Origin of the sequence: Cyanobacterium sp. T60_A2020_053, assembly GCA_015272165.1 — a bacterium.
Lineage (GTDB): Bacteria > Cyanobacteriota > Cyanobacteriia > Cyanobacteriales > Cyanobacteriaceae > Cyanobacterium.
Map to the genome: position 1 here is coordinate 1 of JACYMF010000018.1, position 56,331 is coordinate 56,331.

Below are 56,331 nucleotides of genomic sequence, written 5' to 3' on the forward strand. Positions count from 1 at the left end.
TGTCTTCTTGTCAAAAACAAATCAATTTTGATCCTGACTTTGAAAACACCCTGCTCCAGTAGGGGGGTTTATCCCTTTCCAATCCCACGCTTCAGGTATTTCAACCTTAACTTTTGGATTGAACGAATCGCACTTACAAATATATTATATCTTCGTAATTTACCCACCGTGTAATGAATTGCACGGAACCAATGGTATCTCGTTCAATAAATTGAACTAAGATTGTTTTTAATTGATTTGTAAGTGATCGCGCAGCGGCAGCCTTCGGCTGATCAAGCGGACTTGATATTATCAAGTAATCCTAAATCATTCATGAGAAAATCAGTAAGTAAGCAAATTTAATGGTAGCTCAAGCTATCTTTAAAGTGACCTTTGTCAAAAGTCCATGTGACGACATTTCCTAGCCACTGTATAAGCCTTGTCATTTTTGCTTCTTTACCCTTGTTATAATACTATTTTGCCAATAAATGTACATAGAAAAAATAAATTTATATAACCTTTTAATACCCTTTAAATCACCCTTTAAATTTGCAGGAGGAGAATATCAGAATCATAGCTGTTTAATTGTAGCAATTCACAGTGAAGGCTTAACTGGTTGGGGAGAATGCCCAACCTTTGAACATCCTTTTTATACTTATGAAACAATAAAAACAACATATCATGTTTTAACTGATTTTTTAATACCTTCTTTGTTAAAAAAAGAGATTAACTCTCCCCAAGAATTTGCACAAATATCAGCGCCCGTGCGAGGGCATAACATGGCTAAATCAGCATTAGACTGTGCATTATGGGATTTATTTGCTCAAGCCAATAATCTTAGTTTACAAGAATATATTGGTGGTATTAGAGATAAAATTTCGGTGGGTGTAGCTGTTTCTTTAGAAAAAGATTTAGAAAAATTATTGACAAAGGTTAATAATTATGTTGATGAAGGCTATCAAAGAATAAAAGTAAAAATAAGTAAAGATTGGGCATTACAACCATTAGAAAAGATTAGAAAAAATTATCCTGACTTAATGATAATGGCAGATGCTAATTCCGTTTTCAGTTTAGAAGATTTAGCACTATTTAAACAGCTAGACCAACTTAATTTATTGATGATCGAACAACCATTAGGATATGATGATTTATTAGAGCATAGTTATTTACAAAGTCAAATTAAAACGCCTATTTGTTTAGATGAAAGTATCAATTCCGTTAATGATACACGCAATGCTATTAAACTAAAGTCTTGTCAGATTGTTAATTTAAAACCGAGTCGAGTGGGCGGTGTAACTAATACTTTAAAAATTCATCAAATTTGTCAACAAACAGGGATAAAATTATGGTGCGGTGGAATGCTAGAATCAGGTATTGGTAGAGCTTTGAATCTGCATATTTCCAGTTTAGAAAACTTTCAATTACCTGCGGATATTTCTGCCACTAATCGTTATTTTCACGAAGATATTACTACTACTAATCTTTATTTAAACCAAGAAGATTCCACCATCAATATTCCCAAACAAAGAAAGGGTATTGGTGTAGAAATCAATCCCGAAATGCTCATTAAATATAGCAATGATAAATGATTCATAAGAAAATAAACACAAACAATTCACGGGCAAGGGGATGTGCGCCCCTTGTTATCATAGCTTTGAGAAAAATAAAAATCACAATTAATTTTGCTTACCTACTTATAAGCATTTCACCTGATAGCTAACCCCCGAAACCTGACACCTTCCCTCACTTAATTGATTTTTTACGAATGATTTAGGACTATTATATCAAGTGAGTTTGATGTGAAATTTTCAGTTAAAGTAAAGAAGAGTAAAACATAAGCGGAGAGTTTTTATGACACTAAAAAAAATATTGAGTTTATTCCTTACCCTCACATTGACGGTAATGATGACAGGATGTCAGGATAAAATCGAAAGCGTGGAAGCCTTCACCAGTGATAAAGCGCCCATCCCCCAAGTCATAAATATAAAAGAAGTCAACCCACCTAAACTAATTCAAGAATTAAATAAAAACTTCGCCCAAAAACAACCTCAAGTCAAAATTATTTCTCCTGCCGATGGCAAAATACTGGATACTACCAGCGCTGAAGTAAAATTAACCGTTAGCGACTTAACTATTTTTAAAGATGATAACCTGAAAATGGGACCTCATTTACATTTCTTCCTTGATGATCAACCATATCAAGCTATTTATAGTACAGAAGAACCAGTATTATTGACAGATTTAGCGCCCGGCACCCATACCATCAGAGTGTTTGCTTCGCGCCCATGGCATGAAAGTTTTAAAAATGAAGGCGCTTACGCCCAAACCACCTTCCATGTCTTTACTCCCACGGAAGACAACAACCCCAATAATAGTTTACCTCTTTTAACCTACAGTCGTCCTCAAGGAACTTATGGTGCAGAGCCGATTATGCTGGATTTTTACCTCACTAATGCACCTTTACATCTGGCGGCGCAAGAAAATTCAGAGGATAATATCAGGGATTGGCGTATCCGAATTACTATCAATGGTGAAGTCTCAATTATTGACACTTGGCAACCTCTCTATTTAACTGGTTTTAATCAAGGAGAAAATTGGGTTAAACTGGAATTTATTGATGATCAAGGTGATGTTTTAAAAAATGTTTTTAATAGCACTGTAAGAGTTATCAATTTTGATCCCAAATTTAATGATACTTTGTCAAAATTAGTGACGGGTAAAATTAGTTTAAGCAAAGCTCAAGCTATTACTATTCCTAATTATCCAGTGTCTGAAATTGAGGAAGAAGTAATCGAAAATTCTCTTACTCAGACAGAAGAAATTATCACTGAAACATCAGAAGAAAGTTTAGAAGTTATCGAAAATAATCCAGCTGAAATACCAGAAGAAACTTTGGATGTGATTGAAAGCAATGATGCTGAAATTTCGGAAGAAAGTTTAGACGTTATCGAAAATAATAATGATGAAAATTCAGAAGAAGGTTTAGACGTTATCGAAAATAATCAAGCTGAAATCTCGGAAGAAAGTTTAGAAATTACTGAAAATAATCAAGCTGAAATTTCAGAAAGTGATGAAAGTTAAACAAAATTGAATTATCTTGATTTCTAATTATGTGTAGGTTGGGTTGAGGCAACGAAACCCAACAAATCTTAACTTTAAAGTTGTGATAACAAGAGGTTTAAAGCCCTTGCCTATATACAATTACTTTGAGTATGTAAATTTTTAGTTAAGATAGGCAAAAGGCAAAAGAGAATTATTAAATAATAATTTATCAACTTTTCAATTTTATTTTGCTATAAATACTATTGAGTAAGAGTTATAAAAGTTATTTTCTATTAATTTATCATAACCATTGTAGAAGAGCCTTATTTTTTCATCAATCCCTAAATAAATGACATTATTTTTTGAACAGACACTTATCAGCATTGTATTAGTTTTATTAGGAGGTTTTTTGGCAGGGCAATTAGTCAAAAAAATCAAACTTCCTCCCTTATTAGGAATGATATTAATAGGTATTATTTTTGGCTCACAATTTACTAATATTCTAGCGCCCTCCCTCCTCGATTCTGCGGATAATTTTCGGACCATTGCGGTGATGACAATTTTAATGAAAGCTGGATTAGGATTAGATCGTGAAAAACTAAAACAACAAGGCTCAGTTGCCCTACGTTTAGGATTTTTACCTGCTATTTTTGAAGCTCTGGTAGTGATGATTTTAGCAGTAATTTTATTAGATTTTAGTTGGGTAACTGGTTTATTATTAGGATGTATTTTGTCTCCTGAATCTCCTGCGGTAATTGTGCCGGGAATGTTACGGCTCAAGAGTTTGGGTTGGGGCGTAAAAAAAGGTATTCCTGACGCTATTTTAACGGGGAGTGCGCTATCTGATGTTTTATTATTATTGGTTTTCAGTTTATTAATTAATTTTTTAAGTCAAGATAAAAATTTTAATTTAGATAGCTTAACATTATTACCGATACAATTAATAACCCAAGTTGTTTTAGGAGTTTTAATTGGTTGGATAACAGCCTATTTATTTGTCTATTTATTTATCAAACAAAAATGGTCAGAAAATATTGTTCAAGAAACATTTTTATCAGCTAGTATTGCCGTAGGTTTAGTAAAAATTGCAGAAATATATCCTATTTTTTCTGGTTACTTAGCCGTAATGAGTTTTGGCTTTTTCTTAATTGAAAAATCAGCGCCCCTCGCCGAAAGATTAAGAGTCGGATTTGATAGCATCTGGAAAGTAGCGGAAATATTTTTATTTGTGTTATTAGGTGCTAATATCCCCCTCAATATTTTAGGAGATACATTAATTGTTGGCTTAATTATCTTAATTTTAGGTACTTTAGTGGGCAGAATGACGGGATGGTATCTCGCCACTTGGGGCAGTAATTGGAATCGTGATGAAAAACTATTTCTCCTTGCTGGAAACTCCGCCAAAGCCACCGTACAAGCGGCCATTGGCGCCCTTCCCCTCAGTTTGGGCATTGAAGGGGGAGAAAAAATCCTCGCCCTTGCTGGGCTATCTATCCTTGTTACAGCGCCCCTCGGCGCATGGGCAATTCCTACCTTTGCCCCTCGACTATTGCAACGAGAAGAAAAAAATATATCTTCGTAACTCACCCACCGTGTAATTCATTACACGGCTAACGGTTTTTCGTTCAATAAATTGAACTAAGATTATTTTTAATTGACTTAGCGGACTTGATATGAGTCTGTCTTAACCCTGATGAATTGAGATTTTTGAACTATTCAGCAAACCCTAATTAATAGTTATCAATTATCAATTATCCATTATCAATTATCCATTGTCCATTATCAAACAAGCTTTAATTAAGCCAGAAAATAAAGGATGAGGTTGATTAGGGCGAGATTTAAACTCAGGATGGAATTGGGTGGCAATGAAAAAAGGATGGCTAGGAAGCTCGATAATTTCCACCAAGCGCCCGTCAGGGGAAGTGCCACTGATTTGATAACCAGTAGCTAAAAATTGATCACGATAGCCATTATTAAACTCGTAACGGTGGCGATGGCGTTCATAAATCACCTCCTCCCCATATAATTGATAAGCTAAAGTGGAGGGCGCTAGACGACAAGGATAAACTCCTAAACGCATTGTACCGCCTAAATCTATCACATCCTCCTGCTCAGGAAGCAAATTAATGACAGGATTAGGAGTATCCTCATCAAATTCTGCACTATTCGCCTTCTCTAATTGAGCCACATTACGCGCCCATTCAATGACACTACACTGCATCCCTAAACATAAACCTAAAAAAGGCAGTTGATTTTCCCTAGCAAATTGAATCGCTTTAACCTTACCATCTACCCCACGATGCCCAAAACCACCCGGCACAATTACCCCATCAACACCTCCTAAATATTTTTCAGTGTCATTAATTTCAATGTCTTCTGCATCCACCCAAAAAATTTCTATCTCCGTTTGGGCATGGATTCCTGCATGAATCAAAGACTCTACCACCGATAAATAAGCATCATTAAGTTTAATATATTTGCCCACTATAGCAATTTTGAGCCTATGCTCAGGATGTTTCATTTTATCCACCAAATTTTCCCATTTACTCAAATCGGGAGAACGATTTTCTAATCTCAATATCTTTAAAACTTGTTCGGCTAATCCCTCTTTTTCTAAAATTAAAGGTACTTCATAAATACTACTAGCATCGGAAGAGGTGATAACAGCTTCTGCTGACACATCGCAAAACTCGGCGATTTTATCCTTTAAACCCTGAGGAATGGGGCGATCGCAACGACACACTAAAACATCCGGTTGAATACCTAATGATCTTAACTCTTTGACAGAATGTTGAGTCGGTTTGGTTTTCAATTCCCCCGCCGCCGGAATCCAAGGGATTAAGGTAACGTGTAAGTATAAGACGTTATCGCGCCCTACATCCTTCCGCAGTTGGCGAATTGCTTCTAAAAATGGCAAAGATTCAATATCTCCCACGGTACCACCAATTTCTGTGATGACCACGTCTGGACGACTATTTTTAGCCACTCGATGGATTCTTTCTTTGATTTCGTTGGTAATATGGGGGATTACTTGCACTGTAGCGCCCTGATAATTACCTCGTCTTTCTTTATTAATTACCACTTGATAAATTGAACCAGTGGTGACACTATTTAAACGAGAGCTGGAAGTATCGGTAAAACGTTCATAATGTCCTAAATCTAAGTCAGTTTCGGCGCCGTCATCGGTAACAAATACTTCTCCGTGTTGATAGGGACTCATTGTCCCCGGATCAACGTTAATATAAGGGTCTAACTTGAGAATTGAGACCGAATAATCACGAGATTTGAGTAAACGCCCTAAACTCGCCCCGACAATTCCTTTGCCGATACTCGATACTACACCACCAGTAACAAATACAAATTTAGTCATTTTTAATAATAGACATCGTAGAGGTAAAAAATAATTTTACCCTAGATTTTGCCTACTATTTTGGGGGTGATCAAAAAAGGCAATAATGAAGGGCAAAGGTTTTAAAAGGGCAAAGTTAAAAGGGCAAAGGAAATTATTATTTCATAATTCATAATTCATAATCTTCCCATTCCTCCCCGTCTCCCCGTCTCCCTGTCTCCCCGTCTCCCTGTCTCCCTGTCTCCAGATTAGGCTGTATATTGTTCGGTGATTTCGAGGTTAAAAAGCGTCTGTAAAGTATGTAAGGCTTTACGGCGCGCTTCAATATCTTGTTGCGCCCTCAACTGCACCATGGGATCATGTAAGATTTTATTAACAATTCCTCTAGTTAAAGCCTCGATGACTTCTTGATGTTTTTCGCCAAATTCACTACCGAGACGAGAAAGCGCTTTTTCTAATTCTTGCTCTCTGATACTCTCAATTTTAGTGCGTAAACAGCTAATGGTGGGTACGGTTTCCAAAGATTGCCACCACAATTCAAAGGATTCAATTTCTTCCTCTAATAACGCTTCTGCTTCCCGTGCCATTTCTCGGCGAGTGGCATGGTTTTGGGCGACTACGGCTTTCAAATCGTCCACGTTGTAAGATTGAATAAAATCTAATTCTGTAACATCACTGGATACATTACGAGGGACAGAAATATCCACTAACATCAAAGTATTGGTAGGGGTGAGGGGCGCTAGATTTTCTTTGGTTAAAATGGGGTGGAGGGCGCCGGTACTGGTAAACACTAAATCAGACTGTGCTACAATCATCATCATTTCTGCCAAAGGATGAATTGTTATATTAACTTGGGGAAATTTTTCTGCTAACTCTTGCGCGCGCTGGGTGGAGCGATTAACAATGGCAATATTTTCTACCCCTTTAGAGGCAAGATGTTGTACCAAAAGACGAGACATTTTTCCCGCACCGATAATAGAGATTTTAAAACTAGCAAGATTATCTACTTTAGTATCCACTAATTCCACCGCCGCCGAGCTAATGGAAACAGCGCCCGTGCCGATATTCGTTTCCGTGCGCACCCGTTTACCAGCGCTGATAGCCTGTTTAAATAAACGATCTAATAATCGACTCATACCCTTATATTTATTAGCTAACTTATGGGTAGTTTTAACTTGAGCGAGAATTTGACCTTCCCCTAAAACCAAACTTTCTAAACCGGCAGATACTCTCATGAGGTGACGAATAGCATCTTGATGGAGAAGAATAAAAAGATGTCGGCGTAACTGCGGTAAAGAAATATGACCGATTTCTGCTAAAAATTGACTAATTTCCTTAACACCCTGTTCAGTTTCCAATACTACTGCATAAATTTCTAAACGATTACAAGTGCTGATAATGGCAACTTCTTCAATATGAGGATAAGTTAATAAATGTTGGATAGATTCCTCGATTCTATTTTCAGGAATACTTAATTTTTCTCTTACCTCAACAGCAGCCGTTTTGTGGGAAAGACCTACTACAACAATATTCATCTTCTCTTTTGGTTAAATTGGGGTAATAAATTTAAAATATAAATGCTTTAAAACACTATTGATCATTACCGATGATGCCATTTTTGGCAATTTTTTCTTGACCTTTTGCAATAAAACTTCATGACTTGGCATTTTTTGCTAAAAGTCCCTAGTTCGAGATTCTCTACCATGTGCCACGAAGTAAAATAAGTAATATTAATCCAGTCTAATTCAATGAATATTAAAAATTTAGTAACAGATTCTCTAGCACAAAATGAACCGTCGGGATGGTTTGAACCTTTGTATGCAGGGGCAAATTTTGACCCTCAAAAAATTCCTTGGGCAAATTTAAGCGCTCCAGCGCCCCTCACCCAGTGGTTAAAACAACAAGTTAATACCGAAGAGAAAAAAGCTTTAGTGATTGGTTGCGGTTTGGGAGATGATGCCCAAGCCATCGCTGAAGCTGGTTATCAAACCACTGCTTTTGATATTTCTCCTTCTGCCATTGATTGGTGTCGTCAACGTTTCCCCAATTCTACCGTTAATTATCAAACAGGAGATATTTTAAATCCTTGCCCTGCTTGGTTACAAGAATTTGACCTTGTGTGGGAATGTCGTACTATTCAAGCCTTGCCCCTCGATTTTAGAACCGAAGTAATTAATAATATTGCTCAGTTAGTTAAACCTCAAGGAAAATTACTGGTATTAACTAATTTACGACCTAGTGAAGAAGCGCCCTCCGGCCCCCCTTGGCCCCTTAGTGCTAATGACTTACAACAGTTTATCATGGCTGGATTGACGGAAGAAAAAACTACGGTGACGGGCGCTACCATTTTTGTTGAATTTATAGCAATCCGTTCTGATTTGTGAGAATTTAATAGAAAATAATTCTCCCCTCTCCTATGGGAGCAGGGCGTTTTCATTCTCAAAAATGTTAGTTTCTCAAACTAGCCAATAATCTGAAATTCAGAGGTTTTTAACTACTAATAAATCAATTAATAGTAAAAAATCCTCCTGTCTCCCTGAATCTCCCCCCTTTTTAAGGGGGGTTGGGGGGGATCATCCTTATATTGTCTTCTTGTCAAAAACAAATCAATTTTGATCCTGACTTTGAAAATCCCCTGCGGTTGGGAGAGGGGTTGGGGGTGAGGGCAAAGAATTTTGATACCTACTTTTAAGCTTAACTTAGTTCATTAGTCAGCAAACTGGTATAATTTGATATTGACTAAAAATTAGAGGGCATACAGTGGTAAATACGGCAACAAAACCATTATCAGAACAAAATCACACCTTTACTAATGATTACGATTATTTAAGTCAATGGTTGAGGGCGCTTGGTGAACGTATTATCAATGGTGGTACAATTACCAGAGAAGAAGCACTAAAAATTACCGAAATTGAAGGAGAGGAAAATATCCTTTTACTGTGCGAAAATGCCGATGCCATTCGTCGTGCCTGTTGCGGTAACGTAGTTGATTTGTGTAGTATCGTTAACATTAAATCTGGGAATTGTTCCGAAAATTGCAGTTTTTGCTCTCAATCTGTGCATCATCAGGGTAAAGATTCCCCAGTATATGGCATAAAAACTAGAGAAGAAATTTTAGAATATGCCAAGGCAGCCGAAAAAGCCGGGGCGAAAAGATTTTGTCTTGTGTCTCAAGGGCGCGGTATCAAGTACAATAGCCCCAAAAGTAATGAATTTGAAGAAGTTTTAGCCACTGTCAAACAGATTATTGAGGAAACCAACGTTAAACCCTGCTGTGCGTTAGGAGAAGTTACCAAAGAACAAGCTCAAGCTCTCAAAGATGCTGGAGTTACTCGCTATAATCACAATCTGGAATCTTCTGCCAATTTTTATGAGAACATAGTTACTACTCATACTTGGCAAGATCGAGTTGATACAGTGAAAAATCTGAAAGAAGTAGGCATTCAAGCCTGTACCGGTGGTATTATGGGCATGGGAGAAAGTTGGCAGGATAGAATTGATTTAGCTTTTTCTCTCAAGGAATTAGAAGTGGAATCCGTGCCGATTAATTTACTTAATCCCAGAGAAGGCACTCCTTTAGGAAGTGTAAAAAAATTAACTCCTATGGAAGCGTTAAAAGCCATTGCTTTATTTCGTTTTATTTTGCCTCAGCAAATTTTACGCTATGCCGGAGGTAGAGAAGCGGTGATGGGAGAATGGCAAGAAAAAGGGTTGATGGCAGGAATTAATGCTATGTTAATTGGTAATTATCTTACTACTCTCGGACAATCTCCTGATCAGGATCAAGCTATGCTAAAATCTTTAGGCTTACAAGGGGGAGATGCTCCAATTCCTTATCAAACTAAATCCATTGACTAGAAAAGATTTATCACCATCAAAAATTAATGGGATTCATGAATTTATTTGGGCATTAACGGGGTTAATGCTCACAGTTTTTGGTACTTTTGTAGAAGTTTTTTTAGTGATTCCTTCTGGTACAAAAATAGAAGATTTAAACCCTACTTCTTTGGGTATTACTTATCAATTATTGGGGGTTTTTTTTACTGGTTGTGTTGGGGGAAAAAATGCTGGAGCTTATGCTCAAATTGCTTATGTCATTTTGGGTTTATTTAGATTACCTGTGTTTTATCAGGGTGGAACTTTTGAGTATTTACAGCAACCGACTTTCGGTTATATTTTAGGTTTTATTCCGGGTGCTTGGCTATGCGGTTTTCTGTCGTTACCGGGAAAAAGACGATTAGAATTGTTTGTTATTAGCGCTTTTGTTGGTTTATTAGCAATTCATTTTTGTGGTATAGTTTATCTTTTTTTCTATACTTTAATTGCTCCTTTTTTGGGAATAGAACTAGCAGAAAATTATTTTTTTGATGCAATTAGTTTATATTCTATGTCTCCTTTTTTTGCTCAAATAGCGATTATTTGCGTGATGGCAATTTTGGCGTTTTTAGTTAGACTTATTTTGTTTTATTAGGCTCTAAAATGAATAAAAATGATTGGTTTTGGTTAGTGGCAATTATTGGTTTAATTTTAGATCAAGTTACTAAGTTTTGGACGGTGGCAACTTTCCCCAATATAGGAGATTCTTGGGCTTTAATTCCTGATATTTTTCATTTTACTTATGTCAAAAATACGGGCGCTGCTTTCAGTTTTTTTACGGGAGGCGCTGTTTGGTTACGGTGGTTATCTCTTTTTGTTAGTTTGGCTTTAATTATTTATGGATGGCGAGAAAAATTAACTACTTTTGAGCAAGTGGGATATGGTTTTATTTTGTCAGGGGCGCTGGGTAATGGTATGGATCGTTTTTTATTCGGTTATGTGGTGGATTTTTTCGATTTTCGTTTAATTAATTTCCCTGTTTTTAACATTGCTGATGTATGTATTAATTTAGGGATTATTTTTTTACTCTATGCTATTTATCAAGAGTCTATGGGTAAAGGTGAAGGGCGCTGAAGGGCAAATTGACAATTGACAATGGATAATTGACAATTATGAGGTTTTACTATCCTCGTGTAGTCTATTTAATATCAAGTTCGTTTAATGACTTATAAATTAATTAAAAATAATCTTAGTTCAATTTATTGAACGATCGGGTCATTAGCCGTGTAATTCATTACACGGTGGGTGTAGGGCGAAGATATTCTCTTTTAATAGGTAATTATCCGATTTTTTTGAATAAGGTTATTTGAATAATGTGGGTTGAACAATGTTCAACCCCTACGAATTTATGTCAATTGATTAATCAATCACGAGGATAAATTTTCATCAAACGGCGCACTTCACCGGCATGATAAGAGCTACGGGTGAGAGGCGATGAAACTACCTGTAAAAAGCCCAATTCCAGCCCATATTCTTGCCAATTTTTGAACTGTTGGGGAGTAATAAATTGTTTTACTTCTAAATGATGTGCTGAAGGTTGCAGATACTGCCCAATGGTGAGAATATCACAATCCACTGTCCTTAAATCTGCCATTACTTGTTTTACTTCTTGATCAGTTTCCCCTAGACCTACCATAATGCCTGATTTTGTATAGACACGGGCGCTAAGTTGGCGAGTTTTTTCTAATAAAGTTAGTGAGCGTTGATAATCTCCTTGAGGGCGCACTTTCCGATACAGACGAGGAATGGTTTCAGTATTGTGATTTAAAACTTCTGGTTGAGCCTGTAAAATTGTTGCCAGAGCAGCCCAATTACCGCATAAATCAGGAATTAAAACTTCGATGGTGGTGTGGGGTGAAAGGCGCCGGGTTTCCTCAATACAAGATACAAATTGACTAGCGCCCCCATCCGGTAAATCATCACGGTTAACGGAGGTAATGACGACATGACTGAGATTAAGACGTTTCACAGCCTCGGCTAATCTTAAAGGTTCAGTGGCATCTAATCCACGAGGAATTTTATCAAAATCAATATCACAATAAGGACAGGCTCGAGTACAAGCAGGACCCATAATTAAAAAAGTAGCCGTACCAGCATTAAAACACTCCCCAATATTCGGGCAAGAGGCTTCTTCACAAACAGTGTTTAAATTTAAATCTCTTAGTATATCTTTAACGTTACCTACTCTTTCAATTTGAGGTGCTTTTACTCTCAGCCAGTCAGGTTTCACAGTCACGATTTTTTCTCGCTTTGGGGGTAAAATATTGCTAAAACTAATTAATAATTATAACAAATTCTTTACCTAAATCATTGGTAATCGAAATTCTTGCACTTTGAAAAGTTATTTGTTAATATAGATGAGTGCCTAAATTAAGGGTGTGTAGCTTAGTGGATTAGAGCGGCTGACTACGGATCAGCAGGTCGGGGGTTCGAGTCCCTCCACGCCCGTTTATTATGTTTATAACTGACGCTTTCATAATGAACCTCTCTGGCGGTAATTGTTTTGGCGTTACTGAATTGTAGTATGAAACATTAATGAATTACAGCAAATATATATAGCGTTTTTCATCATGATGAGGTACTTTTTTTAATTGCCTTTCAACGAAAATTTTTGTACCTCACCAAAACGGGAATTGGTATAACACTCAAAATATTATGACTACTCCCTATTCCCTACCCAAGCAAAAACATATTTAAAATCAGCAACGCCATTGTTTCATATGTTCTTGAATTTGATTAGGCAATTCTGTTAAATTAATGAAGAATTATGTTATTCCGATGTAGTCGAAAATTACAGACTATTAAAATAAGACATAGCAAAAATACAGTAATCTTCCATTAGTTATGAGATAAAATTTTAAAAATTTCAATATTGGTAAATTAATATGAAGGATTTAACTATTGAGGAATGTTATCAAATTTTAGAGCTTGATCCTAATACTAATTTGGCGGAAATTGAACAGCATTATTTTAAATTTTTAGGAAATCGACTCAAACAGGGTGAAAAACAGGAATTAGAGTTAATAAAACAGGCTTATAAAATACTTTCAGATTATTATTATTATCAACAAGAACAACAGGAAAAACTTAAACAAAAAAGTTATGAGTTAGATATTGCTAAAAAACTTAATCATAATTTACGAGGAAGTAATTTTAAAGTAAAAGTAAGGGCTAATTTTACTGATTTAGAAATTTTAATTAAAAACTGTCCTAAACATAAAAAAAATACAGCAATTAATTTAATTTACCATAGTCTTAAATCTGATTCTACTATTCAACAAAATTTGATTAAAATTTATGCTCTAAAATCTGATAATAGCTATTTTTGGCAAGAAGAAATTAATTTTAAAAAAGGTGAAAATTATAGCAATAATGGAGAAATTTTATTAAGTGAAGCAGAAAGGAAAACCAATACATATTTTATTCCTATTGCTTTTTTAATTGCTTTTGGTATGAGTTTTGCTAATTTTTTAACTTGGTTTATAGGAATGTGGATTCATGAATTTGGGCACGCCACTATTGCTTGGTTTTCGGGGTATCGGGCCATGATTACTTTTGGTGCTACTATTACTGCTTTAGAAAAGTCTAATTTTGTCTATTTTGGTATTTTATTTTTAATTGGTTTAACTTTTTATAACGGTTGGAAAGAAGATAAAAAAAGTACCATGATTGTCTGTGTGATTTTTGCTATTATTCAATTTATTTTAACTTGGATGGTGGGCTATCGTGGTTATACAATCTTAATGGCATGGGGCGGAATTGGGGGAGAATTTTATTTAAGCACTTTATTAATTATTGCTTTTTACTGGCGTTTACCTGAGAAGTTTTACTGGGATTTTTGGCGTTTTGGTGCGGTAATTATTGGAGCAATTACTTTTTGTAGTAGTTTTGTAAAGTGGCATAGTATTAAGGTAGGAAAAGCTGATATTCCTTGGGGAACTTTATGGGGTGGCAGAGGTGATTCGGGTGGTGATTTAAACATTTTAAATGATTATGGCGGTTGGAGTGCTAATCAAATTATTGGTACTTATATTAACCTCAGTAATTTATGTTTATTAATTGTTGTAATTTTTTATCTTTTTAATTTATTAAAAAGTCATCCTGAATTACCTCTCAAATTGCGACAATTTTTTGTAAAATAAATAAGGGTTAATTAGGGGTTGCTGAAAATGTAATGTTGTAAAAAGAAATTGATAATGGACAATTATTAGGCGAATTAAAGTCCATAAAGTTGAATAATCAAAAATGGTATTAAAAAGCTAAAAGTAATAGTCATGGGTAAACCAAGACGAGTATAGTCTAAAAATCGATACCCTCCGGGTGCATATACCATGGTATTGGTTTGGTAGCCGATGGGCGCTAGATAGCTATTGGAAGCGGCGAAGGTGACAGCATACATAAAGGCTAGGGGGTTTAAACCGATGGTTTCAGCTACTTTGACGGCAATGGGTATCATTAAAACCACTGAGGCGTTATTGGATAATATCTCTGTTAAGATGGCTGTGGCAATGTAAAATAACACCAGTATGCCATAGGGGGGGAAGTTTCCTGCGACTTGTAAAAGTTGCTCGGCTAACCATTGATTTGTGCCAGAATTATCCATAGCGATACCGAGAGGGATTAATCCAGCTAACAAAAAGATTATATCCCAGCGCACGTTGCCATATATTTCACCGGGTTTGAGGCAACCAGTTAACACCATCAATACGACTCCCATTAAACTACTAACTAAAATAGGCATAATATCCAGCGCTGCTATCAACACAACACCGATAACTATAGCTAGGGCGAAGGGCGCTTTATTTATTCTTAATCCCTCTCTATTTTTTTCCTCTAACACTAATAACTCTCTGGTAGTTTGTAAGCCGATAAAACTTTCTTTTGGTGCTTGAATTAATAATAAATCGCCAAATTTTAAAGGGGTTTTCCCTAATCTTTCTCTAATTAATTCTTGTCCTCGACGAATGGCTAAAACCGTTCCATTATAACGCTGACGAAATCTAATATCTTTTAATGTTGACCCAATTAAGCGAGAATTTGATAATATTAAAACCTCAGCAATTTTTTCTTGTTCAATATTATTATTATCTTCTAAATTTTGAGAACTGAATTTAAAATCAGCAAGAATTTCTACGCCTTTTTCATCTCTTATATTTAACAAATTAACACGGCTACTTCTGACTAATAATATATCTCCCACCGATAAAATTTTATCAGCGAGGGGGGGCGCAAAATGAGTATCATTGCGGATAATTTCCAAAACATCCAAATCAAATTTTCTTTGAATTTGACTACTGCGCAAAGTTTCCCCAATCAAGCTAGATTTTGGGGGAATAATCATTTCGCTGACATATTCTCTCATTTCATAATCATCGCTCAAAGATTCTCCGCCGGGGGGTTTGTGCGCTGGTAAAATTTTTGGGGCAAAGACACTTAGATAAATTAAACCAATGATAAATACTGGTAAACCTAATTTGGTAAATTGAAAAATAGTAAATTCAGGATAACCTAATTGTACCGCTACACCACTAGCTAAAATATTAGTAGAAGTACCAATTAAGGTAATTAACCCCCCCAATATGGTAGCAAAAGAAAGAGGGATTAATAACTTAGAAACAGAAGTTTTTGTTTGTTTACTCCACTGTTCAATAATGGGTAAAAAAATCGCCACTACTGCGGTATTATTAATAAAAGCACTAATGGAACCGACAATACCACCCATAACAAAAATTTGTCGGCTAGGATGATAACCTCCCCACTTAATTAACCAATCTCTCACCACATTTAAAATGCCTGTTTTAGTTAAACCTGCACTTAAAATAAACATTGCCATGACTGTAATGGTGGCAGAGTTACCAAAACCAGAAATACCTTCTTGTGGAGAAACTAAACCGCATAGCATCAAAATAATTGTCACGGATAAAGCGGTTAAGTCAATGGGTAGCCATTCTAAAACGAAAGCGATTAAGGTTAAAGCTAATATTGTTAAGGTGAGAAAAATTGGGGATATATCCATTAACTAATTATGAATTATGAATTATGAATTATGAATTAGGTTTATAAATTGAAGACTTTAGCAGAATCATCTTTTTTTATAAACTATGATCATATATCAATTTTTTTTGATTTAAAAGTGAGGATATTTGCTTTTAGAAAAAAAATAATTTTTTTGATGAAAAATTATTTTAAAAAACCTTATTGAGGGTTTTGTCTATTTCTGTTGGTAGTTTGAATGACACTTAAACTTTTAGCGATGGTTTTTTCCAAATCTAAAAGTACATTATCTACATAATCATCCGCTTGTTTTTGTAACTCTTGAGCTTTGATTTCTGCATCTTGTTTCATCCTAATGGATTCCTGTAAAAACTGTTCTCTTTTGTTGGTAATATCCAACTGAGTTTGATGACGTAATTCGTCAGTTTCTTGTATGGCTTTTTGGGTAATTTTTTCTGCTTCTTTCCTAGCTTGGCGCATTAACACGGATTCATTGACAATTTGTTCAGCCCTTCTTTCTGCCATTTCGATACTTTTTCGGGCAGTATTTTGTGCTTCAATGATAATTTGGTCTCTTTGTTGCAAAATTTCTTGAGCTTGTTTGATGCAATCAGGTATATTCATCCTAATCACATCAATTTGATTCATGACTCGGTCTTCATCAATTAATATTTTGCGTAAAATGGGAATAGTAAGATTATCGAGGATTAAATCTTCAAGGCGCCCGATTTCATCTTCCATCATAAACCCCATTTCTTCGATTTGGGGTTGCGGTGACTTAACTCTTTTCTTGAGATTACGAGAATTACCATTAGTCATAGTTATGATGAAGACCTCCTGAAGGATAATGGAAGAGTGATGAAAAAATGATCAAACTATATCTTATCTCAGATTTTGATTTGAGTTGGTTTTTCTTACAAATATTCCCTCAAATATTTTTCATAACCCATTTGATTGAGTTTTTCTTGTTTCTCTTCTACCATTTCTCTTAGTTTCTCGCTATAGTCTTGAACTTTTGCTAACAATTCGGGTTGCTGTGAGGCTAAAATTCTAATGGCTAGTAATCCTGCATTTTCGGCGTTACCGATGGCAACGGTAGCCACAGGAATTCCTCTCGGCATTTGCACAATGGAATAAAGAGAATCTAATCCTTGTAGTTGTTTTGTTTGCACTGGTACTCCAATGACAGGTAATGGGGTGAGGGAGGCTACCATGCCGGGGAGATGAGCAGCGCCCCCCGCCCCTGCTATAATAACTTTGATACCCCGATGATGAGCGTTTTTGGCATACTCTACCATTTTTAATGGTGTGCGATGGGCAGAAACGATTTCTACTTCATAATTTACGCCAAATTTTTCGCATATTTGGAGGGCGCTTTTCATGGTGGGTAAGTCGGAGTCACTTCCCATGATGATAGCGATGGAGGGCGCTGGTTTTTTCATTGTCATAATTTTAGATACTCTGTTGAGAGGAAGAAAGGGAGAAAGGGAGATTATGGATTATGAATTATGAGATAATAATTTTCTTTGCCCTTTGCCTTTTTAACCTATTATCAATTATCCATTATCAATTGTCCATTGGATTTGTTGCTAATTAAGGGTAAATCTTAGTACAATATTAGGTTGCTGACTAAATTAAATCATTATAATAAAATCGGAGATCAATTTATGGCTCGTGTATGCGATTTGACAGGAAAAAGAGCAAATAATGGTTTTGCGGTGTCTCACTCTCACCGTCGCACCAAAAGATTACAACACGTTAACCTCCAAGATAAAAGAGTATGGTGGGCGGAAGGTAATTGTTTTGTTAGATTACGTTTATCTACTAAGGCTATTAAAACTTTAGACACCAAAAGCCTCACTCTTATGGCGAAAGAAGCAGGTATCGACCTTAATAAGTACAGATGTTCTTAATTTGCAGTTGATTTTATTACCCTCACCCCAACCCTTCTCCCACAGGAGAGGGGCTTATTTTTACTACCAGTTAGCAGGGATTTCTAACTCATTAAATTGTGTTAAAAATTGTTTGAGGGGCGCTGAAATTTTCTCAATTCCCCCTTTTACGTCTGATTCAATATTAACAGGAATTACAGGATCATGGAGTGATAAACGCAACAAAAACCACCCTTTTTCTTCCTCTGAATTACAACTAATTCTAATACCTTCATAATTATTAGGTACAATTTTCCAATCTTTTTGGGTTGCGGTGAAGGGCGCTAGTTCCTCAATAATTTTATTGCCATATTCTTTAAAATTATCAGCAGTTATTTTAATTCTAACTTCAGTATTTTCTAATGGTTCTTCTAAACTACTGATTAAATCAATTAAATCTTTATTTTCTAACTTTAATTGAGCAAGTTTTATTAAAACTTTAGTGATCAAATAAGCCCCATCATCAAGAAAATAATTCTCTTTTAGCGCACCATGTCCAGAGGTTTCAATGGCTAAATGAGACTTGATTCCCTCGTTATTTAACCGTAAAGCCTCGTTAATAACATTTTTATAACCTCTTTTAAAACGATGATGTTTACCTCCTAATTCCGATTCAATAAATTTAGTTAAACCTTCAGAAGTAATGGAATCAGTGACGATGGTAGAATGAGGATATTCTTGTAAAATGATGGCAGAAATTAAAGCAATTAAGCGATTACGATTGATTTCTTTTCCTTGACTATCAACAGCGCCCGATCGATCCACATCAGTATCAAAAATAATACCAAAATCAGCTTTATTTTCTGTTACTGCTTTAACAATAGAAGCCATTGCCTCTTCATTTTCAGGGTTAGGAATATGATTAGGAAAATTGCCGTCAGGTTCTAAAAATTGACTACCAGAAATATCAGCACCTAACGGTTTTAAAACTTTTTCCCCATAGAAACCTCCAGCGCCATTTCCGGCATCCACAACGATATGTAAACCCGTTAACGGTTGCTGAAAATTAATAGGATGATTAACACTTTTTCTAATTTTATCCACAAATAAATCAGCATAAACTGAAATAAAATCACGCTGAATAACTTTGCCTTTTTCACTGTTTAAAACAAAATTATTTGCTTCTGCCAAAGAGAGAATTTCCGTAATATTTTGTTTATCTAATCCTCCTTGTTTGGTAAAAAATTTCAAGCCATTACGATTAAAAGGTAAATGACTGGCAGTTAACATAATTGCCCCATCACAATTCCAATCGCTTAAAATAGTACTCATAAACATAGCCGGTGTGGATGCTATATTAAAATCATATACCGTTGCGCCTAACTCTGTAATGCCTTCTGCTAAAGCCTGAGAGAGACTTTCTCCCGATAAACGACTATCTCTACCGATGGCAATTACGAGATTGTTTGGTGACGGTGAAGGGCGCTGGGTTAACCAATAAGTAAAACTTTTCCCTAAAATATTAACAATGGAAGGAGTTAGATTAACTTTTTCCCCTTCTACTCCTTCTAAAGCTACTCCTCTAATATCTGAACCATTTTGTAATTCTTGCCAATTCATGGAAACCATAAGATAATTATAATGAAATCATAGTTTCATTATTACTCGATAACTTTATTTATCTCTTGATTTTAAGATTTTCTTTTTATCTTCCAGTTTTATTGAAATTATAGGTACTAATCCTTTAATTTTGCACAAGAACTTAGTCTAAACTACAGATATAAATTACAAATGATTAAATCAGCTTCAGCGCCCCTCACCGCTACCAAAGTGGTTAAACCTACTTGTATTTGTAAGGGGCTTCCCCCCCAAGATTTACGTAATACCTTCACTGTATTACCAGTAATAAAACCCATGGCTTCCAGACGATTTTTCAAAAGTGGATCGAGGGATTTCTCTTCGATATAACTGATAATTGCAGAAGTGTTAATGGGTAAATTTTTAAGGGTTAAAAGTTGATTCATCGTGTGAAAGGGAGATAGGGAGAAGGTGATACAGGTTAAAGATTTTGGTTAAACTGGTTACAATCAGTATAACATTTTCAAGGAGTAGGCTGGTTGATTGACGAGAATTATTTAACTTCTTTGCAAAAGGGTGAATGGCGTAAGTTGATTTGTGGTGCTAGTTATCAGGATATTCCATCGGTGCGCAATTTGGCTTTAGCTTATAGTTTAGCAGGTGTTAACTGTGTTGATGTTGCTGCGGATGAAGCCGTGATTAAGTCGGCTTGGGATGGCATTACAGTGGCTAAAAAGTATTTTACTGAAGCCACGTCTAAAGGTTATACTCCCAGACAACCTCTATTAATGGTAAGTGTTAATGACGGTGAAGACCTTCATTTCCGTAAGGCTTTGTTTAATGCTCAATTATGCCCTTCTGATTGTCAGCGCCCTTGCCTCGACATTTGCCCTACTGAAGCAATCAAATTTACTGGAGTCGTTGAGCAATTATGCTACGGTTGTGGGCGCTGTCTGCCCATTTGCCCCTATGGTTTAATTGAAGCTCAAAATCACCTCATTTCTATGGAAGAAGTTTTATCTTGGTTAGATTATTTACCCATAGGGGCGCTGGAAATTCACACTCACCCCCTTCATTGGGAAAATTTTTGTCAATTGTGGGAAAAAATTACTCCTTATCTTCCTAAATTACAATTAATTGCCATTAGTTGTGCTTACACTCCCACTGCTACAAATTATTTAAGCAAAATTGCTCAATTAATTCAACCCCTAAGCACGCCATTAATCTGGCAAGTTGACGGGCGCTCTATGAGTGGTGACATCGGTAAAGGTACAACTCATTTAACCATCAAATATGCTCAAGAATTGGCAAAGATCAATCTTTTAGGCTATATTCAATTGGCTGGAGGTACTAACGAGCATACTGCTGAAAAAGTTTCTTCTTTGGGATTAAGCGGTGATATTGTGGCAGGGATTGCGTTTGGCAGTCAAGCCCGAAAGTTATTAAATGAAACTTTTTCAGCTTTAGAAAATCAAACTAATTCTTGTCATTTGGAAGATATACCGGCTCTTTTATGGCAAGGAGTCAACCAAGCACATCAATTAATTAACAATTGATAACATTATTCTTATATTAAAAATATGAATCTATCTGCTCAGAAAATAATTCATACCATTATTACTATATTCCAGCAAATTATTAAGACATAATTTATACTTCAATTTTAGCTGGTAAACGGCGAGGAATATCATAAGTGAGAAAATCATAGGCTAGAATAGTATTGGGGAAGATAGCTTGAGCCTCTTTCAATAAATCTCTTAATTGCAGAGTATTACCTGGAGCGTAACGAGGGCTAAAATGAGTCATTATCAGCTGTTTAACATTGCCGGCTAAAGCTACTTGTGCCGCCATGGTAGTGGTAGAGTGCATCCTTTCAAAAGCCATCTGTGCGTCTTGGTGGGCAAATGTTGCTTCGTGAATTAAAACATCAGCATTTTCCGCAAGGGTAATGGCGCTTTCACAAAATACTGTATCAGTGCAATAGACAAATTTTCTGCCTATTTCTGTTTCTCCACATAAATCAGCGCCCTTCACCCGGCGCCCATCATCAAGGGTAACGGTTTGACCTTTTTTTAACTTACCATAAAGAGGACCAGAGGGAATCCCCATTTTTTGGGCTTTTTCCACATCAAACCTACCGGCTTTATCCTTTTCACTAACTCGATAACCAAAAGCAGTAACTCGATGTTTTAACATTTCAGTGGTGACAATATAATCATCATCCTCATAAACTACCCCCGGAGAAACGGTGTTAAAATGAACACCATAAGGAAAATAAGTACAAGAATACTTCATAGATGCCTTGAGGTAAGCATCTAAACCCGGAGGTCCATAAATTTCGATGTTTTCAGCATGGGCGCCCAAACCGCAACTAGCTAATAAGCCCATTAAACCAAAAATGTGATCCCCGTGCATATGGGTAACGAAAATTTTTTTTAATTGAGAGGTTTTTAAGTCACTGCGCAAAATTTGATGTTGAGTACCTTCCCCACAGTCAAATAGCCAGATTTCACCTCTTTGAGTCAGACGTAAGGCAACACTGGACACATTCCTAGATTTTGTTGGTACACCTGAACTTGTACCTAAAAACGTTACTTCCACTACAATTTTTTTAGTTAAAATTCATTTACTATCTTATCGTATTTACCTAAGTTAGACCGATTGATAACTCCACTGCCTAAAGGCGAGTGGATTCTTGGGCTGAACACTGCCTCCACCCAACCTACTCTTAATCAAGCGCCCTCCCTCAGTTTATCTAAAACTCCACGTCCAGAGTAGAAGTATCGCCCACAATTTCTTGCCCTGAAGCAAGGCTACGCAGTAAACGGCGCATGATTTTACCCGATTTATTTATTTTAAAAAAACTACCCCTAAATCTTTACAAATTTTCTTAGCAAGAATATCAGGGATTTCATTATGTCTAGGAATAGCTGATCGTTTGTTTTGAGATGGATTATGCCACCATGAATGATTACCCCCTTCTCTCAACAATTCACATCCTTGAGAGTGAAGATAACGCACAAGCTCACTTCTTTTCATATACTTACAGCAATTTGTTCCTCAAAATAACTACCATCCGCCGAATTAATTGCTTCTTGTCGATTAAATTCTAAAGCCTCTTGTAAGGTAATTTTTAAACTTTCTATTAATTCTGGGCGAGTCTTTTCTTGGCAATTAACCCCCGGCACCTCCTCAATCCAACCTATCCACCAACCATCAACCTCTTTGATCACTGCGGTAAAAGTATTCATAAAGTTAAAGCTAAAAACAATTACTTAATTTTAAAATACAAATATCATCAATAAGTTTTTTGCTAACTTTATAGCCGTAGGTATGATAATAAGCATTTCTTTGCTCTACCTTCCCACCATTATTATGATCAGAAATAATATTATTTTTCAGTAAAGTCTCTATTCTGATAACAAGAGCTTGCGTTTCAAACACATAAATATCACCAAGTTTCTTATAAAAGAAAACATAATATTTAACTCCTCTGTGAAGATATTGCCAAGGACCGCCTAATTTTTTATCTTCCAAAGAACTATATCTTTCGACAAAGTGATTTGGATATGTGGTATAGTCAACTTTGATTTCTAACCACTCACCAGAAATAGAATCATAAGCATCCGCTTTTTCTTCCTTTCCAATTTTATGTTCTAAATTGGCAAAATTATAGTTTTTCTTTAAGTTCTCAATAGTGTATTTTTCATCGGGAATTGCTTTTTCAAGTTGTTCGTAAAAATCATAACTAGAATTTTCTAACATAAATAGCAGATTTTTTTTTGTTTACGATATTATTTAAGAGTTTATAAAATAAGATTCCATCCACTATACTCCTATAAATTCAAAGGTGAGCAAAAAAGCCCACCATTAAAATTTAAGCGCCCTCCCTCAGTTTATCTAAAACTCCACGATCTTCCAGAGTGGAAGTATCGCCCACAATTTCTTGACCTGAAGCAAGGCTACGGAGTAAACGGCGCATAATCTTACCCGATCTGGTTTTGGGCATTCCGTCGGTAAAGCGAATTTCTGCGGGTCGAGCTAAAGCCCCGATCTCTTGTACTACATGGGCTTTAAGTTGTTTCACGAGATCATCATTACCACTAAAACCATTTTCGAGGGTGACAAAAGCACAGATTTCTTCCCCTTTCACCTCGTCAGGTTTCCCCACAACGGCAGCCTCTGCCACCGCAGGATGAGACACCAACGCAGATTCAATCTCCATAGTACCTAAACGATGTCCAGAAACGTTGATTACGTCATCAACACGTCCCATCACCCAAAAATAACCATCTTCGTCCCGGCGCGCGCCATCCCCCGCAAAATACAAATATTGTCCATCTTTAGGGGCAATGTGTTCCCAATAAGTATTGCGGAAACGGTCAGGATCGCCATATACCGTGCGCATCATGCCGGGCCAAGGATGTTTTACCACCAAATAACCGCCCTCGTTAGCTTTAACAGGGTTGCCGTCTAAATCCACCACCTCAGCGAGAATACCGGGCAGGGGATGGGTAGCCGAGCCGGGTTTGGTGGGTGTTGCACCGGGTAAGGCAGAAATCATGATTCCCCCTGTTTCTGTTTGCCACCATGTATCAACGATGGGGCATTTTTCTTTACCAATGATGCGATGATACCACATCCATGCTTCAGGGTTAATGGGTTCGCCCACAGTGCCTAAGAGACGTAAGGAAGAAAGGTCACGAGATGCTGGGTGATGTTCGCCCATTTTGATAAAGGCACGAATGGCGGTGGGCGCTGTATAGAAGATATTAACCCCATATTTTTCGATAATATCCCAAAAACAACCGAGATTGGAGGGGCGCGGTACTCCTTCATACATGACAGTTGTGGCGCCGTTGGAAAGTGGTCCATAAACGATGTAACTATGCCCCGTAATCCAGCCAATATCAGCAGTACACCAATAAACATCGGTATCTTTGAGGTCAAATACCCATTTACTGGTCATGTGGCTATATAAATTATAACCCCCTGTGGTGTGTACTACCCCTTTGGGTTTTCCTGTACTGCCACTGGTATATAAAATAAATAGTACATCTTCACTATCCATCGGTTCTGCTGGGCAATGGGCGCTGACTCCGACTTGTAAGTCATGCCACCAGTGATCGCGCCCGGCTTCCATATGTACCTTTTCTTTGGTACGTTGCACGACTAAAACGTTTTCGACGGAGGGCGCTTGATTATCGGCTAAGGCAAGGTCAACTTGTTCTTTGAGAGCAATTACTTTATCTTTACGAAAACCGCCATCGGCAGTAATAACTAATTTAGCTTCAGCAGAGTTAAGGCGATCTCGTAAGGCTTCAGCGCTGAATCCGCCAAATACTACGCTATGAATTGCCCCAATTCTCGCACAGGCTAACAAGGCGACAGCGCCCTCCACAATCATGGGCAAATATATCCCTACTCGATCTCCTTTTTTAACGCCTAACTGTTTAAGTACGTTTGACATCTGGCATACTTCTCGATGGAGTTGGGCATAGGTGAGAGTGCGACTATCGCCGTTTTCTCCTTCCCAAATAATGGCGGCTTTGTTACGTCTCCATGTATTTAGGTGTCGATCTAAACAGTTATGGGTTATGTTGATTTTGCCATTAACAAACCATTTGGCAAAGGGGGGGTTACTCCAATCTAGCACTTGATCCCATTTTTCAAACCATTCTAGTTCGGTTTCGGCTAATTCTTCCCAAAATTTGACGGGGTCTTGGCATGATTTTTCGTATAATTCTTGGTATTGTTGCCAATTTGATATGGTGGCACGGGCGCTGAATGCGGTGGAGGGCGCAAATGTTCTATTTTCTTTTAAAATTGATTCGATGGTGGGTTGTGACATATTTATCAAGTAAAAAGTTTGACCTTCAAACCCTTACCATAAAACATTTTGGGTTATTTAATTATTAATTTTTGTGAGACGTATTGATCGATTACCAGCATTTAGGTTGAAAATTATCGTTGTTGAGTAGTGCTTAATTTACTCCAAATAATTAATGTATAAAAGGGTGGAGTGCGCTTTTTATATACTAAAATTTCTTGTCATAGTATTAATAGTAATACTATAATAGGATAAAAAATAAATCCGTGACAAAAATAGAGAAACTATTAATTGAAATCAGAAAAAATCCCCAGAATGTTAAATTTAACGATCTAGCAAAAATATGTGATCACTATTTCGGTAAGCCAAGACAACAAGGAACAAGCCATCGGGTGTATAAAACGCCTTGGCAAGGCGATCCCCGTGTCAATATTCAAGAAAAAAATGGCAAAGCCAAAGTCTATCAAGTCAAACAAGTATTAGAAGCGATTATAAAAATGGAGGAAATGAGCAATGATTAACCATGAACGCTATAGTTATCGGGTAATTTGGTCAATGGAAGATCAAGAATTTGTCGGATTATGTGCAGAATTTCCCAGCTTATCTTATCTTGATGTCAATATGATTCATGCCTTAGAAGGTATTACAAACTTAGTGAAAGAAGTAATCGCAGATATGGAGATTAACGGGGAAACCATCCCCCAGCCGATTTCAGAAAAAAGCTACAGTGGCAAACTTTTAGTTCGTATTCCCCCCGAACTTCATCGCCAATTAGCGAGGGAGGCAACAGAGGAAAATATTAGTTTAAATCGTTATATCAGCAACAAATTAGCCTCATGAAGTGGTTATAGTTTAATGGTAAGTTCCACTCGTCCACTATTGTTCAATTCGTTGAGTATATTTTCAGGAATATTAATAATTTCTTTAACTTCCACATCAACGCTAACTAAAAAGTTCTGATTGTTTTTTTCAGTATAGGTTCTAATTTCCATCAAATTATTTTCATCGTCTAAAATAAGACGACTACCAAGAACTTTATCACCTTTGGCTTTTAAATTCCTGTGGATGTATCTAATATCATCTTCGACAAGATCAAAATCCAACAAACCATTTTTAACACAAATCAAATTAGAAGACTCTTTCAATCCCTCTTCCACTGCATCTGAAAATTTTTGGGGGATATGAGCAATCGTATCAAATAATTTACCGAATTTCTTTTGCAGACTTTCTTGTTTTTCCATGATTAACTGTATTGATTTACAAAGTATTTTCTAAGTGTCATATTTATACAAATCCAACTGATCATTCATTTGTGCATCCAGTTGGGCAAGTATATCTTCTGGTACATCATTTTTATTAATATTTTCTCGTCTGCTTTCAACCCTTACATTACGGTTTCTATCCATGACATAAACTTTAATCAGTTTGAAAATACTATCTCCATTTTTAATAAGAGAAACAATGGCTTGACTGGTAACTTCAACCGCTTGATTAATTCCATTAAGAATATAATCAAGCATTCTACTTGCCCATTCTCTGATGGAATCCCAGAAATAAGTAATTGCTGCACCAACCAATGCACCACCAATGGCACTTCCAACCCACCAAACAATCACGGGTATCGGCATAAGATTATTCCTCTATAATATGATGATTATTGTTAAATTCATTTACTGAAGTTTCAGCTAAAAATTGCTTTTTTTTATGCCGTAATTTAACTTCTTGATAATTTTGAATTTCATTTTTAACGAGAGATTCATCAATAATATTTACTTTGCCAGTCAGTAACTTTAAACCTAACTTCATGGTGATATTTTTTATGTCGCCACCGCAAAGATTGTCACTAATATCTGCTAAAAAATCATACGTTATTTGCTTAGGTACATTTTCCGATAAGTGAAAAGTCCATAGTTTTTTTCTCATTTCTAAGTCAGGTGGGAAAAACTCAATATTAAAAAGAATTCTTCTCAAAAAAGCATCATCATAATTGTCAAAAAGATTCGTGGCAAAAATAATAATTCCATTGAATTTGTCCAAAAGAGTTAGCAAAGTGCTTTTTGCTGAATTAACACCATGATCGGCTGCTTGTGATAAATTGGAGATTCTTCGACTAAGTACCGCATCGGCTTCGTCGAAAAATAGTAAACTATTGGTTTCTTCTGCTGTTTTAAAAATTGAGAGTAAATTATCAGACGTGCCACCCACTAAAGAAGATTCAAGTTCCCCGTAATCACACTTCATTATGGACATTTTCAGCTCGTGTGCAATTCCTTCTGCGGTTATGCTTTTACCAGTACCCGGAAGCCCAAAAAAGTTAGCACTTAAACTGTTTCCCGTTTTCAAGAATCGATTAAACTGCCAATCAAGCAAAAGTTTATCTTTGTTTTTGATATAAGCGATCATTTCTTAAATTCCATCAATAGTATTTTGAGATAATGCTATTTCGTCAAGAGTCCATTTCGGTTGTTCTATTAAAGTTTGTGCTTTTTCCTCTCGATATGATTTCTGTTTATCTTTTACTATTTCATACTTCATATTAATGATGATTTGCTAATCAAGTAAACCTAAATTTAATGCTAGAATAATTTTCCTCAAAAAAAATACGGAAAAAACGGAGGATATTTGTATCAACTTGTTAAGATAGATCAAACTGACATAAAAGTATTTTTCTGATTCACTTATGGACATAAATATTGCTGAAGCCTTAGATTTTGTGAATAGAGAAGTCCAATCAAAAACAGGTCAACCACTCACTGAATTACAACTTTCAATCTTAGAAGGTACACTAAAAAATCAGAAATATTCAGATATTGGGGATGTTAATGGTTTTAGTAAAGGTCATGTTCAAGATGTTGGTTATGAGCTTTTTCAGTTGTTGTCTCAAGTTTTCCATAAACCTCTCAAAAAACACAATTTTAAAAAGTTTTTGAAAGAACAAAAAAATACTAATTGTCATGGATTTAATTTTTATAATGGTAGTACAATTAGTTATAGTAATTATTATTCTGATTGTTTATTTTCTTCATCAAAAGATGAGTCTGAAACATCAGAATATAAAGAAGCTAAAAATAGAGTACAGTTAACGACAGCAAAAAAATTGAGAAAAAAAGGTTTAAAGTTTGAAGAAATTGCGGAAATTTTAGAGATTGAATTGGAATTTTTAAAGAAGTATTTGGGTCAAGATGAAAACCAGTAATTCATAGTCTTTATTCTTTCATCGTCTTTATTCTAAAGTGGCTAGAAATTTAGCGTTTTTGTTTCTTTGATCTTGTTGATCCTAGTGTGGCACAAGTGGAGGGCGCCCTCCACCCCATCAAGCCTCCTTTTCCACTTCAATTCCTCCCACTGCACCATATAAAATCGTCCCTTGATATATAGAAAAATTAATCATTATAAGCATTAAAAAACAGTTACAATTTAACCGTAAACAATTTAGTAAAATATCAATGAATTTCAAGTCTTCGTTTATCGCCCACAAAAATGAGAGTTTCGGTCTGATTACAGCTTTTACTTTTGTGGTTGCTTCCACCATTTTTAGTTCAGAGGCGGAGGGCGCTGTTATCATCACAGGGCAAGAAATAAGAGGTGATGTCGTTTTTTCTTACTCCGGTTCTATCGATACCACTGGATTTTCAGCCCCAAATCCTAATATTGCTTTCGGTAATGACCTCAACCCCAGCACCGGCGGATTTACTGCTGGACAATCCGATAATAACGCTCCTCTTTTCCAAAACATTAGCATTAGCGGTCCCAGTAATTTTGGTTCTGGTGGGCGTATTACGGGTATTGCTAGTGGTACTCCCTTCGGTTTTAGTCTTATTCAAAATTGGCTTCAACTTCCTAATTCTTCAGGTAGTGAAATTAATGGAGCCTTAACTTTCCTCGGTACTAATTTTAATGCGTTAGGAGTTAATAGCAGTCAATCATATACTTGGAATTTACCCAATAATGATAATATCACCTTGGAATTTGCTCCACCTATCCCTGTACCGGAACCTAATATGATTTTAGGTAGTGTGGTAGTGTTAGGAGTGGGTGCCATCATGAGAAAAAAGCGTGACACTCCCACGCTGACCTAGTAGGGTGGGCATTGCCCACCAGAGGAGACTAAATAATTCCAAACACACTTTTAATCACAAAGATCACATTTACCCTCTACAATGACCTCATAGCGCTCTCCATCCAAACCAGAGCGCAACTTGTGAAGACTAAGATTAGCGAAAGAATCCCAAGCAATATCTTCGATATTACCACAGCAACGACAACGGAAATGATGATGAGGGTCAACATTCGCATCATAACGACAGCGCCCCTCCTCCAACAACACTTCTCGGATTAAACCCACATCTCGTAAAGTTTGTAGGGAAAGATAAATAGTAGCTTGAGAGAGGGTGGGCGCTTCTTGATTTAAGTCTATCAAAATCTGCTCCGCCGTGGGATGATCCTCACGATGTAATAAATTACTATACACCGCATAGCGTTGAGGAGTCACCCTTAAACCCTTTGCTCTCAGTATTTGGATAATTTCATCGGTTGGAATTGCCATGGCTAGTATGAAAATTGACTGCAACTAGGTTTTACCCTTAAATATACCTTAACAAAAATGAATCATTCTTGGCATTGACAAATTCTTAAATAAGAGTTATTCTGAGATAGAAATCAAAAGAAACTAAAAAATTATTGACAAGAGGTAAATATGGCTGTTATTGAAACTGTACCTAGCGCAGTATTTAAAACCCGTGTGCGTGATGAATCCGTAGAAGGACCTAACCCCTACCGTTGGGAAGATAAAACCACCGCCGATATTTTTGGTGGCAAAAAAGTAGTTGTATTTTCCTTGCCCGGTGCTTTCACCCCCACTTGTTCATCGAATCACCTTCCCCGTTACGAAGAGTTGTACGAAGAATTTAAAGCTCAAGGTGTTGACGAGGTAATCTGTGTTTCCGTTAACGATGCTTTCGTGATGTTTAAATGGGGTAGAGAAATTGGCGCGAAAAACGTTTCTTTATTACCCGATGGTAATGGTGAATTTACTCGTAAAATGGGTATGTTAGTAGAGAAATCTAATCTAGGTTTCGGTTTACGCTCTTGGCGTTATTCTATGTTAGTGGATGATTGTAAAATCGAAAAAATCTTTGTAGAACCGGGTTATGAAGATAACTGTGCCTCTGATCCTTTTGAAGTATCCGACGCTGATACTATGTTAGCTTACCTCAAAGGAGAAAATCCTCAAGGTGTTTCGGCTCCTGTTAAAGAGTTTGTTGGTTAATTTTTAACTTTTTCTCTCATTAAAAAACCCTCACCCATAAAAGGTAAGGGTTTTTTATTTGTCTAGGAAGAGGGGGAAGCAGAGGAAGCAGAGGGAGAAAGGGAGAAAGGGAGAAAGGGAGAAAGGGAGAAAGGGAGAAAGGGAGACAGGGAGAAAGGGAGACAGGAAGATAATTAATTAGGATTTGCTGAATAAATCAAAAACCTTGTCAAATAAAGGTTTAAAGTCTATTCTACATAACAAAAAGTGTCATAAATTGACTTTTTTCTCTAAAAATACTGTATTTTTTCATCCCCATCAAGAATTATTGATACAAGTGAGCAATTTATGAAAAATAACTATTTGGCTTAACTCTTTAATTGATAAGCATTTCACCTGAAACCTGACACCCGACACCTGACACCTCCCCTCACTAAAATACTTTTTCAGCACCCCCTAATTATGGATTTCCTTTGCCCTTTGCCCTTTTAACTTTGCCCTTTATTAATGTCTGGTAGAGGACGCTGGAGAAGATAAAGCCAAATTAAGCCAATAATACCGATGACAATAGCACCTAAACTGACAATTTGAGCGATACGCAAACCAAAAAACATCAAACTATCGGTGCGAAAACCCTCCACAAAAAAGCGCCCGACACTGTAACCAATTAAATAGGTAAAAGTCAAAGTACCAATTTTTAATTTATTATTACGTTTTAAACCCCAAAAGAAGAGGGTAATTAACAAGATAAAAATTAAAATATTCCACACCGATTCATATAAAAATGTGGGGTGAAAATAATCAAACTCTAGGTATTGGGGAGGGCGCCGACTAACGGGAATAAATAATTTCCAAGGGACATTTGTCGGCACTCCAAAGGCTTCGGAATTAAAAAAATTACCCCAGCGCCCGATGGCTTGACCTAAAATAACCGAAGGCATGAGAATATCTACTAACTGCCAAAAAGACTGTTTATGAATTTTGGCAAAAATAATCGTAGCGATAGTGCCACCAATTAAAGCACCATGAATGGCAATGCCTCCTTGCCAAATGGCAAAGATGTCTGAAGGGCGCTGGGCATAATTTTGCCACTCAAAGATTACATAATACAATCGGGCGGCCGGAATAGCGCCCACCACCAACCAGATTACCAAATCGCCGATCAATTCTGGGTCAATATTTTTCCGTTGGGCTAATTTTTGAGCTAAAGTTAAACCAATTAACACCGCAGAAGCAATTAAAAAACCATACCATCTCAGGGAAATAGGTCCTAATTCAAATAAGATTGGACCAGGAGATTGAAACCGAAATGCTATTAAGGGAGAAAGGACAGTTATTAACATATTAAATGATCAAATTTTTGGTTATTCTAGCTTGAGTATGAACAATAATATTCGGATTATCATTTAAAACTTCCTTTAAACTTTCACAATCATTGGTTTCTATTAAAATCGTGGAATAATTAATTCAATTTTCGTGATGCCCAACAATTTTGTGGGTTGAAAGATTTTATGAATGTTTCTCAAATAGTGGTTTAAATATCAAAGCCTTCTATGGAGTGGCAAATAGGGAAGCTATTCATCCTATTTCCCTGACTAATATTCCTACTGATTAATTTTTACAAGAATCACCACCGCTTCCACATGGGTAGTTTGAGGGAAAAAGTCTGCCGGTTGTACTAAATTGATGTCGTAATCTTGTGTATCGCACAAAAACTTTAAATCTCTAGCGAGGGTGGCAGGATGACAACTTATATAAACGATATACTTCGGTTTCATACTAAGTAGAGTTTCGATGACTTCCACTTGGCAACCCTTACGGGGAGGGTCTAATATAACAATATCTGGTTGAGTGGTTAATTCTGGGAAAATAATTTCCGAGCGCCCTTCCACAAATTTAACATTGGTAATATTATTAATCAGCGCATTGTGTTTCGCTAACTCCACCGCTACCTTATCGGATTCTATGCCAATTACTTGACGAACTTTTTGGGCAATAGGTAAAGTAAAAGTACCGACACCACAATATAAATCAATTACCGTTTCCTCTCCTGTGAGGTGGAGGGCGCCCTCCACCACTGCCCAAAGTTTTTCAGCCATGATAGTATTAACCTGAAAAAAACTTTCTGTGCGTAAAGTAAAAGTTAAATTGGCAAAAGTTTCCTTTAAATATAATCTTCCTGCTAATAATTCTGTTTTTTTGCCAAAAATTACATTAGTAGGTAAAGGATGATGATTAAGAGTCACACCTACCACTTGGGGATACCTTTCCATCCAGAGGGGCGCTTGTTGTGCTAATTTAAAATTACTTGGTTTAGTAATCACAATGGTAATTAAAATTTCTCCCGTATTAGCACCAATACGGAAACAAAGATGCCTGAGAATACCTGTTTTAGTTTTTTCATCATAGATGGGAATACCCAACTCCATTAAATCTTCCTTAATTTCTGCCAAAAGAGGATTTAAGCGGTTATCCTGAATAGGACATTGATTAATATTGACGATTTGATGACTACCACGACGATAATAACCAGCTTTTAGCGCCCCTGTGGAAGACACTGCAAGGGGATAACTAGCTTTATTGCGATAACCTAAATCATCATCAGCGAGAATATTTTGCACCGTAAAATCTGTAAAACCACCGATGCGAGTTAAGGCTTCTTGTACTTGATTTTGTTTAATGGTTAACTGATGTTGATAATCGATATGTTGCCACTGACAACCGCCACATTTATCTGACACAATACAACGGGATTTGATACGATAAGGAGAAGGTTCGATAATTTTCTCGACTCTACCGTAAGCATATTTTTTCTTATCCCGAATAATCTTAGCTTGTAAACGATCTCCTGTCACCGTTTGAGGAATAAAAATCACCTGAGAATCTATCTTTGCCACTCCATCGCCATCACTACTTACGTCTTCGATAACTACTTCTACAATTTCACCCTGTCTAATCATTTAACTTCTTTACTCTATATTTTGGCATCTAAAAACCCGTTACAGGGCTTTTTTTCCATAGTCTATCAATTATACTGCTATTTTTTTCAGCACTGCCAAATTATAAAGGGAAAAGGGCAAGGAGAAAATTATGAATTATGAATTATGAATTATGAATTATCCATTATCCATTGTCAATTATCAATTGTCCATTATCTATTCTCGTCTTCATGATGAAGTGGAGGGGTATTTTGTTGATCTAAAATGGAAGGTTGCCAATGGGTGGGGATGGGGGAGTGCGCTGGTTTTAAACCTTGTAACATTTCTTGTAATTTTAGAGACTCAAGGGGTTTGGCTTCTCTTAATTTATGCCATACCGAGCGTGACATCAAGAGATTTTGCTCTACCCTTAGCGCCCCTATTTTCTCCAAAAATTCCTCTCTTTCCGGTTGATAATCGCCAGAAGATAAAATCAACGATTGCGGAGGAAAAGCCTGAATCACAGAAGCCATTTGAGTTAATAACTTGGGATATAACCAAGTGTAAGCTGGATGCACCGTTAAAGTGGCTTCATGACAACGGGAAGCATCTTGGCAAATAGTTAACTCAAAATAACCGATGGCAGCCTTGCGCTGAGGCTCAAAAACATAAGCCTTAATGATTTCCTCTTTATGCCAAAAAGATTTGATAGCCTGAGAAACATAGGAAAATAAACCGGTTTTAAAGTCTTCCACATGACGATCAAAAACCTGTCTTATGGTAGGCGGTAAAGAAACACAGTCTAATTGATATAGTAAACGAGAGTCGGCATTACTGACGGGTAATAAATTGGGTAAATTTGGCTCTTTTTGGGCTAATTCTGCTAATATTTCAGGGGTGCAACGCCATGTTGTCATTTCTGCGATGGGTTGAAAACCATTTTCTTTATATAAAGCAAGGCTATTTTTTTCGTTAATGTCAACTTCTAGTACCCATGTTCTAGCTTCCCAGATTTTCTCAAAACAATGGCGCAATAATTGAGAACCGATGCTACACTGACCGACAAGAAGGTGACGAAGGGAAGTATTATGGTTAATAAGCACTTGTTGTACTTGCCAAGTGCTACGATTTTGGTTGAAGGGCGCTACTTGTATTAAACCTTGAATTTGCCCGTCTTTTTCGGCAACAAAAACATTAAAATCACGATTCCAATTAGCTGGTAAAATTTGGGCTAATTGTAGTAAACCATAGCAACTTTGATATTGTTGAATTTGTGTTAATAAGGAAGCAAATTTATAATTATATTCTAAGGATAATCTTTGCTCTAAAAGAGAGGCGATGGGCGCTAAATCTCGATATTGTATTCCTCTAATTTTTAAACTAGATTTCGGTGATTGAGTTGTATTCATAATTAGTAATGGATAATTGATAATGGACAATTGATAATTAAAAATTCATGTCTTGTCTTGTAATTATCGGACTTAGTTCTATTATATGGCTAGAAAATTGTTTTACAATTCTAGTTTAACTTTTAAAAAGTTACTTTAATCTTGTCTCAATATCATTAAAACGTCATTCTCCCCGTCTCCCCGTCTCCCTTTCTCCCTTTCTCCTTTTCTCCCTTTCTCCCCCTATCCCCTTTCCCTTCATAATTGCCCCTTTCTGATAAAATCTTAAAGAAAGTTAAAAATATGTAAAATAAGTTAATAATAAATGAAAATATTAGTAGTAGGTGGTACAGGCACACTAGGCAGACAAATAGTGCGGAGGGCGCTGGATGAAGGGCATCAAGTGCGTTGTTTAGTGAGAAGCCTTAACCGAGGTAGTTTTTTAATGGAGTGGGGCGCTGAATTAGTAAAAGGAAACATTTGTGATGCGGAAACTCTCCCCCCAGCTTTAGTGGATATTGATGTAGTTATTGATAGTGCCACCGCTAGGGCAACTGATTCCATGAGCATCAAAACCATTGACTGGGAAGGAAAATTAAACTTAATCCAAGCCACAAAAGAAGCTAATATTAGCCGTTATTTTTTCTTTTCTATTATTAACGCTCAAGATTTTAGAAATGTTCCCCTCATGGATATTAAATACTGCACGGAGAAATATTTACAGGAGTCTGGTGTAAATTATACTATTTTTAAGTTAGCAGGTTTTATGCAAGGGTTAATTGCCCAATACGGTATTCCTATCCTTGATAACCAACCGGTTTGGGTGACAGGGGAAAATACACCTATTGCCTATATGAATACCCAAGATATAGCGAAGTTTGTGGTTCAAGCCTTAACTATCCCTGACACTGAAAAAAGTATTATTCCTATAATGGGCAATCGAGCTTGGACTGGAGAAGAAATTGTTAAGATTTGTGAACGATTATCAGGAAAACAAGCTAAAGTTTCTCGGATTCCCATTGGTTTGCTAAGATTTTTAAGAGGTTTTACTCGTTGGTTTAAATGGACTCTAAATATTTCTGATCGTCTTGCTTTTGCTGAGGTTTTAGCCAGTGGTAAAGCCATGGATGCACCAATGGATAAAGTTTATGAACAATTTAATATTGATCAGGGTGATATTACTACCCTAGAAGGTTATTTACAAGAATATTTTGATCGCATTATGAAAAAAATTCGAGAAATTGATATGGAGCAAAATAAGAAGAAAAAGAAGAAAAATAGCTTTTTTAAATAATTATAAGATTCTCATTAAAACGAAATAAAAGTCTCCCCTCTCCTATCAAGGTTTTTGCAACGTAAGGTACAAAATTGATTTGTTTAGTAGGGGAAGCAAGGAGGAAACGAGGTATTTTTCTATTGATTGATTTATTAGCAGTTAAAATCTCTGGAAGAATTTTTTTTGATCAATCAAAGAATCAAAACTTATTATATCAAGTTCGGATAATTAGTTATTAAAAGATTATATCTTCGTAATTTCCCCACCGTGTAATGAATTACACGGAACCAATAGTATCCCGTTCAATAAATTGAACTAAGATGTTAATCTTACTAATTTGTAAGTGATCGCGCAGCGGCAGCCTTCGGCTGATCAAGCGGACTTGATATTACTTGGTCTCCACTAAAAATTTGAGAGTGTAAAAACTCTGCTTCTCAACGGGAGACTTTTATTTTTAATATTTAATGAATGGTCAAATTGATCACTTTTCAAGCAGGTTCTTAGTATAATTATAAGTCCTAAGTATTTATGTGGTTGTGAGCCATTCTTGCCAAAACCTCAGTAAATATCCTCTAATTCTTTTTATGTAATTAATGATTGATATGTTAGACATAGCGCCCTCCCCCGAAGCCATTACCGAAGCGTTAACCATGACGGCGGATTTAGATTTTGAATTACCAGACCCGGAAGACGAGGAAATGGGGGAAGCGGAATTTCAAGAACAAGTAGAGAATATTTGGCAAGTGTGCGATCGCTTTGACTTGCAAACCGATATTTGGCGCGGGCGCATTTTACGCACGGTGAGGGATAGGGAAAAGATGGGCGGTGACGGGAGGGGCGCTGGGTTTGCTAATTGGTTAAAAAATCGAGAAATTAGCAAAAGTCAAGCCTACAGTTTAATTCAGTTGGCTAATAGCGCCGACACCCTGTTAGCAGAGGGCAATTTAGACCCGGATGCCATCAGGAATTTTAGTAAACGGGCATTTGTGGAAACGGCAAAAGCTGATCCAGAAATCCAAAAATTGGTAAGTGAAGCGGCGCTTCAGGGTGATCGTATTACCCGCCGTGAGGTAAAGCAGTTAAGTGATGAATACACGGCAATGAATTCTGATTTTTTACCTGATAATGTGAAGGAAAAAGCAGTGGATGGTTCGTTACCGTCTCGCCATCTAGCGCCCCTCGTCAAGGAAATGGAGAAATTATCAGAGGAACAAATTGACGATATTAGGCAAGAAATCAGTTCTAGCCCTGATGTGGATACGGTGAAAAAAATGACCTCCACTGCCAAAAACCTGTCTAAATACATCGATAGTGCCTCACAGGTGGAGACTTTGAGAGGGTCTGCCATCGATTTAGAAATGGCTTTAGATGAGGCGTTAAGGTTGGATTGTTTGAGCATTACGGCGGATTTGGTGAAACAGGCGACGAATTTAGAGCAAAGTGTGGGAAAACTCTATACTCTCTGGAAAAAAGTCGGTAGTATCGCTGATCGCCTTTATGTGGAGACGGGCGCTAGTAGTCCTAATTTACGCTCTCTATTATCTTGTTTGGAACGTCTTACTGGTGAAGTTATTGAATTAAAATTGGATGAGGGGGGCGAAACTCTCGTGCGCTTACGGGTGATGACAGAATCGGAAAATGGATAATTGAACTGTTGTAATTTACTGTTTATTGTCCGATAAACTCGATTATATTTACATTTTAAATAAAAGTTGAAAGGGAGTTTATCATGATGTCAGCAAAAGAATTATTAATAAAAGAAATTGAGGGAATGACTGAAACAGAATTACAGCAAATATTAACAATAATACAAGAGGTCAAAAATAAACTTAATAGTGATAATAAAAAATCAAAATTATCATCTCATTTAGGTTCTGGTAAATCTATTTTACGTCATGCAGGTAAATGGGTTGGAGATGATTGGCAAGAGTGTTTAGATTTAGTTTATTCCTCTCGTGGTAATGCAGAATTTTAGTAATGTATTTATTAGACACTAATCATTGTAGTGCCATTATCGTTGGTAATTTAACCGTTATTAATTATATTCAAGAAGCAAATATTAATAATATTGGTATCTCAGTTATTACACAAGGGGAATTGTTGTATATGGGAGAAAATTCTACAAAAAAAATAGAAAACTTAGCAACTATTTATGACTTTTTAGGAGATATTCTGATTTACTCTATCAATAGTAATGTCAGTGCTATTTATGCTCAATTAAAAGCTAGAATAATGAGTCAGTTTGGACCAAAAGAAAAGAAAAAACGCCGTCAAATCAAAATTTCCGATTTAGGAATCGGTGAAAATGATCTTTGGATTGCCAGTACAGCTATTAGTAATAATCTTACTTTAGTTTCCTGTGATCGAGATTTTATTCGTATCAAACAGGCTTGGAATTTTCCGCTAGAAAATTGGCTGTCTTGATTACTAATTATCCCCTAATTTTCTTAATGAATCAAAATATCAACATCATCACCATTGCTGGAGAAGAAATTTATCCTTGTCAAATCAAGCAGATACAAATTCCTGTGGCAAAGTTACCCACCCAAACCATGATGTCTTTACCTGTGACGGTGATTAATGGCAAGGAGAAGGGTGCTAGATTGTGGGTTAGCGCTGCCATTCATGGGGATGAAATCAATGGCGTAGAGATTATTCGCCAAGTTATCGCTACTATTAACCCCCATCGTCTGCGCGGTACAATTATTGCTGTGCCTATTGTCAATGTCTTTGGTTTTATTGAACAATCCCGTTATTTACCAGATCGCAGAGACTTGAATCGCAGTTTTCCGGGTTCGGAAACCGGCTCTTTGGCTTCTCGTTTAGCTAATATATTTATGAGGGAAATTGTGGCTAATTCTACTCACGGCATTGACTTGCACACCGCCGCCATTCACCGCATTAATTTACCACAAATTAGAGCTAACCTTGAAGATGAGGAAACGGCGGAGTGCGCTGGGGCATTTAGTGCGCCCGTCACCATCCATGCTAACACCCGTGATGGCTCATTGCGTCAGGCTGCCAGTAGTCTGGGTATTCCCGTGTTGTTGTATGAAGGGGGAGAGGCGCTAAGATTTGACCAAAATGCCATTAAAGTGGGAATTAAGGGCGTTTTGGGAGTGATGAACTATCTTCAAATGTATAATACTTTTAACCATGATCGACAAGAGTTAACAGAATACGATACCAGAGAAAAAATTTTTGATAATTCTAAATGGGTAAGGGCATCCAGTAGCGGTATTTTCCTACTACAAACTACCTTAGGGGAAAAGGTAGAAAAAAAACAACTTCTCGGCATTATTACTGATGCTTTTGGCAATAAAACCATCAAAATTAAAGCGCCCTTCGCCGGTATCATTATCAGTCATGTGCAGAATCCCCTCGTTAATCAAGGGGATGGTATTATTCATCTTGTTGCTCTTTAGGCTTTGTTGAATAAATTCTACATTCCCTTCACGACTCCACTTTTTCAGCAACCCCTAACTATACATTATCCATTGTCAATTATCTATACATCGAGGGTCTAATAAAGTGGCTTTTTCCGGCTCTCGTCTAAACCAAGGGGCAGTTTTTTTACAAACTTCTACTAGCATTAACATCACAGGTACTTCAATTAATACCCCCACCACAGTGGCTAAAGCAGCACCCGAATTTAAGCCAAAGAGTATTACGGCGGTAGCAATAGCTACTTCAAAATGATTACTCGCTGCGACAAGGGCTACAGGAGCTGAATCTTCGTAAGATAAGTTCATTTTTAAAGCAACTACATAACTAATCAAAAAAATAAAGTTAGTTTGTATAAATAAAGGTACAGCAATTAAAAGGATATGAAGAGGATTATTAACAATTAATTCCCCTTTAAAAGCAAATAATAAAATCAAGGTGATAAGCAAAGCAACCACAGCAATGGGAGAAAGATAATGCAAAAATACTGATTCAAACCATTGTCTGCCTTTATATTTAAAAATCCAATAACGACTTAATACCCCAACCAGTAAAGGCAAACCCACATAAATTAATACGGAAAAAACGATGGTTTGCCAAGGTACAATTAAATTATTTGCTGATAATAACCATTGCCCCAACGGTGCATAAAAAAACAACATTGCCAAGGAATTAACCGCCACCATAACGAGGGTGTGCCCTTGATTACCGTAGGAAAGATAACCCCACATTAACACCATAGCGGTACAAGGAGCGAGACCTAATAAAATACAACCAGCGATATAAGAATCTGATAAAGTTACTTCTACCCCTCTGATGATTTCAGTGTCAGCTAAAAATTTACCAAATAAATTATTGAGGAAAAATTGAGCAAAAATCACCATCGTAAAAGGTTTGACTAACCAATTAATTACGAGGGTAAGTATTACTGGTTTTGGGGTTTTAATGGCTTCTTTGGCACGAGAAAAATCGATTTTCACCATGATGGGATACATCATGAAAAATAAACAGATAGCAATGGGAATGGATACGTTATAAATACTCATACTATCGAGGGTTTGAGCCACATCAGGAAATACTCTCCCTAAACCGATACCCATAACGATACAGATAAAAACCCAAACGGTTAAATATTTCTCAAAAAAACTTAAACTTCCTCCAGCTTTGATGGCTTGGGGGTTAATATTCACTTTCATGGTAATTCTTATGGTTTCTACTTTTTGGAGTTATTACTAATATACCAAAAAAAGTTGTTTTGAATTTATTAGGCTGGTTTCTGTTGTTACTTTTACTTAAAACACCAGCGCCCCCCACCATTAAAAGGTATTACTGTATGATTATAGAGAACAGAAAAAAAGACAAAAAATAGTATTTAAAAAAATTATAAATCGTAAAGAGAAATAATAAAGAAATATCCTACCAATTTTCTTAAATATTTAAAATTGAAATCACGTTCTATTGTTTCATTATAATTCTACTATATTAGAGCAACTATTTATGATTACTAAACTATCGCAAAAAGATCAAAAAATCCTTAGCAAAGTAGATCAATTATGGTCAAAATTAAAAGAAAATTCAGATTCATCCACTTCAGTAATTACCACACAAAAAGAAACGAATAATAACTATGATTTTGATGTGATTATTTGTGGAGGCACATTAGGAATTTTTATCGCTACCACCTTACAACAAAAAAACTATCGAGTTGCTGTTATTGAAAGAGGCATATTACAAGGAAGAGAACAAGAATGGAATATTTCCAGAGCAGAACTAGCAACATTTATCAATCTTGACTTATTAACCGAAAGAGAATTAGAAGAGGTTATTTTTACTGAATATAATCCAGCCAGAGTTAGTTTTGATCAAGGTTATGAGCTATGGGTAAAGGATGTTTTAAATATTGGCGTTAGCCCTAGATTACTAATAGAAAAAATCAAGCAAAAATTTTTGTTATTAGGTGGAAAAATTTTAGAAAATACAGCTTTTCAGTCAGCAACTATAAATGATGATAGCGTCATCGTTAAAACTAATCAAAATAGCTTTAATACTAGATTATTAATTGATAGTATGGGACATTTTTCCCCCATTGCCAAACAGATTAGAAATGACAAAAAACCTGATGGAGTTTGTTTAGTAGTGGGCAGTTGTGGCGAAGGTTTTAAACAGAATGAAACAGGGGATTTAATCGTTACTTTTACACCAATTCAAAATCAATGTCAATACTTCTGGGAAGCATTTCCCGCCAAAGACGGGCGCACAACCTACCTATTTACCTACCTTGACGCGCATCCCGAAAGAATTAGCTTAACCACCTTAACCCAAGAATATTTCCGCCTTTTACCTGAATATCAAAACATCGACTTAAACGACATCAATATCAAACGCTTTCTTTGTGGTTTTTTCCCTGCTTACAATCCTAGCCCCTTAAAAATTCCTTTTCATCGCCTTTTAGCCATCGGTGATAGTAGTGGAAGTCAATCACCCGTTAGTTTTGGGGGGTTTGGGGCGCTGGTGCGTCATTTACCACGCCTCACCGCCGGTATTAGTGAAGCCTTAGCCACAGATTCCTTACAACAAAGAGATTTAGCCTTAATTCAACCCTATCAACCCAATATTTCCGTAACTTGGTTATTTCAGAAAACCATGAGTGTTGGGATTGAAAAACAAGCCTCACCTCAGCAAATTAATGACTTAATGAGTGGTGTATTTAAAGTCATGGATGGTTTAGGAGATGACGTCTTAAAACCTTTTCTACAGGATGTCGTACAATTTTCCGGATTATCAAAAACTCTCCCCCTCGTTAATCCCTTGTTGGTTTTACCTTTATTACCCCAAGTCGGTTTACCAACTTTCCTCGATTGGTTTCGCCATTATGTTAATTTAGGGCTTTATACTGGTTTGTATCCTCTGGCAAAATCTTTGGCAATGTGGGAAGATAAAATGACCGTAGAACAAAAATATTATTATCATCGTTATGTAGAAAAGTGGTGCTGGGGCGCTGGTTTAGATAATTAGGGGTTGCTGAAAAAGTCTTTTGGTGAGGAGAATGTAGAATTTAGAATGTAGAATTTAGAATTAATATTTTTGGCTCTTCTACAGTGGTTATGACAAACTAATAGGAAATAATTGCTCAAACGCTTGTTTGATAAACTTCATGTTATTCTAAAAATATAAATCTTATCATTTATAACATTAATAATTTCCTTTGCCTTTTGCCCCTTGCCCTTTGCCTTATACCAACTAATAATTTATAATACTCAAAGTAAGAGAGCCAAAATGATTTATTTAACCAATCAAAAAGATATTGAAAAAGTTATCCTTGAACTTAAAAATGATACTATACTTTGGGTCGATACAGAAGTAGCTGACTATAAAACTAAAAAACCTCGTTTATCTCTTATTCAAGTATTAGCTGATAGCAGTAATCTTGATGGTGATAAAACTTATATGTTAGATGTATTAGATCAACAAAATATTATCGATTTTTTTATTGATAATATTATGTTAGATGAAAAGATAACTAAAGTTTTTCATAATGCACAATATGATTTACGTTTATTAGGTAAAGAGAAAGCAAAAAATATTTTTTGCACTTTCCAGTTTGCGAAGAAAATTCCTTACTGTTTTTTACCTGTAAATAGTTATTCTTTAAAAAGTTTAACTGAATATTTTACAGAATTTAAAAATATTGGTAAAGAAGAGCAAGGGAGTGATTGGGGTGCTAGACCATTACAACGTCAACAGTTAGAATATGCAAAAATGGATTGTGTATATTTAGCACAAATTTATCATAATTTAATGAATTTAAACCATAGTATAAACGTAAAATTTAGTGAACAATCATTAGAGGAGTTAACACAAAGATATATTTCTTTAGAAGATCAATTTAAAATGGTAGAGTCAGAGAGAAAATGCTTAAAGGAATTGATTACGGGCAGAATGTTAGAAAATAATCTTCAAGAAAATCAATATTTAAAGCTAAAAATTAATGAAAGAGAAAGTATAAAAGCACAAATTATTGATTTAGTGAATTTGATTAATCAAGAAAAACTTGAGTTAAATTTTGAAGTTAGTTTAACTAATGATATACAAAAACAATTAGGAGAAAGTTTAGCTAGTTTAGATGTAAAAACTAACAAAACAATTTCCTATGCTTTAGATTTAAAACATTAATATAAAAGGTCATTATTGTTACTATTATTAAATGTGTCAAGGGGAGAATTTTTATGAGAGTTAAATAATATTCAATTCACCCATCAGTCAACTAAAATGCTTGATAATGAGATATTGATGATAAACTAAAGTTAGTAAGTTAATATAAATTAACAATAATCTGCGAAACTATGACCAAGCGCCCTCCCCTGTTGATCAATCAAGGTAAAAATTGGATAATCATCTCTGTTTCTCTTGCTGTAGTTGCCCTCATTGGTACCACTGTTTATACCTTACAACGAGGAGGAAACACTGCCGTCAATGAAGAAACACCTCCCCCTGTAGCTCCAATAAAAGCCGTCAGCGCTTTAGGAAGGATCGAACCAAAAAGTGAAATTATCAGAGTTGCAGCCTCTCCTAGTATGGCTGGAGCGAAAGTTAAAACCCTGTTGGTATCTCAAGGAGATGTAGTAGCGCAAGGGGATTTAATTGCCGTCACTACGGATTATGACAGTAAAGAAGCGCAGTTGAATCAAGCGAAACAAGAATTAAGAGTGGCAGAGGCAAACTTGGCAATAATTCAAGCGGGGGCAAAGCAAGGACAAATTAACGCTCAAATCGCTACGGTGGAAAGATTACAGGCACAAATAGAGGCACAGCAGGAAATTGATCAAGCGCGCATCGACAGGTTACAAGCTCAAATTACATCAGAAAAACGAGAAAGACAAGCTACCGTAGCGCGCCTCAAAGCAGAATTAAATAATAGCCAAAGTGAATTAAACCGTTATCGTCAACTATCCCAAGAAGGGGTAATCTCTGAGTCTGATTTTGATGCCCGTCAATTAAATTTTGAGACGGCACAAAAACGCTTCCAAGAATCAGAAGCCAGTTATCAAAAAACTGTTGATACTTTGACGGCAGAAATGAAAGAAATCGAGGCACAAACTCAGCAAAATAGCAATACTTTATTAAAACAAATTAATGAAGCAGAAGCTCGACTAGATGAAATTCAGGAAATTCGCACGGTAGATGTTGCCCAAGCGCAAGCGCAAGTGGGAAGGGCGCAATCCGCCATTAAACAAGCAGAAGTAGAGTTGGAATTAACTCAAATACGAGCGCCCGTCAGCGGTACAATTATCGAAGTAATGGCAAAGGAAGGGGAAATTATCGAAAACTCTCAAGGGGTGGTAGAAATGGCTAACTTGGATGAAATGTTAGTTATTGCTGAGGTGTATGAAAGTGACATTAGTCAAATTACTACGGGGAAGGGCGCTGTTATCACTAGCGAAAATAACAGTTTTTCTGATGCCATTAACGGCGAAGTGATGGAGATTAGCAGTAAAATTGGTAAAAAAGACGTTTTGGAAACCGATCCAGCTGCCAGCGTAGATGCTAGAGTAATTGAAGTTAAAATCGCCATTAATCCTGAAGATACCGAAAAAATTAAAAACTTAATTTTTTCTCAAGTATTAGTAGAAATTGCCCTTTAGAAAAATATTAGCTAAATTGAAAACAATTACCCAAAAATCCAGCGCCCTCCACCTCACTCTATCATCATTGTTGTATTAACGAGACTGTTTATGCAGGTAAAAACGATAAAAAAAGAAAGCTAATGTTAATAATTGTAAGGGAATAATTGTTACATATCCTTTCAAAAAAGGAGAAATATCTAAACTAGAAAAAAAAGTAAAATATCCTAACCCCAAAATCATTAAAATAAATTTAGTTTTGAGGTTTTTAGTGGTAATTATTTTCACGGTTAATTAAAACCATCCTTGTTTGTTAACAATATAAAGATTATAAAATTCTTCATCACTTTTCGTGAGATAAATAATCCCCTCCACTAAACCAATAATACCGATAATAGGGGAAGCGAACCCACAACTCAAAATACTCACTAACAACATAATAAGTCCTTCTTGGTTGTAACCTAAAAGAAATTTATGTACCCCAAAAACACCGATGAGGATTCCACAAATCCCAGCAGCTAGTTTCTTTCCATTTACCTCTGAAGCATTAAATCCACTCATTTTTTTACTTAATAAATATTAGAGACATTAAAATTATTTTTGGCTAATTAAATTTCCTAACGGTGACATCTCAAAATCAGTGACTAAAGTGCCATCATGATAGAGAATTAACAATTTACCCCCATAATAGACCACTAAACTTATTAAAATCAAGCATTGTATCTTTTTATTACTTAACCAAGTATATACTTGACTATTGACCTTTTTTTTGCTAATAATTTCTAAAAATAAATGTATAGTAGTTAACAGGAAAAATAAAAATAAAGGAAGTCCAAAAAGATGTTTTTGTAGAGAAAGAATAATTTTTCCTTGAGCAAGAGCAATAAAAGAGCGAGTTAAACCACAACTAGGGCAAGGAATACCCGTAAAGCTCAAAATTAGACACTTAAAAGGGGAATGATGATTGGTATAACCATATAAAAATGAACCGATAATGGGGGATAAGACAGCGCCCGTCACCCCATACCGAATGTGAATAGAGAGAGGCGATAATTTTTTGTTAGTTATTTTAAACATTAATTAGGAGATTTACTAAATCTTAGATTTTCTATATAAACGGATCTAAAATGACATAAAAGGACAAATAAATAAAAAGTTTGTGAAAGTATTCGATTTCGGTTTCAGAAAAGTAATATTTGATGTACGATAAAGGGAGATTTTGGTTGCCCCTTTTGGGGAAGTACCTTACAAAAATAGGATAGTAATACTATTAACGCTTCCGTGGGTGAAGCAGTCTGTTAAATCAGATAACATAAGTGTCTTAAAAATATTTTTTAAGGCTTTGAGGGATACCTCCTTTTGAGTATTTTACTCAAATGCTATTGCAGTTTATTACGGTATATGCCGTTTTATTCTGCATAAACGTATCAGTAAATGAAAAGTATTTTAGGTGTTGGTAGGGAAAAGGGAAGATAATGAATTGTGAATTATCCATTGTCCATTGTCCATTGTCCATTGTCAATTACCCTCACCAAAATACTTTTTCAGCACCACCTAACTAGATTTAGCCTTAGCACCAGCGCCCGTCATCCCTTGAATACCAAACCAACCAAGGACAATATAAGCCATAGCTAATAGAAAACTACTAATGCCAGTGCGGAGAGTTTGTTTTAATGCTTCGGTTTGAGTACCTTGGGTTTGCTCTCGCCGTAAAGTGCTTAACTGAGTTTGTAATCGATCTCTTGCCTCTTCTAGCCTAACTTGTAACTCCTCAGGTTTCTGTGACAAATCTAACAACTGCTGTAATTGATCCCGTTGAGAAATGATATTATCTACCTGCTGTTGATTTAATCTTCTGCCTTCAATGACACCCCCAGCATCGATAACCTCATTTCTCTGGCTAATTTCTTGTTGTAACTGTTTAGGGTCTTTAGCGATAGAATCAAGTTGTTCTAAAAACCCTTGAATTTGCCCTTCTTGTTGGCTAAATTCTTGCTCAATTTGTGACAGTGCCTCACCACTAGCGGTACTAACATTACTCAAATGGAGCGGTACAAGTAATAAAAACATCAAACCTAACAGACTAGATACAATAAAAATAGGTAATCTGATAGCAGGAATCGGTTTACCAGAAGATGAAGCATTATCACTCATCCACCATCCCAAAATTAACAAGGTTATGCCTAATAAGGGTACAACACCACGATCTACTAAACTATTAGTCACCGTAATTTGCCAACTGCGATTTTGTAGATTAGGAGGAATCATGAGAAAAATAAAATCAATGAGGGATGAAATTAACATCACTAACCCAACGAGTTTAACTCCCAATGCTGTAAAAGAGGTACTAACTTTCATAATAAAATTTTCTTAGATAAAATTTTCTTGACTAATTCACTATAGTGTTTTTTGTCATCTTCAGATTTTATCTCGAATTGAAATTAATATGATATGGATAAAAAAGAGTCAGGTTGTAGATGACTACCCAGAAACTAAGCCATCCTTCCCCGACTTTTATTGTCTCTAACCTCTGATGTTGATAATTTAGTGGTTTATTAGATTATTTGTTTTTGATGTCCTCTGGAATATCAATCTCAATTAATTCTTGTAAATTTTTAATAGCTTCATTAAAGCAACTGACTTCTGAATTATATTTATCGACATCCTTACTCATTCTCTCCTTCTTTTTTGACATTAATTGCTTGATATAGCTGAATAAATTATTAATTAAGTTTTTCATTTCTACTTGCTCATTCCAACAATAGTTAACTAATTCTTCTGTAGTAAGACCTTCACCAAAACTGTTAGCTTTATTTCCTGCATTAATTTTCCACTCTGTATTTTCATCATCTCTTATTAATAGAAATATATGCACATATTTTCCAGCATTAACAAAATTAAAACAGTGGTCATGAGGAACATCATACTTCTTAAAAAACTGAATAGTGAGTTGCAAAACTTTTTCTAATCTCTCACAATAATATTGCCTTTTTTGCTCTTGATTTTCTTTTAAATGAGTATTGCAAAAATCAAAATAATCCTTGATTTGTTTCATTTCTGACTCTAACATAATTAAGCCTATTTACTAATTTGTACTAAAGAATTAAAATTCTTCTACTTATTTATCAGGGAAATCTCACCCATTTATGCAGACTTATTTTTATAAGCAATACGAAAAGCCAAAAAAATTAATAGCCATAATGACCATTGCCCAAAACCAGTGAGGTAGAAATAACTGTTTAGCTATCTGTCCAGTGTCGATGATAATTTGATTAACCATTTTTTCAACATTTTCCAGCAATAAGAATAGCATACTTTCTTATTAATAATTCATCTGCTCTATCTGTAGTTTTAGTTGATCGCCAAGGAGGAGGGCGCTGTCAATATCAGCTTTGAGGTCAAGGTAAGGTTGTCGGAGGGCGACCTTTTCTGCTTGAATTGCCCTTCTGGTGGACTGTCTCAGTTGTCCGGCTAGTTTACGCTTTCCCAAAATGTCTAGTCCTACGGACATGATACTGTCAGGGGTAGCTTGGGTGGCATTCTGGTTAATTTCCCGAATGACCAAGTTAATTTCTTTTTTCAGTAGTCTTAACTGCTTCTGTATCAGGTTAATCTGCTTTACCTGTAGTTGCACAGGGGTAGAGTTGATTGATTGCAGTTGTTGCCTAAGTTGATTGATGGTTTGGTGGGCGCTGTTGATGTCCATAGTTTCAGACATTTGCATGATCAATTTTGTTTAAAATATCTTCTATTAATTGAGGTGAAACAAAGAAATTAGTTTGTTGTAATTCTTGGAATTTACTCGGTTTAATAAGTTTAGCCAAACAAGCATCATAAAGGATACCTAATAAACCAATAATATTTAATCCTCGACTTTTAGCTATTTTTCTAGCAAACTTTTCATCTAAAATAATTAAATCTGCCGATATTTGTTCTGCTAAAATGATTGCTGATTTTTCCCCTGCATCCAGTTGTTCTAGTTCTAAATCATAGTTATCATCAATACTATGTATTATTAGCCACTCTAGTAGATTCTGACACCATTTTTTGACTTTTTCTGGAGTTCCAAATGCTGTTAATTCTTGATAAACTGTTTTAGTAACAATGACTTGACCGTATAGCTTAGGTAGAACATCAATGCAATCAATCAAAATTAAATAACATAGTGGTGAAGTATCAGAAATAATAATCATCTTTTTCTGAGTTGACTAACTGTATTAAAATCATGACTTAATTCTTCATCATCATAATTAAGATAAATACCAGATTCTTTAAGAAATTGATGAACTTCTAAAGTAGAAGAAAGATTCAGTATTTTTCTAAGTTCAGTAGTAGTTATAAGTTGATTTTGGTAGGACTCTAAGGCTAAACTATTTAATACTTTTTGGGATAAATTACCCCATTTACGTTCCATTTTTGCTGTCACTTCATCAGGTAAGTTAATGATTATTTGCATGGCATTTATTCAGACTTTATTACATTTATTTTATCATAATAACTACTTAACTTCGACAGGTAAATTACGAAATACTGTTTGACCGCCCACCTGCTTAATATTTACATCAGTGAGAGGGTTATGGGCATTAACAGGTGCTAATTCCACCATGATAATAACCTGACAAATAAGGATAAGGGTAAGGAAAAGATTAGTGTATTTGTTCATGACTTTTAATGATATGTAGAGAGAAACTGATCAAAGCTAATGGGTTTTTAGGTAGTTATGAATAAAATATTAACACCTTTGCAAAAAAGTACAGGCAAGATGCCTGTTTCACAGTGCAAAAAATCCTAATTGTTGGAAAAGTCTATGATGTTAAAATCTTTGATTTATAAAAATTTTGACCCCTTATCCACTGTCAATTATTCCCAAAGATCACAATTTTCTCTCATACTGTGGTGATTACCGTTACCGATAATAAGATGATCTAAAATAGGAATGCCAATAATTTCAGAGGCGCTTAATAATTGTTTCGTCAGTTGCATATCTTCAGGAGAAGGCTCAAGGTTTCCCGAAGGGTGATTATGGGCGATGATGATATTAGTAGCTGATTGGCGGATAGCTTCTCTGAATACTTCCCTCGGATGCACTAGGGTTTCATTGATGATGCCTACGGTAATAATTTGGGTGCTAATTAAACTATTTTTACTGTCTAAAAATAATACCGCAAATCTTTCTTGTGATTGCCACATTAATTCATGGCTAAACGCCGCCGCCGCAGACTGAGGGCTATCGATAATGGCACGGGCGCTGGGACGAAATTGAAAGGTTCTTTTTCCTAATTCTACTCCGGCTAAAATAGTTGTGGCTTTTGCTGGTCCAATGCCGGGAATATTCATTAACTCTATGGGTGAAATTTCTCGTAATACGTCTAAAGGGTCTCGCTGATTTTCGCTTAATTGATTGAGGATATATTGAGCTAAACCCACCGCAGATAATTTTCCTTTTCCCTGCCCTGTACCTAACAAAAGGGCTATTAATTCGGCGGTGGTAAGGTTTTTTGCTCCCACTTCTAAAAGTCTTTCTCTGGGGCGCTCATTGAGGGGTAAATCGGCAATTCTGAGATGATAAACCATTGAGGCAATTTAATAATTTAAGGGGAGGGCGCTGTTGAATCAATTGTCAACAGTTTTGCTACATTTTACTAGATAAATTGAGGTAAAGCATTTTAGCTAACCCCCAAGTAAGCCTCAAATAATACCACAAATTAGAGTCCTAGCGATAAAGTCAAGGTTATCTAATCTTTTGTTTAAGTTTCTTTTAAATTGTGATTGATAGAGTTAATTGCAGTCTTAATGGTGGCAATATTTATCTTATATTATTAAATTTATCATCCAAAGATTTGATTAAATCTTTTAACTCTCTCAAGTCGTTGTCCGTTAGTGTACTCATGATAAAATTTCCCTAGATTTTAGATGATTGCTCTTAATTTATTTTACTTGATGAAGTAAATTTTATCAGTTATTAAGTCTGTGGTTTGGCGCGCGCCACCCCATAAGGGAGAAGAAAAATTGGTATATTTTAATTCTTAGCATAGATGCGACGCAGAAATGATAAATCAAGACGACCAAAATTTACACTAAAAGCAACGTTAACTTTTTCTAAACTTTTTACTAACCACATCGCTCCATCTTTAGTGAAAGATTCATAATGATTGAACAAAATTGAAAATCTTTTTTCCAAGTAGGGTTTCACTTTACTACAGGTTAAAACTAACTTTAAAAATACCCCTATAGTTTTCGTTGTACCCATATTACTCACCATGTCCATGAAAATCATGTGGTTGGGGTGGTGGGCGCTGTCCACAATCATATAATTAAACAGTTGAGTATAGGTACGCATTTTTAAAAACTCATCAGGTTTTTTATAGTTATGATCAGCATACATTCCTTGTAATCTATCATAAATTTTCTTGTTAAAAGAATTTTTCCCATATTTTCCGTCAATGGATTGAGTAATATATTCATACAAATCATCTTTAAATGACTGATAATTTTTCACATCATCAGTATGGGTAATAAAACTACGGGATAAATCTTGATAAGAATAACCATTTTCTACGGTGCCAACATAATGTTTTAGACTTCTGCCCAAATCACGATTACTTAACAGTGTAGGATTTTCTACTGGCGTGATAATGCGACTGCCTTCTTGATCATTTTCTTTAATTTTTTGGGCTACTCTGACTTGATAGGTGACAAAACGAGATAAATTAGACTCAAATTTTTTCTCTAATTGCTGTTTTACTGTATAAACTGTTTGTTGTTGTTCTTTACTACTATCAACTCCTAGTAAACAATGATCATACAGGTAAGGATAGCGAGTAATCAAATTACCAACTACTTCCTCTTTTTTCTCTTGATTTCTTTTTTTACCTTCACCAATAATAGTAGCTAAACGTTTTAACTGTTTGTAATATTCACTATCAACAAATTCTCTTACTCCCTGTCTTAATTTTTCGGCAAAGGTACGCACATAGCCACGGTGCAAACTTCTGGGGATGTAATCAAATATGTCAACTAAATCAACGATATATCCTTGAGTTTGAGGGGAAATTTGCCAACGATTAACTAAAATATGACAGCAACGATTTAAAATGAGGGGAAATTTGCCGTTTAATTGTTTATTATCAAAAATTCTAACTAGGGTTTCTAGCACTTTTGGGTCATCGTAACCTTGAACTTGCACAAACAAACGATCGAATCTTTCGATCATCGCTTCGGGAGACTCGGTTTTAACACAATTCAACAAGTGATCAAAAAGATATTGTTCACTGTTATTATGTTGATTGAATTGTAGTCTGGCGACAGATGGGGTGTTCACGGCAGTTCATGATATGGTGTATCGAGGATTTAATTTTTTCTTCTACATTTCATTGTAAGCCAACTGCTGTACTTTTTTCTCTGTTAAATTACCCAAATTGTACCCTTAACTGTTTATTAATTTATCAGTTAAATTACTTAATTTTATTATTATTTTTTGATGAAAGTGACTTTTAATTTAGATTATATCCGTAAAATTACTGATGCTAAGGTTAGTAATGTAAATAGTGATATTTTAGTTAAACCTTGGCAAGGGATTAGTACCGATAGTCGAACCTTAAAAAAAGGTCAAATTTTCTTAGCTTTACGAGGAGAAAAGTTTGACGGACATCAGTTTTTAAGTGATGCTATTAATTTGAGTGCATCTGCTCTAATTATTGATTATGATTATGATGGAGAAATTGAAGATATTGCTAATGTTAGTATTTTAAGGGTAAAAAATACTTTACTAGCTTATCAAAAAATAGCACAAGCATGGCGACAACAATTTAATATTCCTGTGATTGGCATTACTGGTTCTGTAGGTAAAACTAGCACGAAGGAGTTAATTAGTGCGGTGTTAAATACTCAAGGTAGGGTGTTAAAAACTACTGCTAATTTTAATAATGAAATTGGTGTGCCAAAAACTCTTTTGGAAATAGATGAAAGTCATGATTTTGCTGTGATTGAAATGGCGATGCGCGCTAGGGGTGAAATTGCTTTGTTGACGGAAATTGCTGACCCTACGGTGGCGATTATTACTAATGTTGGCACGGCGCACATCGGCTTATTAGGCTCACGGGAGGCTATTGCAGAAGCGAAGTGCGAGTTATTGGCTAATTTACGCCCTGATGGTGTGGCAATTCTCAATGGTGATAATGCTTTATTGATGAAAACGGCAGGGATGGTATGGCAGGGTAAAACCGTTACCTATGGCTTGGAAAATGGCGATTTAAAAGGTCAAATCGTTGAAAATGATAAAATTGAAGTAAATGGTCAAATATACCCGTTACCCTTGCAAGGAGACCATCATGCTTTAAATTATTTATCGGCTTTAGGAGTGGTGCAGGTGTTGGGTTTGGACGAGAAACCTTTACGGGATGGGGTTGAGGTGGTGTTGCCGAAGGGGAGGGCAAGATCAATCAATGTTGGTAATGATATTATTTTGTTGGATGAGACTTATAATGCTGGTTTTGAGTCGATGATTGCTTCTCTTAAGTTGTTAAAGCAGACGAAGGGCGCCCGTCACCTTGCCGTATTGGGGACAATGAAGGAGTTAGGAGATTTTGCACCGCAATTACATTATCAGGTGGGGGAAATGGTGAGGGAGTTAAATCTTGATTTACTGTTAATTTTAGCCGATGAACCGGCAACAGAAAAAATGGCGGAGGGCGCTGTGGGTATAAATACGGAAATTTATCAAAATCATAATCAATTATTAGCACGATTACAACAAGAGATGAGAGCAGGGGATCGCATTTTGTTTAAAGCCTCTAATTCTGTGGGTTTGGGGCGCATTGTCGAGCAACTAATCACAAGTTAAAAGGGCAAAGGTTAATAGGTTGCGGGTTTCAGGTGTAATGCTTATAAATTAAAGAATTAAGCCAAATAGTTATTTTTCATAAATTGCTCATTTGTATCAATAATTTTTGATGGGGATGGAAAAATACAGTATTTTTAGAGAAAAAAGGCTATTTTTTGCACTTATTTCACCTAATACCTAACACCTGATACCTGACACCTTTATTTCACCTAATACCTAACACCTGATACCTTTACAGCACCGAAAATTTGATCTCAAATTATATTTACATAAATCATTTAGATTTTTTTAGGTTAAAGTTAAGTTTAAATAAACATCTCGCTATAAAATACTCTGACCATGAAGGCTTTATTAATTTATCCCATTTTTCCCCCGACTTTTTGGTCTTATGAAAAGATTTTAGAATTAGTTGATCGCAAAGTTTTATTGCCTCCTTTGGGCTTAGTAACGGTGGCGGCGATTTTACCTCAAGAGTGGGAATTTAAACTGGTGGATCGCAATATTCGCCCGGCTACCGAGGCAGAATGGGCATGGGCTGATATTGTCATCATGTCAGGAATGATTGTGCAGAAGGATGATTTAATTGAGCAAATAAAAGAAGCTAAACAACGGGGTAAATTAGTTGCCGTGGGTGGTCCTTATCCTACTTCTGTACCTCACGAGTTAGAACAAGCTGGAACGGATTTTCTCATTCTGGATGAGGGGGAAATTACTATTCCGATGTTTGTGGAAGCATTTACCAACGGTGCAACCGACGGGGTTTTCCGCACCACCGAAAAACCAGATGTTACCATCACTCCTGTGCCTCGTTATGATTTGTTAGAGTTAGATGCTTATGATTCGATGTCGGTGCAGTTTTCGAGGGGTTGTCCTTTCCAATGTGAGTTTTGCGATATTATTGTGTTATACGGTCGTAAACCGCGCACGAAAACCCCTGAGCAGTTACTGAAAGAGTTAGATTATCTTTATGAGTTGGGATGGCGCCGTAGTGTGTTTATGGTGGATGATAATTTCATCGGTAATAAGCGCAATGTTAAGTTATTGTTGAGGGCGCTGAAAGATTGGCAGGAAAAATATCAATATCCTTTCCGCTTCAATACTGAGGCTTCTGTGGATTTAGCCGATGATGACGAGTTGATAGATTTGATGGTTGCCTGTTATTTTGATGCGGTATTTTTGGGCATTGAAACTCCCGATGAGGATAGTTTACAGTTAACTATGAAATTCCAAAATACCCGTAGTTCTCTGGCTGATTCTGTTGATAAGATTATTCGTAAGGGTTTGCGCCCCATGGCTGGTTTTATCATTGGTTTTGATGGGGAGAAGAAGGGCGCTGGTGATCGCATTGTGCGTTTTGCGGAGCAGGTGGGCATTCCTACCACTACTTTTGCGATGTTACAGGCTCTTCCTAATACTGCACTATGGCATCGTTTGGAGCGGGAAGGGCGCTTGAGACATGGTAAGGATGGTAATATCAATCAAACTACATTGATGAATTTTATCCCCACTCGCCCCGTGGAAGATATTGCTCAAGAATATGTGGATGCGTTTTGGCAACTTTATGATCCTCATCAGTATTTAGATCGTAATTATCGTTGTTTCCTCAAATTGGGTGCGCCCGTCGCCCATCCTCCTGCAAAACTACCGGCGCTGGTGGATTTGAGGGCGCTAATGGTGGTGATTTGGCGACAAGGTATTAAACGGGACACGCGCTGGAAATTTTGGCATCATTTGTTTAGCATTATTAAACATAATCCGGGAGTGTGGGAGCATTATTTAACTCTTTGCGCTCATAATGAGCATTTCTTGGAATACCGGGAAATTGTTAAAAATCAAATTACGGCACAGTTACAAGAGTATTTAACTAATACTCAAAATAGCGAACATTCTGCCGTGATGGCGCAACCAGAAATGATTGCCAGTTAGTTCTATATCGGCAGATAAGGGGTTTAAGCCCCTTGTTCTAAGTCAAAAACCCTCTTTAATTGAACGTTCGTTGCGACAGTCCCCAATCTCAGCAAAGCGGATTGGGGAAGGATAGCGACACCCTTATTTATTTCCCCCCTTCTTGATTT

The 56,331-nt window shown here is 36.2% G+C and carries 57 protein-coding genes, 1 tRNA gene and 1 pseudogene; 26 read left to right on the forward strand and 33 right to left on the reverse strand.

Annotated features, from left to right (window positions below; all coding sequences use genetic code 11):
* Nucleotides 1-467: 467 nt before the first annotated feature.
* The 3 genes from menC (at nucleotide 468) to IGQ45_02845 (ending at nucleotide 4,603) form a co-directional block, all read left to right on the forward strand.
* Nucleotides 468-1,568, forward strand: coding sequence for an o-succinylbenzoate synthase (gene menC, locus IGQ45_02835; GenBank protein ID MBF2056163.1), 1,101 nt, complete (start codon nucleotides 468-470; stop codon nucleotides 1,566-1,568).
* A 262-nt stretch (nucleotides 1,569-1,830) separates the two neighbouring features.
* On the forward strand, nucleotides 1,831-3,060 hold the full coding sequence (locus IGQ45_02840) for a hypothetical protein (protein ID MBF2056164.1): 1,230 nt from the start codon (nucleotides 1,831-1,833) through the stop codon (nucleotides 3,058-3,060).
* 310 nt (nucleotides 3,061-3,370) lie between these two features.
* Nucleotides 3,371-4,603, forward strand: a complete 1,233-nt coding sequence (locus IGQ45_02845; protein ID MBF2056165.1) for a cation:proton antiporter — start codon at nucleotides 3,371-3,373, stop codon at nucleotides 4,601-4,603.
* A gap of 183 nt (nucleotides 4,604-4,786) precedes the next feature.
* On the opposite strand, the gene IGQ45_02850 is transcribed toward IGQ45_02845, so the two are convergent.
* Together IGQ45_02850 and IGQ45_02855 are read right to left on the reverse strand one after the other, a co-directional pair.
* Nucleotides 4,787-6,391: a CTP synthase gene (locus tag IGQ45_02850; protein MBF2056166.1), complete on the reverse strand. Its 1,605-nt coding sequence runs from the start codon at nucleotides 6,389-6,391 to the stop codon at nucleotides 4,787-4,789.
* A 227-nt stretch (nucleotides 6,392-6,618) separates the two neighbouring features.
* The gene (locus IGQ45_02855; protein ID MBF2056167.1) at nucleotides 6,619-7,905 is read right to left on the reverse strand and encodes a glutamyl-tRNA reductase; all 1,287 of its coding nucleotides are present in this window, start codon (nucleotides 7,903-7,905) and stop codon (nucleotides 6,619-6,621) included.
* Nucleotides 7,906-8,118: 213 nt separating this feature from the next.
* Here IGQ45_02855 and IGQ45_02860 point away from each other — a divergent pair, with 213 nt between their 5' ends.
* The 4 genes from IGQ45_02860 to IGQ45_02875 all read left to right on the forward strand — a co-directional run bounded on the left by IGQ45_02860 (nucleotide 8,119) and on the right by IGQ45_02875 (nucleotide 11,320).
* Entirely contained in the window at nucleotides 8,119-8,754 is a 636-nt protein-coding gene (locus IGQ45_02860; protein MBF2056168.1) for a class I SAM-dependent methyltransferase, read from the forward strand.
* A 376-nt stretch (nucleotides 8,755-9,130) separates the two neighbouring features.
* The gene (bioB, locus tag IGQ45_02865) at nucleotides 9,131-10,228 is read left to right on the forward strand and encodes a biotin synthase BioB (GenBank protein ID MBF2056169.1); all 1,098 of its coding nucleotides are present in this window, start codon (nucleotides 9,131-9,133) and stop codon (nucleotides 10,226-10,228) included.
* Nucleotides 10,191-10,841 (forward strand): biotin transporter BioY, encoded by a 651-nt coding sequence (locus IGQ45_02870; protein MBF2056170.1) that lies wholly within the window; start codon nucleotides 10,191-10,193, stop codon nucleotides 10,839-10,841. The genes bioB and IGQ45_02870 overlap by 38 nt, the downstream gene beginning before the upstream one ends.
* A gap of 8 nt (nucleotides 10,842-10,849) precedes the next feature.
* Entirely contained in the window at nucleotides 10,850-11,320 is a 471-nt protein-coding gene (locus tag IGQ45_02875; GenBank protein MBF2056171.1) for a lipoprotein signal peptidase, read from the forward strand.
* A gap of 289 nt (nucleotides 11,321-11,609) precedes the next feature.
* On the opposite strand, the gene lipA is transcribed toward IGQ45_02875, so the two are convergent.
* Entirely contained in the window at nucleotides 11,610-12,482 is an 873-nt protein-coding gene (lipA, locus tag IGQ45_02880; protein MBF2056172.1) for a lipoyl synthase, read from the reverse strand.
* Between the two features lie 138 nt (nucleotides 12,483-12,620).
* Between lipA and IGQ45_02885 the strand changes: the two genes are divergently transcribed.
* Nucleotides 12,621-12,694: transfer RNA gene (locus tag IGQ45_02885), tRNA-Arg, on the forward strand.
* Nucleotides 12,695-13,131: 437 nt separating this feature from the next.
* Nucleotides 13,132-14,388 carry a J domain-containing protein gene (locus IGQ45_02890; GenBank protein ID MBF2056173.1) on the forward strand — a complete coding sequence of 419 codons (1,257 nt, stop codon included), beginning with the start codon at nucleotides 13,132-13,134 and terminating at the stop codon, nucleotides 14,386-14,388.
* Between the two features lie 74 nt (nucleotides 14,389-14,462).
* Here the strand turns inward: IGQ45_02890 and IGQ45_02895 are convergent, their stop codons facing one another.
* The 3 genes from IGQ45_02895 to purE form a co-directional block, all read right to left on the reverse strand.
* On the reverse strand, nucleotides 14,463-16,262 hold the full coding sequence (locus IGQ45_02895) for an SLC13 family permease (protein MBF2056174.1): 1,800 nt from the start codon (nucleotides 16,260-16,262) through the stop codon (nucleotides 14,463-14,465).
* 179 nt (nucleotides 16,263-16,441) lie between these two features.
* Nucleotides 16,442-17,059 carry a DivIVA domain-containing protein gene (locus IGQ45_02900; protein MBF2056175.1) on the reverse strand — a complete coding sequence of 206 codons (618 nt, stop codon included), beginning with the start codon at nucleotides 17,057-17,059 and terminating at the stop codon, nucleotides 16,442-16,444.
* Between the two features lie 95 nt (nucleotides 17,060-17,154).
* A complete protein-coding gene (gene purE / locus IGQ45_02905) occupies nucleotides 17,155-17,682 on the reverse strand; it encodes a 5-(carboxyamino)imidazole ribonucleotide mutase (GenBank protein ID MBF2056176.1) in 528 nt (175 codons plus the stop codon).
* A 225-nt stretch (nucleotides 17,683-17,907) separates the two neighbouring features.
* On the opposite strand from purE, the gene IGQ45_02910 reads away from it, so the two are divergent.
* The gene (locus IGQ45_02910; protein MBF2056177.1) at nucleotides 17,908-18,153 is read left to right on the forward strand and encodes a 50S ribosomal protein L28; all 246 of its coding nucleotides are present in this window, start codon (nucleotides 17,908-17,910) and stop codon (nucleotides 18,151-18,153) included.
* A 63-nt stretch (nucleotides 18,154-18,216) separates the two neighbouring features.
* Here the strand turns inward: IGQ45_02910 and IGQ45_02915 are convergent, their stop codons facing one another.
* Nucleotides 18,217-19,740: a phosphomannomutase/phosphoglucomutase gene (locus tag IGQ45_02915; GenBank protein ID MBF2056178.1), complete on the reverse strand. Its 1,524-nt coding sequence runs from the start codon at nucleotides 19,738-19,740 to the stop codon at nucleotides 18,217-18,219.
* A 143-nt stretch (nucleotides 19,741-19,883) separates the two neighbouring features.
* Entirely contained in the window at nucleotides 19,884-20,135 is a 252-nt protein-coding gene (locus IGQ45_02920; protein ID MBF2056179.1) for a ferrous iron transport protein A, read from the reverse strand.
* 96 nt (nucleotides 20,136-20,231) lie between these two features.
* Between IGQ45_02920 and IGQ45_02925 the strand changes: the two genes are divergently transcribed.
* Nucleotides 20,232-21,245: a 4Fe-4S ferredoxin gene (locus IGQ45_02925; protein MBF2056180.1), complete on the forward strand. Its 1,014-nt coding sequence runs from the start codon at nucleotides 20,232-20,234 to the stop codon at nucleotides 21,243-21,245.
* Nucleotides 21,246-21,339: 94 nt separating this feature from the next.
* Here IGQ45_02925 and IGQ45_02930 read toward each other — a convergent pair whose 3' ends face one another.
* The 5 genes from IGQ45_02930 to acs all read right to left on the reverse strand — a co-directional run bounded on the left by IGQ45_02930 (nucleotide 21,340) and on the right by acs (nucleotide 25,540).
* Nucleotides 21,340-22,290, reverse strand: a complete 951-nt coding sequence (locus tag IGQ45_02930) for a ribonuclease Z (protein MBF2056181.1) — start codon at nucleotides 22,288-22,290, stop codon at nucleotides 21,340-21,342.
* Nucleotides 22,291-22,539: 249 nt separating this feature from the next.
* Entirely contained in the window at nucleotides 22,540-22,728 is a 189-nt protein-coding gene (locus IGQ45_02935; protein ID MBF2056182.1) for a type II toxin-antitoxin system HicA family toxin, read from the reverse strand.
* Nucleotides 22,725-22,940 (reverse strand): type II toxin-antitoxin system HicB family antitoxin, encoded by a 216-nt coding sequence (locus IGQ45_02940; GenBank protein ID MBF2056183.1) that lies wholly within the window; start codon nucleotides 22,938-22,940, stop codon nucleotides 22,725-22,727. The genes IGQ45_02935 and IGQ45_02940 overlap by 4 nt, the downstream gene beginning before the upstream one ends.
* Before the next feature lie 10 nt (nucleotides 22,941-22,950).
* A complete protein-coding gene (locus IGQ45_02945) occupies nucleotides 22,951-23,454 on the reverse strand; it encodes a hypothetical protein (GenBank protein ID MBF2056184.1) in 504 nt (167 codons plus the stop codon).
* Between the two features lie 112 nt (nucleotides 23,455-23,566).
* Nucleotides 23,567-25,540 (reverse strand): acetate--CoA ligase, encoded by a 1,974-nt coding sequence (acs, locus tag IGQ45_02950; GenBank protein ID MBF2056185.1) that lies wholly within the window; start codon nucleotides 25,538-25,540, stop codon nucleotides 23,567-23,569.
* Nucleotides 25,541-25,785: 245 nt separating this feature from the next.
* Here acs and IGQ45_02955 point away from each other — a divergent pair, with 245 nt between their 5' ends.
* Nucleotides 25,786-26,040, forward strand: a complete 255-nt coding sequence (locus tag IGQ45_02955) for a toxin HicA (GenBank protein ID MBF2056186.1) — start codon at nucleotides 25,786-25,788, stop codon at nucleotides 26,038-26,040.
* Nucleotides 26,033-26,359: a type II toxin-antitoxin system HicB family antitoxin gene (locus IGQ45_02960; protein MBF2056187.1), complete on the forward strand. Its 327-nt coding sequence runs from the start codon at nucleotides 26,033-26,035 to the stop codon at nucleotides 26,357-26,359. The genes IGQ45_02955 and IGQ45_02960 overlap by 8 nt, the downstream gene beginning before the upstream one ends.
* A gap of 5 nt (nucleotides 26,360-26,364) precedes the next feature.
* Here IGQ45_02960 and IGQ45_02965 read toward each other — a convergent pair whose 3' ends face one another.
* The 3 genes and pseudogenes from IGQ45_02965 to IGQ45_02975 form a co-directional block, all read right to left on the reverse strand.
* Nucleotides 26,365-26,760: a hypothetical protein gene (locus tag IGQ45_02965; GenBank protein ID MBF2056188.1), complete on the reverse strand. Its 396-nt coding sequence runs from the start codon at nucleotides 26,758-26,760 to the stop codon at nucleotides 26,365-26,367.
* Nucleotides 26,761-26,790: 30 nt separating this feature from the next.
* Nucleotides 26,791-27,147 (reverse strand): hypothetical protein, encoded by a 357-nt coding sequence (locus IGQ45_02970; GenBank protein ID MBF2056189.1) that lies wholly within the window; start codon nucleotides 27,145-27,147, stop codon nucleotides 26,791-26,793.
* Between the two features lie 4 nt (nucleotides 27,148-27,151).
* Nucleotides 27,152-28,054 (reverse strand): annotated as a pseudogene (locus IGQ45_02975) (AAA family ATPase).
* A 145-nt stretch (nucleotides 28,055-28,199) separates the two neighbouring features.
* Between IGQ45_02975 and IGQ45_02980 the strand changes: the two are divergent.
* Both IGQ45_02980 and IGQ45_02985 read left to right on the forward strand, forming a co-directional pair.
* The gene (locus IGQ45_02980) at nucleotides 28,200-28,715 is read left to right on the forward strand and encodes a hypothetical protein (protein MBF2056190.1); all 516 of its coding nucleotides are present in this window, start codon (nucleotides 28,200-28,202) and stop codon (nucleotides 28,713-28,715) included.
* Nucleotides 28,716-28,965: 250 nt separating this feature from the next.
* The gene (locus IGQ45_02985; protein ID MBF2056191.1) at nucleotides 28,966-29,598 is read left to right on the forward strand and encodes a PEP-CTERM sorting domain-containing protein; all 633 of its coding nucleotides are present in this window, start codon (nucleotides 28,966-28,968) and stop codon (nucleotides 29,596-29,598) included.
* Nucleotides 29,599-29,648: 50 nt separating this feature from the next.
* Here the strand turns inward: IGQ45_02985 and IGQ45_02990 are convergent, their stop codons facing one another.
* On the reverse strand, nucleotides 29,649-30,065 hold the full coding sequence (locus IGQ45_02990; GenBank protein ID MBF2056192.1) for a transcriptional repressor: 417 nt from the start codon (nucleotides 30,063-30,065) through the stop codon (nucleotides 29,649-29,651).
* 150 nt (nucleotides 30,066-30,215) lie between these two features.
* Between IGQ45_02990 and IGQ45_02995 the strand changes: the two genes are divergently transcribed.
* Nucleotides 30,216-30,788: a peroxiredoxin gene (locus tag IGQ45_02995; protein ID MBF2056193.1), complete on the forward strand. Its 573-nt coding sequence runs from the start codon at nucleotides 30,216-30,218 to the stop codon at nucleotides 30,786-30,788.
* 467 nt (nucleotides 30,789-31,255) lie between these two features.
* On the opposite strand, the gene IGQ45_03000 is transcribed toward IGQ45_02995, so the two are convergent.
* From IGQ45_03000 to IGQ45_03010, 3 genes are all read right to left on the reverse strand, one after another.
* Nucleotides 31,256-32,110, reverse strand: coding sequence for a prolipoprotein diacylglyceryl transferase (locus tag IGQ45_03000; protein ID MBF2056194.1), 855 nt, complete (start codon nucleotides 32,108-32,110; stop codon nucleotides 31,256-31,258).
* A gap of 261 nt (nucleotides 32,111-32,371) precedes the next feature.
* A complete protein-coding gene (rlmD, locus tag IGQ45_03005; protein ID MBF2056195.1) occupies nucleotides 32,372-33,727 on the reverse strand; it encodes a 23S rRNA (uracil(1939)-C(5))-methyltransferase RlmD in 1,356 nt (451 codons plus the stop codon).
* A 191-nt stretch (nucleotides 33,728-33,918) separates the two neighbouring features.
* Complete coding sequence (locus IGQ45_03010; protein MBF2056196.1) at nucleotides 33,919-35,094, reverse strand: GNAT family N-acetyltransferase; 1,176 nt, start codon at nucleotides 35,092-35,094, stop codon at nucleotides 33,919-33,921.
* Between the two features lie 304 nt (nucleotides 35,095-35,398).
* Between IGQ45_03010 and IGQ45_03015 the strand changes: the two genes are divergently transcribed.
* The 5 genes from IGQ45_03015 to IGQ45_03035 all read left to right on the forward strand — a co-directional run bounded on the left by IGQ45_03015 (nucleotide 35,399) and on the right by IGQ45_03035 (nucleotide 39,774).
* On the forward strand, nucleotides 35,399-36,367 hold the full coding sequence (locus IGQ45_03015) for an NmrA family NAD(P)-binding protein (protein ID MBF2056197.1): 969 nt from the start codon (nucleotides 35,399-35,401) through the stop codon (nucleotides 36,365-36,367).
* 584 nt (nucleotides 36,368-36,951) lie between these two features.
* Nucleotides 36,952-37,995, forward strand: a complete 1,044-nt coding sequence (locus IGQ45_03020) for a hypothetical protein (protein MBF2056198.1) — start codon at nucleotides 36,952-36,954, stop codon at nucleotides 37,993-37,995.
* Between the two features lie 86 nt (nucleotides 37,996-38,081).
* The gene (locus tag IGQ45_03025) at nucleotides 38,082-38,324 is read left to right on the forward strand and encodes a hypothetical protein (GenBank protein MBF2056199.1); all 243 of its coding nucleotides are present in this window, start codon (nucleotides 38,082-38,084) and stop codon (nucleotides 38,322-38,324) included.
* 2 nt (nucleotides 38,325-38,326) lie between these two features.
* Complete coding sequence (locus IGQ45_03030) at nucleotides 38,327-38,773, forward strand: type II toxin-antitoxin system VapC family toxin (protein MBF2056200.1); 447 nt, start codon at nucleotides 38,327-38,329, stop codon at nucleotides 38,771-38,773.
* Nucleotides 38,774-38,799: 26 nt separating this feature from the next.
* Nucleotides 38,800-39,774: a succinylglutamate desuccinylase/aspartoacylase family protein gene (locus tag IGQ45_03035; GenBank protein ID MBF2056201.1), complete on the forward strand. Its 975-nt coding sequence runs from the start codon at nucleotides 38,800-38,802 to the stop codon at nucleotides 39,772-39,774.
* 75 nt (nucleotides 39,775-39,849) lie between these two features.
* Here IGQ45_03035 and arsB read toward each other — a convergent pair whose 3' ends face one another.
* A complete protein-coding gene (gene arsB / locus IGQ45_03040) occupies nucleotides 39,850-40,989 on the reverse strand; it encodes an ACR3 family arsenite efflux transporter (GenBank protein MBF2056202.1) in 1,140 nt (379 codons plus the stop codon).
* 301 nt (nucleotides 40,990-41,290) lie between these two features.
* Between arsB and IGQ45_03045 the strand changes: the two genes are divergently transcribed.
* The 3 genes from IGQ45_03045 to IGQ45_03055 all read left to right on the forward strand — a co-directional run bounded on the left by IGQ45_03045 (nucleotide 41,291) and on the right by IGQ45_03055 (nucleotide 45,435).
* Nucleotides 41,291-42,808 (forward strand): FAD-binding oxidoreductase, encoded by a 1,518-nt coding sequence (locus IGQ45_03045; protein ID MBF2056203.1) that lies wholly within the window; start codon nucleotides 41,291-41,293, stop codon nucleotides 42,806-42,808.
* 264 nt (nucleotides 42,809-43,072) lie between these two features.
* Nucleotides 43,073-43,966, forward strand: coding sequence for a 3'-5' exonuclease (locus tag IGQ45_03050; GenBank protein ID MBF2056204.1), 894 nt, complete (start codon nucleotides 43,073-43,075; stop codon nucleotides 43,964-43,966).
* 170 nt (nucleotides 43,967-44,136) lie between these two features.
* Nucleotides 44,137-45,435 carry an HlyD family efflux transporter periplasmic adaptor subunit gene (locus IGQ45_03055; GenBank protein ID MBF2056205.1) on the forward strand — a complete coding sequence of 433 codons (1,299 nt, stop codon included), beginning with the start codon at nucleotides 44,137-44,139 and terminating at the stop codon, nucleotides 45,433-45,435.
* Nucleotides 45,436-45,510: 75 nt separating this feature from the next.
* On the opposite strand, the gene IGQ45_03060 is transcribed toward IGQ45_03055, so the two are convergent.
* From IGQ45_03060 to IGQ45_03115, 12 genes are all read right to left on the reverse strand, one after another.
* Nucleotides 45,511-45,702 (reverse strand): hypothetical protein, encoded by a 192-nt coding sequence (locus IGQ45_03060; GenBank protein ID MBF2056206.1) that lies wholly within the window; start codon nucleotides 45,700-45,702, stop codon nucleotides 45,511-45,513.
* A gap of 6 nt (nucleotides 45,703-45,708) precedes the next feature.
* Nucleotides 45,709-45,975 carry a TM2 domain-containing protein gene (locus IGQ45_03065; protein ID MBF2056207.1) on the reverse strand — a complete coding sequence of 89 codons (267 nt, stop codon included), beginning with the start codon at nucleotides 45,973-45,975 and terminating at the stop codon, nucleotides 45,709-45,711.
* Between the two features lie 33 nt (nucleotides 45,976-46,008).
* A complete protein-coding gene (locus IGQ45_03070; GenBank protein ID MBF2056208.1) occupies nucleotides 46,009-46,491 on the reverse strand; it encodes a DUF2752 domain-containing protein in 483 nt (160 codons plus the stop codon).
* A 477-nt stretch (nucleotides 46,492-46,968) separates the two neighbouring features.
* The gene (locus IGQ45_03075; protein ID MBF2056209.1) at nucleotides 46,969-47,772 is read right to left on the reverse strand and encodes a hypothetical protein; all 804 of its coding nucleotides are present in this window, start codon (nucleotides 47,770-47,772) and stop codon (nucleotides 46,969-46,971) included.
* Between the two features lie 202 nt (nucleotides 47,773-47,974).
* Nucleotides 47,975-48,484 carry a hypothetical protein gene (locus IGQ45_03080; GenBank protein MBF2056210.1) on the reverse strand — a complete coding sequence of 170 codons (510 nt, stop codon included), beginning with the start codon at nucleotides 48,482-48,484 and terminating at the stop codon, nucleotides 47,975-47,977.
* A gap of 90 nt (nucleotides 48,485-48,574) precedes the next feature.
* Nucleotides 48,575-48,727, reverse strand: coding sequence for a hypothetical protein (locus tag IGQ45_03085; GenBank protein ID MBF2056211.1), 153 nt, complete (start codon nucleotides 48,725-48,727; stop codon nucleotides 48,575-48,577).
* A gap of 9 nt (nucleotides 48,728-48,736) precedes the next feature.
* Complete coding sequence (locus IGQ45_03090) at nucleotides 48,737-49,138, reverse strand: hypothetical protein (GenBank protein MBF2056212.1); 402 nt, start codon at nucleotides 49,136-49,138, stop codon at nucleotides 48,737-48,739.
* A complete protein-coding gene (locus tag IGQ45_03095) occupies nucleotides 49,125-49,607 on the reverse strand; it encodes a DUF3368 domain-containing protein (protein MBF2056213.1) in 483 nt (160 codons plus the stop codon). The genes IGQ45_03090 and IGQ45_03095 overlap by 14 nt, the downstream gene beginning before the upstream one ends.
* The gene (locus tag IGQ45_03100) at nucleotides 49,604-49,870 is read right to left on the reverse strand and encodes a UPF0175 family protein (protein ID MBF2056214.1); all 267 of its coding nucleotides are present in this window, start codon (nucleotides 49,868-49,870) and stop codon (nucleotides 49,604-49,606) included. The genes IGQ45_03095 and IGQ45_03100 overlap by 4 nt, the downstream gene beginning before the upstream one ends.
* Before the next feature lie 42 nt (nucleotides 49,871-49,912).
* Nucleotides 49,913-50,077, reverse strand: a complete 165-nt coding sequence (locus IGQ45_03105) for a hypothetical protein (protein MBF2056215.1) — start codon at nucleotides 50,075-50,077, stop codon at nucleotides 49,913-49,915.
* Nucleotides 50,078-50,274: 197 nt separating this feature from the next.
* A complete protein-coding gene (gene radC / locus IGQ45_03110; GenBank protein ID MBF2056216.1) occupies nucleotides 50,275-50,988 on the reverse strand; it encodes a DNA repair protein RadC in 714 nt (237 codons plus the stop codon).
* Between the two features lie 445 nt (nucleotides 50,989-51,433).
* Nucleotides 51,434-52,735: a hypothetical protein gene (locus IGQ45_03115; protein ID MBF2056217.1), complete on the reverse strand. Its 1,302-nt coding sequence runs from the start codon at nucleotides 52,733-52,735 to the stop codon at nucleotides 51,434-51,436.
* Between the two features lie 159 nt (nucleotides 52,736-52,894).
* Between IGQ45_03115 and IGQ45_03120 the strand changes: the two genes are divergently transcribed.
* Entirely contained in the window at nucleotides 52,895-54,256 is a 1,362-nt protein-coding gene (locus IGQ45_03120; GenBank protein ID MBF2056218.1) for a UDP-N-acetylmuramoyl-tripeptide--D-alanyl-D-alanine ligase, read from the forward strand.
* 339 nt (nucleotides 54,257-54,595) lie between these two features.
* On the forward strand, nucleotides 54,596-56,182 hold the full coding sequence (locus IGQ45_03125) for a DUF4070 domain-containing protein (GenBank protein MBF2056219.1): 1,587 nt from the start codon (nucleotides 54,596-54,598) through the stop codon (nucleotides 56,180-56,182).
* Nucleotides 56,183-56,331 lie beyond the last annotated feature (149 nt).

Excerpts from the sequence above, each read along its gene's own strand:
- IGQ45_02900 (MBF2056175.1), bottom strand. The coding sequence starts at position 17,059 with ATGACTAATGGTAATTCTCGTAATCTCAAGAAAAGAGTTAAGTCACCG.
- IGQ45_02985 (MBF2056191.1), top strand. The coding sequence starts at position 28,966 with ATGAATTTCAAGTCTTCGTTTATCGCCCACAAAAATGAGAGTTTCGGT.
- IGQ45_03095 (MBF2056213.1), bottom strand. The coding sequence starts at position 49,607 with ATGATTATTATTTCTGATACTTCACCACTATGTTATTTAATTTTGATT.
- IGQ45_02875 (MBF2056171.1), top strand. The coding sequence starts at position 10,850 with ATGAATAAAAATGATTGGTTTTGGTTAGTGGCAATTATTGGTTTAATT.
- IGQ45_02995 (MBF2056193.1), top strand. The coding sequence starts at position 30,216 with ATGGCTGTTATTGAAACTGTACCTAGCGCAGTATTTAAAACCCGTGTG.
- radC (MBF2056216.1), bottom strand. The coding sequence starts at position 50,988 with ATGGTTTATCATCTCAGAATTGCCGATTTACCCCTCAATGAGCGCCCC.
- IGQ45_02920 (MBF2056179.1), bottom strand. The coding sequence starts at position 20,135 with ATGAATCAACTTTTAACCCTTAAAAATTTACCCATTAACACTTCTGCA.
- IGQ45_02970 (MBF2056189.1), bottom strand. The coding sequence starts at position 27,147 with ATGCCGATACCCGTGATTGTTTGGTGGGTTGGAAGTGCCATTGGTGGT.
- IGQ45_02870 (MBF2056170.1), top strand. The coding sequence starts at position 10,191 with ATGCTCCAATTCCTTATCAAACTAAATCCATTGACTAGAAAAGATTTA.
- rlmD (MBF2056195.1), bottom strand. The coding sequence starts at position 33,727 with ATGATTAGACAGGGTGAAATTGTAGAAGTAGTTATCGAAGACGTAAGT.
- IGQ45_03020 (MBF2056198.1), top strand. The coding sequence starts at position 36,952 with ATGTTAGACATAGCGCCCTCCCCCGAAGCCATTACCGAAGCGTTAACC.
- IGQ45_02945 (MBF2056184.1), bottom strand. The coding sequence starts at position 23,454 with ATGTTAGAAAATTCTAGTTATGATTTTTACGAACAACTTGAAAAAGCA.
- IGQ45_03030 (MBF2056200.1), top strand. The coding sequence starts at position 38,327 with ATGTATTTATTAGACACTAATCATTGTAGTGCCATTATCGTTGGTAAT.
- IGQ45_02980 (MBF2056190.1), top strand. The coding sequence starts at position 28,200 with ATGGACATAAATATTGCTGAAGCCTTAGATTTTGTGAATAGAGAAGTC.
- IGQ45_03120 (MBF2056218.1), top strand. The coding sequence starts at position 52,895 with ATGAAAGTGACTTTTAATTTAGATTATATCCGTAAAATTACTGATGCT.
- IGQ45_03100 (MBF2056214.1), bottom strand. The coding sequence starts at position 49,870 with ATGCAAATAATCATTAACTTACCTGATGAAGTGACAGCAAAAATGGAA.
- IGQ45_02845 (MBF2056165.1), top strand. The coding sequence starts at position 3,371 with ATGACATTATTTTTTGAACAGACACTTATCAGCATTGTATTAGTTTTA.
- IGQ45_03080 (MBF2056210.1), bottom strand. The coding sequence starts at position 48,484 with ATGTTAGAGTCAGAAATGAAACAAATCAAGGATTATTTTGATTTTTGC.
- IGQ45_03045 (MBF2056203.1), top strand. The coding sequence starts at position 41,291 with ATGATTACTAAACTATCGCAAAAAGATCAAAAAATCCTTAGCAAAGTA.
- IGQ45_02915 (MBF2056178.1), bottom strand. The coding sequence starts at position 19,740 with ATGGTTTCCATGAATTGGCAAGAATTACAAAATGGTTCAGATATTAGA.
- IGQ45_02965 (MBF2056188.1), bottom strand. The coding sequence starts at position 26,760 with ATGGAAAAACAAGAAAGTCTGCAAAAGAAATTCGGTAAATTATTTGAT.
- menC (MBF2056163.1), top strand. The coding sequence starts at position 468 with ATGTACATAGAAAAAATAAATTTATATAACCTTTTAATACCCTTTAAA.
- IGQ45_03075 (MBF2056209.1), bottom strand. The coding sequence starts at position 47,772 with ATGAAAGTTAGTACCTCTTTTACAGCATTGGGAGTTAAACTCGTTGGG.
- IGQ45_02990 (MBF2056192.1), bottom strand. The coding sequence starts at position 30,065 with ATGGCAATTCCAACCGATGAAATTATCCAAATACTGAGAGCAAAGGGT.
- IGQ45_03000 (MBF2056194.1), bottom strand. The coding sequence starts at position 32,110 with ATGTTAATAACTGTCCTTTCTCCCTTAATAGCATTTCGGTTTCAATCT.
- IGQ45_02840 (MBF2056164.1), top strand. The coding sequence starts at position 1,831 with ATGACACTAAAAAAAATATTGAGTTTATTCCTTACCCTCACATTGACG.
- IGQ45_03025 (MBF2056199.1), top strand. The coding sequence starts at position 38,082 with ATGTCAGCAAAAGAATTATTAATAAAAGAAATTGAGGGAATGACTGAA.
- IGQ45_02960 (MBF2056187.1), top strand. The coding sequence starts at position 26,033 with ATGATTAACCATGAACGCTATAGTTATCGGGTAATTTGGTCAATGGAA.
- IGQ45_03055 (MBF2056205.1), top strand. The coding sequence starts at position 44,137 with ATGACCAAGCGCCCTCCCCTGTTGATCAATCAAGGTAAAAATTGGATA.
- IGQ45_03125 (MBF2056219.1), top strand. The coding sequence starts at position 54,596 with ATGAAGGCTTTATTAATTTATCCCATTTTTCCCCCGACTTTTTGGTCT.
- IGQ45_02850 (MBF2056166.1), bottom strand. The coding sequence starts at position 6,391 with ATGACTAAATTTGTATTTGTTACTGGTGGTGTAGTATCGAGTATCGGC.
- IGQ45_03070 (MBF2056208.1), bottom strand. The coding sequence starts at position 46,491 with ATGTTTAAAATAACTAACAAAAAATTATCGCCTCTCTCTATTCACATT.
- arsB (MBF2056202.1), bottom strand. The coding sequence starts at position 40,989 with ATGAAAGTGAATATTAACCCCCAAGCCATCAAAGCTGGAGGAAGTTTA.
- IGQ45_03010 (MBF2056196.1), bottom strand. The coding sequence starts at position 35,094 with ATGAATACAACTCAATCACCGAAATCTAGTTTAAAAATTAGAGGAATA.
- IGQ45_03015 (MBF2056197.1), top strand. The coding sequence starts at position 35,399 with ATGAAAATATTAGTAGTAGGTGGTACAGGCACACTAGGCAGACAAATA.
- IGQ45_02860 (MBF2056168.1), top strand. The coding sequence starts at position 8,119 with ATGAATATTAAAAATTTAGTAACAGATTCTCTAGCACAAAATGAACCG.
- IGQ45_02855 (MBF2056167.1), bottom strand. The coding sequence starts at position 7,905 with ATGAATATTGTTGTAGTAGGTCTTTCCCACAAAACGGCTGCTGTTGAG.
- IGQ45_02890 (MBF2056173.1), top strand. The coding sequence starts at position 13,132 with ATGAAGGATTTAACTATTGAGGAATGTTATCAAATTTTAGAGCTTGAT.
- IGQ45_02940 (MBF2056183.1), bottom strand. The coding sequence starts at position 22,940 with ATGAATACTTTTACCGCAGTGATCAAAGAGGTTGATGGTTGGTGGATA.
- acs (MBF2056185.1), bottom strand. The coding sequence starts at position 25,540 with ATGTCACAACCCACCATCGAATCAATTTTAAAAGAAAATAGAACATTT.
- IGQ45_03035 (MBF2056201.1), top strand. The coding sequence starts at position 38,800 with ATGAATCAAAATATCAACATCATCACCATTGCTGGAGAAGAAATTTAT.
- IGQ45_02935 (MBF2056182.1), bottom strand. The coding sequence starts at position 22,728 with ATGAAAAGAAGTGAGCTTGTGCGTTATCTTCACTCTCAAGGATGTGAA.
- IGQ45_02895 (MBF2056174.1), bottom strand. The coding sequence starts at position 16,262 with ATGGATATATCCCCAATTTTTCTCACCTTAACAATATTAGCTTTAACC.
- IGQ45_03065 (MBF2056207.1), bottom strand. The coding sequence starts at position 45,975 with ATGAGTGGATTTAATGCTTCAGAGGTAAATGGAAAGAAACTAGCTGCT.
- IGQ45_03085 (MBF2056211.1), bottom strand. The coding sequence starts at position 48,727 with ATGCTATTCTTATTGCTGGAAAATGTTGAAAAAATGGTTAATCAAATT.
- IGQ45_03090 (MBF2056212.1), bottom strand. The coding sequence starts at position 49,138 with ATGCAAATGTCTGAAACTATGGACATCAACAGCGCCCACCAAACCATC.
- IGQ45_02910 (MBF2056177.1), top strand. The coding sequence starts at position 17,908 with ATGGCTCGTGTATGCGATTTGACAGGAAAAAGAGCAAATAATGGTTTT.
- purE (MBF2056176.1), bottom strand. The coding sequence starts at position 17,682 with ATGAAAAAACCAGCGCCCTCCATCGCTATCATCATGGGAAGTGACTCC.
- IGQ45_03105 (MBF2056215.1), bottom strand. The coding sequence starts at position 50,077 with ATGAACAAATACACTAATCTTTTCCTTACCCTTATCCTTATTTGTCAG.